The organism is Pseudomonas sp. B3G-3 (assembly GCF_028640915.1).
Lineage (GTDB): Bacteria > Pseudomonadota > Gammaproteobacteria > Pseudomonadales > Pseudomonadaceae > Aquipseudomonas > Aquipseudomonas chlororaphis_I.
In genome coordinates, this window is the sequence record NZ_JAQZAB010000126.1 from 56,304 (window position 1) to 104,557 (window position 48,254).

At 63.1% G+C, this 48,254-nt stretch carries 41 protein-coding genes (1 of these 41 only partly in view); 24 read left to right on the forward strand and 17 right to left on the reverse strand.

Features of this window, described 5'->3' with window-relative positions:
* Nucleotides 1–109, reverse strand: the beginning of a protein-coding gene (epsC, locus tag PVZ80_RS27075; RefSeq protein ID WP_009046442.1) for a serine O-acetyltransferase EpsC. 818 nt of this gene lie to the left of the window's left edge; only the first 109 of its 927 coding nucleotides appear in the window; it begins with the start codon at nucleotides 107–109; its stop codon lies beyond the left edge, outside the window.
* A gap of 191 nt (nucleotides 110–300) precedes the next feature.
* Between epsC and PVZ80_RS27080 the strand changes: the two genes are divergently transcribed.
* The 11 genes from PVZ80_RS27080 to PVZ80_RS27130 all read left to right on the forward strand — a co-directional run bounded on the left by PVZ80_RS27080 (nucleotide 301) and on the right by PVZ80_RS27130 (nucleotide 11,823).
* A complete protein-coding gene (locus tag PVZ80_RS27080) occupies nucleotides 301–1,296 on the forward strand; it encodes a D-cysteine desulfhydrase (RefSeq protein ID WP_053268015.1) in 996 nt (331 codons plus the stop codon).
* A 352-nt stretch (nucleotides 1,297–1,648) separates the two neighbouring features.
* Nucleotides 1,649–2,446, forward strand: a complete 798-nt coding sequence (tcyJ, locus tag PVZ80_RS27085) for a cystine ABC transporter substrate-binding protein (RefSeq protein WP_081362990.1) — start codon at nucleotides 1,649–1,651, stop codon at nucleotides 2,444–2,446.
* Between the two features lie 50 nt (nucleotides 2,447–2,496).
* Entirely contained in the window at nucleotides 2,497–3,162 is a 666-nt protein-coding gene (tcyL, locus tag PVZ80_RS27090; protein WP_028683854.1) for a cystine ABC transporter permease, read from the forward strand.
* A gap of 4 nt (nucleotides 3,163–3,166) precedes the next feature.
* A complete protein-coding gene (tcyN, locus tag PVZ80_RS27095; protein WP_016702551.1) occupies nucleotides 3,167–3,928 on the forward strand; it encodes an L-cystine ABC transporter ATP-binding protein TcyN in 762 nt (253 codons plus the stop codon).
* A 565-nt stretch (nucleotides 3,929–4,493) separates the two neighbouring features.
* Complete coding sequence (locus PVZ80_RS27100; protein ID WP_016702550.1) at nucleotides 4,494–5,735, forward strand: SfnB family sulfur acquisition oxidoreductase; 1,242 nt, start codon at nucleotides 4,494–4,496, stop codon at nucleotides 5,733–5,735.
* A gap of 23 nt (nucleotides 5,736–5,758) precedes the next feature.
* Nucleotides 5,759–6,964, forward strand: a complete 1,206-nt coding sequence (locus PVZ80_RS27105; protein ID WP_273864817.1) for an SfnB family sulfur acquisition oxidoreductase — start codon at nucleotides 5,759–5,761, stop codon at nucleotides 6,962–6,964.
* Nucleotides 6,964–8,346, forward strand: coding sequence for an LLM class flavin-dependent oxidoreductase (locus tag PVZ80_RS27110; protein WP_028683856.1), 1,383 nt, complete (start codon nucleotides 6,964–6,966; stop codon nucleotides 8,344–8,346). Before PVZ80_RS27105 ends, PVZ80_RS27110 begins: the two co-directional genes overlap by 1 nt.
* Before the next feature lie 83 nt (nucleotides 8,347–8,429).
* Nucleotides 8,430–9,239, forward strand: a complete 810-nt coding sequence (locus PVZ80_RS27115; RefSeq protein ID WP_028683857.1) for a MetQ/NlpA family ABC transporter substrate-binding protein — start codon at nucleotides 8,430–8,432, stop codon at nucleotides 9,237–9,239.
* A gap of 1 nt (nucleotide 9,240) precedes the next feature.
* Nucleotides 9,241–10,389, forward strand: a complete 1,149-nt coding sequence (locus PVZ80_RS27120; RefSeq protein WP_028683858.1) for a methionine ABC transporter ATP-binding protein — start codon at nucleotides 9,241–9,243, stop codon at nucleotides 10,387–10,389.
* Nucleotides 10,379–11,023: a methionine ABC transporter permease gene (locus tag PVZ80_RS27125; RefSeq protein ID WP_007925318.1), complete on the forward strand. Its 645-nt coding sequence runs from the start codon at nucleotides 10,379–10,381 to the stop codon at nucleotides 11,021–11,023. The genes PVZ80_RS27120 and PVZ80_RS27125 overlap by 11 nt, the downstream gene beginning before the upstream one ends.
* 173 nt (nucleotides 11,024–11,196) lie before the next feature.
* On the forward strand, nucleotides 11,197–11,823 hold the full coding sequence (locus tag PVZ80_RS27130) for a class I SAM-dependent methyltransferase (RefSeq protein ID WP_009046432.1): 627 nt from the start codon (nucleotides 11,197–11,199) through the stop codon (nucleotides 11,821–11,823).
* Between the two features lie 127 nt (nucleotides 11,824–11,950).
* Here the strand turns inward: PVZ80_RS27130 and PVZ80_RS27135 are convergent, their stop codons facing one another.
* From PVZ80_RS27135 to PVZ80_RS27145, 3 genes are read right to left on the reverse strand one after another with little or no spacing between them, the layout of a single operon-like run.
* Nucleotides 11,951–15,016, reverse strand: a complete 3,066-nt coding sequence (locus PVZ80_RS27135) for an efflux RND transporter permease subunit (RefSeq protein ID WP_110175942.1) — start codon at nucleotides 15,014–15,016, stop codon at nucleotides 11,951–11,953.
* The gene (locus tag PVZ80_RS27140; RefSeq protein WP_273864818.1) at nucleotides 15,013–16,083 is read right to left on the reverse strand and encodes an efflux RND transporter periplasmic adaptor subunit; all 1,071 of its coding nucleotides are present in this window, start codon (nucleotides 16,081–16,083) and stop codon (nucleotides 15,013–15,015) included. Before PVZ80_RS27140 ends, PVZ80_RS27135 begins: the two co-directional genes overlap by 4 nt.
* Nucleotides 16,080–17,174, reverse strand: a complete 1,095-nt coding sequence (locus PVZ80_RS27145; RefSeq protein ID WP_009046429.1) for an efflux RND transporter periplasmic adaptor subunit — start codon at nucleotides 17,172–17,174, stop codon at nucleotides 16,080–16,082. Before PVZ80_RS27145 ends, PVZ80_RS27140 begins: the two co-directional genes overlap by 4 nt.
* Before the next feature lie 259 nt (nucleotides 17,175–17,433).
* Here PVZ80_RS27145 and PVZ80_RS27150 point away from each other — a divergent pair, with 259 nt between their 5' ends.
* The gene (locus PVZ80_RS27150; protein WP_273864819.1) at nucleotides 17,434–18,630 is read left to right on the forward strand and encodes an AAA family ATPase; all 1,197 of its coding nucleotides are present in this window, start codon (nucleotides 17,434–17,436) and stop codon (nucleotides 18,628–18,630) included.
* Between the two features lie 121 nt (nucleotides 18,631–18,751).
* On the opposite strand, the gene PVZ80_RS27155 is transcribed toward PVZ80_RS27150, so the two are convergent.
* The 11 genes from PVZ80_RS27155 to PVZ80_RS27205 all read right to left on the reverse strand — a co-directional run bounded on the left by PVZ80_RS27155 (nucleotide 18,752) and on the right by PVZ80_RS27205 (nucleotide 28,621).
* On the reverse strand, nucleotides 18,752–19,633 hold the full coding sequence (locus tag PVZ80_RS27155) for a transporter substrate-binding domain-containing protein (protein WP_273864820.1): 882 nt from the start codon (nucleotides 19,631–19,633) through the stop codon (nucleotides 18,752–18,754).
* A complete protein-coding gene (locus PVZ80_RS27160) occupies nucleotides 19,630–20,412 on the reverse strand; it encodes an amino acid ABC transporter ATP-binding protein (protein WP_009046426.1) in 783 nt (260 codons plus the stop codon). The genes PVZ80_RS27155 and PVZ80_RS27160 overlap by 4 nt, the downstream gene beginning before the upstream one ends.
* Nucleotides 20,409–21,068, reverse strand: coding sequence for an amino acid ABC transporter permease (locus PVZ80_RS27165; RefSeq protein WP_038630355.1), 660 nt, complete (start codon nucleotides 21,066–21,068; stop codon nucleotides 20,409–20,411). Before PVZ80_RS27165 ends, PVZ80_RS27160 begins: the two co-directional genes overlap by 4 nt.
* Nucleotides 21,049–21,714, reverse strand: a complete 666-nt coding sequence (locus PVZ80_RS27170; RefSeq protein ID WP_009046424.1) for an amino acid ABC transporter permease — start codon at nucleotides 21,712–21,714, stop codon at nucleotides 21,049–21,051. The genes PVZ80_RS27165 and PVZ80_RS27170 overlap by 20 nt, the downstream gene beginning before the upstream one ends.
* A gap of 575 nt (nucleotides 21,715–22,289) precedes the next feature.
* Complete coding sequence (locus PVZ80_RS27175) at nucleotides 22,290–23,072, reverse strand: MetQ/NlpA family ABC transporter substrate-binding protein (RefSeq protein ID WP_009046423.1); 783 nt, start codon at nucleotides 23,070–23,072, stop codon at nucleotides 22,290–22,292.
* Between the two features lie 362 nt (nucleotides 23,073–23,434).
* The gene (locus PVZ80_RS27180) at nucleotides 23,435–24,367 is read right to left on the reverse strand and encodes a sigma 54-interacting transcriptional regulator (protein WP_016702536.1); all 933 of its coding nucleotides are present in this window, start codon (nucleotides 24,365–24,367) and stop codon (nucleotides 23,435–23,437) included.
* 56 nt (nucleotides 24,368–24,423) lie between these two features.
* On the reverse strand, nucleotides 24,424–25,005 hold the full coding sequence (locus tag PVZ80_RS27185) for an alpha/beta hydrolase (RefSeq protein WP_009046421.1): 582 nt from the start codon (nucleotides 25,003–25,005) through the stop codon (nucleotides 24,424–24,426).
* Between the two features lie 351 nt (nucleotides 25,006–25,356).
* Nucleotides 25,357–25,758, reverse strand: coding sequence for an ExbD/TolR family protein (locus PVZ80_RS27190; protein WP_009041659.1), 402 nt, complete (start codon nucleotides 25,756–25,758; stop codon nucleotides 25,357–25,359).
* Between the two features lies 1 nt (nucleotide 25,759).
* Nucleotides 25,760–26,485, reverse strand: coding sequence for a MotA/TolQ/ExbB proton channel family protein (locus PVZ80_RS27195; RefSeq protein ID WP_009046420.1), 726 nt, complete (start codon nucleotides 26,483–26,485; stop codon nucleotides 25,760–25,762).
* A 63-nt stretch (nucleotides 26,486–26,548) separates the two neighbouring features.
* Nucleotides 26,549–27,376 carry an energy transducer TonB gene (locus tag PVZ80_RS27200; RefSeq protein ID WP_273864821.1) on the reverse strand — a complete coding sequence of 276 codons (828 nt, stop codon included), beginning with the start codon at nucleotides 27,374–27,376 and terminating at the stop codon, nucleotides 26,549–26,551.
* A 387-nt stretch (nucleotides 27,377–27,763) separates the two neighbouring features.
* On the reverse strand, nucleotides 27,764–28,621 hold the full coding sequence (locus PVZ80_RS27205; protein ID WP_009046418.1) for a LysR family transcriptional regulator: 858 nt from the start codon (nucleotides 28,619–28,621) through the stop codon (nucleotides 27,764–27,766).
* 109 nt (nucleotides 28,622–28,730) lie between these two features.
* Here PVZ80_RS27205 and PVZ80_RS27210 point away from each other — a divergent pair, with 109 nt between their 5' ends.
* The 9 genes from PVZ80_RS27210 to PVZ80_RS27250 all read left to right on the forward strand — a co-directional run bounded on the left by PVZ80_RS27210 (nucleotide 28,731) and on the right by PVZ80_RS27250 (nucleotide 40,548).
* Nucleotides 28,731–29,390, forward strand: coding sequence for an ankyrin repeat domain-containing protein (locus PVZ80_RS27210; protein WP_273864822.1), 660 nt, complete (start codon nucleotides 28,731–28,733; stop codon nucleotides 29,388–29,390).
* 21 nt (nucleotides 29,391–29,411) lie between these two features.
* Entirely contained in the window at nucleotides 29,412–29,873 is a 462-nt protein-coding gene (locus PVZ80_RS27215) for a nucleoside deaminase (protein ID WP_009046416.1), read from the forward strand.
* Nucleotides 29,860–31,089: a CynX/NimT family MFS transporter gene (locus tag PVZ80_RS27220; protein ID WP_273864823.1), complete on the forward strand. Its 1,230-nt coding sequence runs from the start codon at nucleotides 29,860–29,862 to the stop codon at nucleotides 31,087–31,089. Before PVZ80_RS27215 ends, PVZ80_RS27220 begins: the two co-directional genes overlap by 14 nt.
* A gap of 312 nt (nucleotides 31,090–31,401) precedes the next feature.
* The gene (locus PVZ80_RS27225; protein WP_007925756.1) at nucleotides 31,402–31,920 is read left to right on the forward strand and encodes an Hcp family type VI secretion system effector; all 519 of its coding nucleotides are present in this window, start codon (nucleotides 31,402–31,404) and stop codon (nucleotides 31,918–31,920) included.
* A gap of 134 nt (nucleotides 31,921–32,054) precedes the next feature.
* Nucleotides 32,055–34,103, forward strand: a complete 2,049-nt coding sequence (gene tssI / locus PVZ80_RS27230; RefSeq protein WP_038583057.1) for a type VI secretion system Vgr family protein — start codon at nucleotides 32,055–32,057, stop codon at nucleotides 34,101–34,103.
* Nucleotide 34,104: 1 nt separating this feature from the next.
* Nucleotides 34,105–34,977, forward strand: a complete 873-nt coding sequence (locus PVZ80_RS27235; RefSeq protein WP_041985342.1) for a DUF4123 domain-containing protein — start codon at nucleotides 34,105–34,107, stop codon at nucleotides 34,975–34,977.
* Nucleotides 34,974–38,429 (forward strand): toxin VasX, encoded by a 3,456-nt coding sequence (locus tag PVZ80_RS27240; RefSeq protein ID WP_273864824.1) that lies wholly within the window; start codon nucleotides 34,974–34,976, stop codon nucleotides 38,427–38,429. Before PVZ80_RS27235 ends, PVZ80_RS27240 begins: the two co-directional genes overlap by 4 nt.
* Complete coding sequence (locus PVZ80_RS27245; RefSeq protein WP_273864825.1) at nucleotides 38,422–39,612, forward strand: DUF6708 domain-containing protein; 1,191 nt, start codon at nucleotides 38,422–38,424, stop codon at nucleotides 39,610–39,612. Before PVZ80_RS27240 ends, PVZ80_RS27245 begins: the two co-directional genes overlap by 8 nt.
* A gap of 267 nt (nucleotides 39,613–39,879) precedes the next feature.
* Entirely contained in the window at nucleotides 39,880–40,548 is a 669-nt protein-coding gene (locus tag PVZ80_RS27250) for a hypothetical protein (RefSeq protein ID WP_028683875.1), read from the forward strand.
* Nucleotides 40,549–40,638: 90 nt separating this feature from the next.
* On the opposite strand, the gene PVZ80_RS27255 is transcribed toward PVZ80_RS27250, so the two are convergent.
* Nucleotides 40,639–43,008, reverse strand: a complete 2,370-nt coding sequence (locus PVZ80_RS27255; RefSeq protein ID WP_210532699.1) for a TonB-dependent receptor — start codon at nucleotides 43,006–43,008, stop codon at nucleotides 40,639–40,641.
* Nucleotides 43,009–43,163: 155 nt separating this feature from the next.
* On the opposite strand from PVZ80_RS27255, the gene PVZ80_RS27260 reads away from it, so the two are divergent.
* Together PVZ80_RS27260 and PVZ80_RS27265 are read left to right on the forward strand one after the other, a co-directional pair.
* Nucleotides 43,164–44,108 carry a LysR family transcriptional regulator gene (locus PVZ80_RS27260; RefSeq protein ID WP_124314655.1) on the forward strand — a complete coding sequence of 315 codons (945 nt, stop codon included), beginning with the start codon at nucleotides 43,164–43,166 and terminating at the stop codon, nucleotides 44,106–44,108.
* A 222-nt stretch (nucleotides 44,109–44,330) separates the two neighbouring features.
* Entirely contained in the window at nucleotides 44,331–45,947 is a 1,617-nt protein-coding gene (locus PVZ80_RS27265) for an alkaline phosphatase family protein (RefSeq protein ID WP_273864826.1), read from the forward strand.
* A gap of 227 nt (nucleotides 45,948–46,174) precedes the next feature.
* Here the strand turns inward: PVZ80_RS27265 and PVZ80_RS27270 are convergent, their stop codons facing one another.
* Nucleotides 46,175–47,080, reverse strand: coding sequence for a TauD/TfdA dioxygenase family protein (locus PVZ80_RS27270; RefSeq protein WP_016705029.1), 906 nt, complete (start codon nucleotides 47,078–47,080; stop codon nucleotides 46,175–46,177).
* A 183-nt stretch (nucleotides 47,081–47,263) separates the two neighbouring features.
* On the opposite strand from PVZ80_RS27270, the gene PVZ80_RS27275 reads away from it, so the two are divergent.
* Nucleotides 47,264–48,184 (forward strand): LysR family transcriptional regulator, encoded by a 921-nt coding sequence (locus PVZ80_RS27275; protein WP_009046398.1) that lies wholly within the window; start codon nucleotides 47,264–47,266, stop codon nucleotides 48,182–48,184.
* The last annotated feature ends 70 nt before the right edge of the window (nucleotides 48,185–48,254 follow it).

Consider the following 48,254-nt stretch of genomic DNA (forward strand, 5'->3'; position numbering starts at 1 on the left):
CGCCCTGCTCACCGCTGACCCGCCCGTTGCGGGTACGCCACTGGTCGCGGGCATCACGCAGTTGACCGACTATGGTCTGCAATTGCCAATGGCTGGAACGCTCGCTCACGATAGGACTCCTCACTCAGGCGGCCGGACTGTCTGGCCGCGTAAACGACGCCACTTTACGGTATGCGCCCCAGGCCAAATTAAGAACTAATTGTGCTGGCCTAATCACCTTTTGGCATAAGCGATTGACGGTTGCCCCGGCAAATATCGCTGCCTATAGTCCCTGACACCTCTGACAACCCGTGCGGCCTCATGATCAAACAACAGCTCGACCGTTTTAACCGTCTCGACCTGCTGGGCGGTGCCACCACCCTGGAAAAACTCGAACGCCTGTCCACCTGGCTCGGCCGCGATGTCTACGTCAAGCGCGACGACACCACGCCACTGGCCATGGGCGGCAACAAGCTGCGCAAACTCGAATACCTGGCCGCCGATGCGCTGGCCCAGGGCGCGGACACGCTGATTACCGCCGGCGCCATCCAGTCCAACCACGTGCGCCAGACCGCGGCCCTGGCTGCCAAGCTGGGCCTGGGTTGCGTCGCCCTGCTGGAAAACCCCATCGGCACCGACGACGGCAATTACCTGGGCAACGGCAACCGCCTGCTGCTCGACCTGTTCGACGCCAAGGTCGAGCTGGTGGACAACCTGGACAACGCCGACGAGCAGTTGCAGGCCCTGGCCGAGCGCCTGCGCAGCAGCGGCAAGCAGCCGTACCTGGTGCCGATTGGTGGCTCCAACGCCTTGGGCGCGCTGGGTTACGTGCGTGCCGGCCTGGAGCTGGCGGAGCAGATCCACAACACCGGGCTCGACTTCGCCGCCGTGGTCCTGGCCTCGGGCAGCGCCGGCACCCATAGCGGCCTGGCCCTGGCCTTGAGCGAAGTGCTGCCGCAACTGCCGGTGATCGGCGTCACCGTGTCGCGCACCGACGAAGCACAGCGGCCGAAGGTCCAGGGCCTGGCCGAACGCACCGCCGAATTGCTCGGGGTGACGCTGCCGGACAGCTTCAAGGTGGAGTTGTGGGACGAATATTTCGCTCCGCGTTATGGCGAGCCGAATGCCGGCACCCTGGCCGCGGTGAAACTGCTGGCGAGCCAGGAAGGCCTGCTGCTGGACCCGGTCTACACCGGCAAGGCCATGGCCGGCCTGCTCGACGGCATCGGCCGCCAGCGCTTCGACGACGGCCCGATCATCTTCCTGCACACCGGCGGCGCACCGGCGCTGTTCGCTTATGCCGGATCGTTTGCCTGACAAATGCCTGTAGCCGCTGGCGCAGCCTGCGCTCGGCGGCGCAGCCGTCGTAAAACCTGCGCATGCGGCGTATCGGAAGAGACGCGTTCGCCGGATTTGCGCCTGCTACGCAGCCGATCGCAGCCTGCGGCAGCGGCTACAAAGATTGAGAATCTTCATATTTATAAAAAGAATAACAATGTGAATTTATATTATTTTTACATCTATAAGCAGCCACTTATAGTCGCGCCGCAGGCGAATTTGCCGCGAGACGCATACGCTGCATTTAGTGCAGGATAAGGCGCTCGTTCCCGCTCACCGATTGACCTGCATTTCCTAACCGCATCTTCATAAGAAAACACAGGGGCTTGTCATGATTTTTTCCGCACTACGTCGAAATATCCTCGTTGGCTCGCTGGGTCTGGCACTGAGTGCCGGGTTGCTGGGGCAAGCGGTTGCCGGTGAGCAACTGCAGAAAATCAAGGACGCCGGCACCATCAATGTCGGCCTGGAAGGCACTTACCCACCGTTCAGCTACGTCGACGAAAGCGGCAAGCTGGCCGGCTTCGAAGTGGAGTTTTCCGAAGCCCTGGCGCAGAAGCTGGGCGTGAAGGTCAAACTGCAGCCGACCAAATGGGATGGCATCCTCGCCGCCCTGGAGTCCAAGCGCCTGGACGCGGTGATCAACCAGGTGACCATCTCGGATGAGCGCAAGAAAAAATACGACTTCTCCACCCCCTACACCGTTTCCGGCATCCAGGCCCTGACCCAGAAGAAGAACGAAGGCAAGTTCAAGACCGCCGCCGACCTGGCCGGGCACAAGGTCGGTGTCGGCCTGGGCACCAACTACGAACAATGGCTCAAGGACAACGTGCCCAAAGCCATCATCAAGACCTACGACGATGATCCGACCAAGTACCAGGACCTGCGTGTAGGCCGTATCGACGCGATCCTGGTGGACCGCCTGGCCGCCTTCGAACTGATCAAGAAGACCAACGACACCCTGGTCGTTTCCGGCGAACCCTTCTCCCGCCAGGAAGCCGGCGTGGCCCTGCGCAAAGGCGAACCCGAACTGCTGGCCGCGGTGAACAAGGCAATCGAGGAACTGCGCGCCGACGGCACGCTGAAAAAGCTCTCGGAAAAATACTTCAACGCTGACGTCACTCAATAATGGAAGCAGGTTTTCAGTTCGAACTGTATTTCCCGCAGTTGAGCCAGCAAATCGCCGAAACCACACAGCTGTTGCTGAACTCCGCGCCCTTCCTGCTCCAGGGCGCGTATTTCACGATCATCCTCAGCCTCGGCGGTATGTTCTTCGGATTGGCGCTGGGGTTCGCCCTGGCGCTGATGCGCCTGTCGCGCTTCAAGCTGCTGAGCTGGATCGCCCGCGTCTATGTGTCGTTCTTTCGCGGCACGCCGTTGCTGGTGCAACTGTTCGTGATCTATTACGGCTTGCCGCAGCTGGGTATCGAGCTTGACCCGCTGCCGGCGGCGCTGATCGGCTTCTCGTTGAACATGGCGGCCTATGCCTGCGAGATCCTGCGCGCGGCCATCGGCTCCATCGAGCGCGGGCAGTGGGAAGCCGCGGCCAGCATCGGCATGACCCGGGCCCAGACCCTGCGCCGGGCGATCCTGCCGCAAGCCATGCGCACGGCCCTGCCGCCCCTGGGCAACAGCTTTATCTCGCTGGTCAAGGACACCGCCCTGGCCGCCACCATCCAGGTCCCGGAACTGTTCCGCCAGGCGCAGCTGATCACCGCCCGGACCTTCGAAGTCTTCACCATGTATCTTGCCGCCGCGCTGATCTACTGGGTTCTGGCCAGCGTGCTGGCGCACCTGCAGAACCGACTGGAAGAGCGGGTCAATCGGCACGACCAGGAGTCCTGAACCCATGATTGTGGTTGAAAAACTGACGAAGCAGTTCAAGGGTCAGACCGTCCTCAATGGCATCGACCTGACGGTGGCGGAAGGCGAGGTGGTCGCCATCATCGGCCCCAGCGGCTCGGGCAAGACCACCTTTTTGCGCTGCCTGAATTTTCTCGAAGAACCTACCAGCGGCCGGATCAAGGTCGGCAACATCGAAATCGATGGCAGCCGGCCGTTGACCCAGCAGCAGGGCCTGGTGCGGCAACTGCGCCAGCAGGTGGGTTTCGTGTTCCAGAGCTTCAACCTGTTCCCCCATCGCACCGCGCTGGAAAACGTCATCGAAGGGCCGCTGGTGGTGAAGAAGACGCCCCGCGAACAGGCGCTGGCCCTGGGTCGCGGGCTGCTGGCCAAGGTCGGCCTGGCGGGCAAGGAAGACGCCTACCCGCGACGCCTCTCCGGTGGCCAGCAACAGCGCGTGGCGATTGCCCGGGCGCTGGCGATGGAGCCGGAAGTGATCCTGTTCGACGAACCGACCTCGGCCCTCGACCCGGAGCTGGTGGGCGAAGTGCTGGCGACCATCCGCGGCCTGGCCGAGGAGAAGCGCACCATGGTCATCGTCACCCACGAAATGGGCTTCGCCCGCGACGTGGCCAACCGGGTGATCTTCTTCGACAAGGGTGTGATCGTCGAACAGGGCGAAGCCAAGGCGCTGTTCGCCAACCCCAGGGAAGAACGCACCCGGCAATTCCTCAGCAAGTTCCTCACCGCGGGCCATCCCCAGGCCTGACCTGTGCCTCGCTGCCGAGCCTGCCAAGGGCTGGGCAGCGGGCGCAACCCCATCACCGCGTTCCGCCCGACAAATCCCATGCCCCGGTTTTACGACGGCTGCGCCGCCGAGCGCAGGCTGCGCCAGCGGCTACAGAAACCGTGTTCCCCTGTAGCCGCTGCCGAGCAACGCGAGGCTGCGAACGGTCTGGGCGGCATTCCGACGCAGCGGCCGCCAGGCCCACCACTGCATTCCGCCCGGAAAACCGTATGCCCCGGTTTACGACGGCTGCGCCGCCGATCGCAGGCTACGCCAGCGGCTACAGGAACCCTGGATCCATCCCCCGTTACTCCTCGCAGCCCTTGCCTGCCGTATACGTAAACCCCTTCTATACATATTCCTAAAAGTTAGTTTATTTAATTTTTATACGCGCATAGGGTATATGCACCGGACCACCGGACATTCTTGAACCCGATTTCGCCGCCACGGCGCGGCACTTCCAAAGATGTGAGGTAGGTATGGTCCGGAACACAATCACCCCAGTGCAGATCGCCAGGGCATTGCGTGCAGCCAAGGAGTGGCACTGATGTCCAATCTGGCCGATGCAAATGTCCAGAGCGATCTGGATGTCGCCCCCCTGTTGTTGCCCGCACGGGTTCTGCTGAACGACGCAGAAGCCCTTCAAGCCGCCCATGAACTGGCCACCGTCGCCCGCCAGCAGGCGGCCCGGCGCGACCAGCAGCGCAAGCTGCCGTGGGCGGAAATCGAACACTTCACCCGCAGTGGCCTGGGCAGTATTGCCATCCCCCGTGAATACGGCGGCCCGCAGGTTTCCTTCGTCACCCTGGCGGAAGTCTTCGCGATCATTTCCGCGGCCGACCCGGCCCTGGGACAGATCCCGCAGAACCAGTTCGGCATTCTCAACCTGATCCTCGGCAGCGCCACCGAACGGCAGAAAAAGCAGCTGTTCCAGAGCGTGCTGGAAGGCTGGCGCATCGGTAACGCCGGCCCGGAACGCGGGACCAAAAACACCCTGGAACTCAAGGCGCGGATCACCGCCGACGGCGACGGTTATCTGCTCAATGGCCAGAAGTTCTATTCCACCGGCGCCCTGTTCGCCCACTGGGTGGCGGTCAAGGCGCTGAACGACGACGGCAAGCAGGTGTTGGCCTTCGTCCGGCGCGGCACGCCGGGGCTGCGCATCGTCGACGACTGGTCGGGCTTCGGCCAGCGCACCACCGCCAGCGGCACCATTTTGCTCAACAACGTGCGGGTCGATGCCGACCTGGTGGTGGACAACTGGCGGATCAACGAATCGCCGAACATCCAGGGCGCAGTCTCGCAGCTGATCCAGGCAGCGATCGACGCCGGCATCGCCCGCGCGGCCATCGACGACGCCATCAGCTTCGTGCGGGAACGCTCGCGGCCGTGGGTCGACGCCAACGTCGAACGGGCCAGCGACGACCTCTATGTAATCGCCGACATCGGCAAGCTGAAAATCGAACTGCACGCCGCCGAGGCCCTGCTGCGCAAGGCCGGCCAGGTGCTGGACCAGGTCAATGCCGCGCCGATCAGCGCCGAGTCCGCCGCCCGCGCCTCGATCGCCGTGGCCGAAGCCAAGGTGCTGACCACCGAGATCTCGCTGCTGGCCAGCGAAAAGCTCTTCGAGCTGGCCGGCAGCCGCGCCACCCTCGCCGAATTCAACCTCGACCGGCACTGGCGCAACGCCCGGGTCCACACCCTGCACGATCCGGTGCGCTGGAAATACCACGCCGTCGGCACCTACCACCTGAACGGCACGTTGCCGGCTCGCCATTCCTGGATTTAACGACCAGACCTCTGGAGAAACACATGACTCTTTCTCAACACGTCGCGGTCATAACCAGCGATGAGCAAGCCCTGATCGTCGCCAGCGACCTGGCCGAAGACTTCAAGCGCGACAGCGCCCTGCGCGACCGCGAACGCCGCCTGCCCCACCCCGAACTCGAAGCCTTTTCCCGCTCCGGCCTGTGGGGCATCAGCGTGCCCAGGGAATACGGCGGCGCCGGTGTGTCCAACGTCACCCTGGCCAAGGTCATCGCGCTGATCGCCCAGGCTGACGGTTCCCTGGGGCAGATCCCGCAGAACCATTTCTATGCCCTCGAAGTGCTGCGGGTGAACGGCAGCGCGGCGCAGAAAAAACGCCTGTACGCCGAGGTCCTGGCCGGCCAGCGCTTCGGCAATGCCCTGGCCGAGCTGGGCACCAAGACCGCCCACGACCGCACCACCCGCCTGACCCGTGACGTGCAGCAAGGACGCGACGGCTATCGCATCAACGGCCGCAAGTTCTACTCCACCGGCGCCATCTACGCCCAGCGCATCCCCACCTCGGTGGTGGATGAAAATGGCGTGCAGCAACTGGCCTTCGTCCCGGCGGACAGCCAGGGCCTGAACGTGATCGACGACTGGAGCGGCTTCGGCCAGCGCACCACCGGCAGCGGCTCGGTGGTGTTCGAGAATGTGTTCGTCGCCGCCGAGGACGTGATTCCCTTTCAAAGCGCCTTCGAACGCCCGACCACCGTCGGCCCGCTGGCGCAGATTCTCCATGCCGCCATCGACACCGGTATCGCCCGCGCCGCCTATGAAGACGCCCTGCATTTCGTGCGCACCAAGACCCGGCCATGGATCGATTCCGGCAACGACAAGGCCACCGAAGACCCGCTGACCCTCAAGAGCTTCGGCCACCTGAGCATTCGCCTGCACGCCACCGAGGCGCTGCTGGAGCGCTCCGGGGAGTTCCTCGACGCCGCCCAGGCCGAGCCCAACGCCGAGACCGTGGCTGCCGCCTCCATAGCGGTCGCTGAGGCCCGCGCCATCAGCACCGAAATCTCCCTGGCCGCCGGCAGCACCCTGTTCGAACTGGCCGGCAGCCAGGCGACCCTGGCCGAACATGGCCTGGACCGTCACTGGCGCAACGCCCGGGTGCACACCCTGCACGACCCGGTGCGCTGGAAATACCACGCGGTGGGCAACTACTACCTCAACCAGACGAACCCGCCACTGCGGGGGACCATCTGATGGGCGCGAAGAAAAAGATCCTGCTCAATGCCTTCAACATGAACTGCATCGGGCACATCAACCACGGTCTGTGGACCCACCCGCGGGACACCTCGACCCAGTACAAGACCCTCGAATACTGGACCGAACTGGCGCAATTGCTGGAACGCGGGCTGTTCGACGGGCTGTTCATCGCCGATATCGTCGGGGTCTACGACGTCTACCAGAACTCGGTGGACGTGACGCTCAAGGAGTCGATCCAGCTGCCGGTCAACGACCCGCTGCTGCTGGTCTCGGCCATGGCCGCGGTGACCCGCAACCTCGGTTTCGGCCTCACCGCCAACCTCACCTACGAGCCGCCGTATCTGTTCGCCCGGCGCATGTCCACGCTGGACCACCTGAGCCGTGGCCGGGTCGGCTGGAACATCGTCACCGGCTACCTCGACAGCGCCGCCAAGGCCATGGGCCTGAGCGAACAGGCCGAGCATGACCGACGCTACGACCAGGCCGACGAGTACCTGCAAGTGCTCTACAAGCTCTGGGAAGGCAGCTGGGAAAACGACGCGGTGATCAACGACCGCGAACAGCGGATCTACGCCCGGCCGGAAAAGGTGCACAAGGTCGAGCACAAGGGCGAGTTCTATCAGGTCGAGGGCTATCACCTGTGCGAGCCGTCGCCACAACGCACGCCGGTGCTGTTCCAGGCCGGCAGTTCGGATCGCGGCCTGCTGTTCGCCGGGCGCCACGCCGAGTGCGTGTTCATCAGCGGGCAGAACAAGCCCTCGACCAAGGCCCAGGTGGACAAGGTCCGCGCCAGCGCCGTGGCGGCCGGGCGCAATCCCGAGGACATCAAGGTGTTCATGGGGCTCAACGTGATAGTCGCCGAGACCGAGGAACTGGCCTGGAAGAAGCACGCCGAGTATCGCAGCCATGCCAGCGCCGAAGCCGGGGTGGCGCACTTCTCGGCATCCACCGCCATCGACTTTTCCCAGTACGAGATCGACGAACCGATCCAGTACGTGAAGAGCAACGCCATCCAGTCGGCCACCCGGAACCTGCAGAACAACGACTGGACCCGGCGCAAGCTGCTCGACCAGCACGCCCTGGGCGGGCGCTACATCACGGTGGTCGGCTCGCCGCAGCAGGTGGCCGACGACCTCGAATCCTGGATCGCCGAAACCGGCCTCGACGGCTTCAACCTGACCCGCATCGTCACCCCGGAAAGTTATGTCGACTTCATCGACCTGGTGATCCCCGAGCTGCAACGCCGCGGCTCGTACAAGACCGCCTACGACAACGGCACCCTGCGCGAAAAGCTGTTCCAGCAGGACGCACAGTTACCCGAGCAACACGCCGGAGCGGGCTATCGCCCTATCGCGAGCAAGCTCGCTCCTACAGGTTGAGCGCATTCCCTGTAGGAGCGAGCTTGCTCGCGATGAAGCCCACCCAAACACCGCCTCTTTATGCACTGACTGGAAACCTGACCATGAAAACCAAGCTCTTAAGCCACCCAGTCAAAGCACTGGCCCTCGCCCTCGGACTGCTCAGCAGCGCGGTATTCGCCGCCGACGCGCCGCTGAAAGTCGGCACCACCGCCGCCTTCGCCATTCCCCTGGAAGCCGCCGTCGAAGAGGCCGGCAAACAGGGCCTGAAAGTCGAATTGGTGGAGTTCAGCGACTGGATCGCGCCGAACGTCAGCCTGGCCGCCGGCGATATCGACGTGAACTACTTCCAGCACATCCCGTTCCTGGAAAACGCCAAGGCCGCCGCCGGTTTCGACCTGGTGCCGTTCGCCCCGGGGATCATCAACAACGTCGGCCTGTACTCGAAGAAATACAAAAGCTTCGACGAGCTGCCCGAAGGCGCCACGGTGGCCATCGCCAACGACCCGATCAACAGCGGTCGCGGCTTGCAGTTGCTGGCCAAGGCCAACCTGATCAGCCTCAAGCCGGGCGTCGGCTACAAGGCCACCGAGGACGACATAGTCGCCAACCCGAAGAAGCTGAAGATCCTCCAGGTCGAGGCCGTGCAACTGGTACGCGCCTATGACGACGCCGACCTGGTGCAGGGCTACCCGGCCTATATCCGCCTGGCCAAGACCTTCGACGCCGGTTCGGCGCTGCTGTTCGACGGCCTCGACCACAAGGAATACGTGATCCAGTTCGTGATCCAGCCCAAGAGCAAGACCGACCCGCGGCTGATCAAGTTCGTTGACATCTACCAGCATTCGCCGGCTGTGCGCGCCGCCCTGGATAAAGCCCATGGCAAGCTCTACCAAGCCGGCTGGGAAGGTTGAGATGAGCGTCGCCTATCTCCCGCACAAGGCCTCCAGGCAGCCGCCCGAACAGCCGCAAAACGCGCAGCAGACCGAACTGCATCCAGATCTGAATCACGCCCATGTGCGCTTCATCGGCCTGACCAAGACCTACCAGGGCCAGCAAGGCCCGGTGCAGGCCCTGCACGGTATCGACCTGGCGATCCAGCGCGGCGAAGTGTTCGGCATCATCGGCCGCAGCGGCGCCGGCAAGTCGTCGCTGATCCGCACCATCAATCGCCTGGAACAGCCGTCGGGCGGCCGGGTGCTGATCGATCAGGTGGACATCGGCGACTTCGACGAGGACCGCCTGGTGGAGCTGCGCCGGCGCATCGGCATGATCTTCCAGCACTTCAACCTGATGTCGGCCAAGACCGTATGGCAGAACGTCGAGCTGCCGCTGAAGGTGGCCGGCGTGCCCAAGGAACAGCGCGAGCGCAAGGTCCGCGAACTGCTGGAACTGGTGGGCCTGAAGGACAAGCACAAGGCCTACCCGGCGCAACTCTCGGGCGGGCAGAAACAGCGGGTGGGCATCGCCCGGGCGCTGGTCCACGACCCGGCGATCCTGCTGTGCGACGAGGCCACCTCGGCGCTGGACCCGGAGACCACCCAGTCGATCCTCGGCCTGCTCAAACAGATCAACCAGCGCCTGGGCCTGACCATCATCCTGATCACCCACGAGATGGCGGTGATCCGCGATATCTGCGACCGCGTGGTGGTGCTCGAGCACGGGCATATCGTCGAGCAGGGGCCGGTCTGGGAAGTGTTCGGCAACCCGCAGCACGAGGTCAGCAAAACCCTGCTGGCGCCCTTGCAGCACGGCTTGCCGGAAGAGCTGCAAAACCGCCTGCAAGCCCAGCCGAAGTCTTCGGACGCGGCGGTGGTATTGCGCGTGCAGTTCACCGGCAGGACCAGCGACGAGCCGGACCTGGCCGCGCTGTTCAGCACCCTGGGCGGCCGCGTGCGCCTGCTGCACGGCGGCGTGGAACGGATCCAGGGGCATGCCCTGGGGCAATTGCTGCTGGCGGTCAGCGGCTCGTCCCTGGGCGCCGAGGAACAACGCCTGCGCGCGCAGCACTTTTTGCACAAGCAATGGACACAACAGGTAGAGGTGCTGGGTTATGTGGTTTGATCGCTTGCTCCAGGGCGTTATCGATACCTTCCTGATGGTCGGCGTGTCGTCGCTGATCGCCTTGCTGGCGGGGATTCCGCTGGCGGTGATCCTGGTCACCAGCGGCAAGGGCGGGATCTACGAAGCGCCCAGGCTGAACAGCGTGCTGGGGGCCTTCGTCAACCTGTTCCGCTCGATCCCGTTCCTGATCCTGATGGTGGCGCTGATCCCCTTCACCCGGCTGATCGTCGGCACCACCTACGGTGTCTGGGCAGCGGTGGTGCCACTGACCATTGCCGCCACGCCGTTCTTCGCGCGAATCGCCGAGGTCAGCCTGCGCGAGGTCGACCACGGTCTGATCGAAGCCGCCCAGGCCATGGGCTGCCGGCGCTGGCACATCGTCTGGCATGTGCTGTTGCCGGAGGCGCTGCCAGGGATAGTCGGCGGCTTCACCATCACCCTGGTGACCATGATCAACTCCTCGGCCATGGCCGGGGCCATCGGCGCCGGCGGCCTGGGGGACATTGCCTATCGCTACGGTTACCAGCGTTTCGACAGCCAGATCATGCTCACGGTGATCGTGCTGCTGGTGATCCTCGTCGCGGCGATCCAGCTCGGCGGCGACCGCCTGGCGCGGGTGCTCAACAAGCGTTGAGATCGGCGGTGTCCATTCGGATGTCATCGCGAGCAAGCTCGCTCCTACAGGTTGATCGCGTCGCCTTTTGTAGGAGCGAGCTTGCTCGCGATTGGCTTTCAAGGCCCACACCAAACCAGGGCCAATGCCCTTGGGGTATATTCGGCACACCACCCCAACCAACGCAGCCCGCCATGAAACTCGCCCCCACCGACCTCGACCAGATCACCTCCACCACCCTGGGTCACTACAACCAGGTGGCCGAAGACTTCCGCGAAGGCACCCGCGACCACGATGTCAGCCAGAACATCGACGCCCTGCTGCGGCATATCCAGGGCACGGCGCCCTTCACCCTGCTGGACTTCGGCTGCGGCCCCGGGCGCGACCTGCAGACCTTCACCCGCCTCGGTCATATCGCCATCGGCCTCGACGGCTCCGAGCGTTTTGCCCAGATGGCCCGCGACGACAGCGGCTGCGAGGTCTGGCAGCAGGACTTCCTCAAGCTCGACCTGCCCGCCGAACGCTTCGACGGCATCTTCGCCAACGCCGTGCTGTTCCACATTCCCTCGCAGGAACTGCCACGGGTGCTGCGCCAGCTGCACGCCACGCTGAAACCCGGCGGCGTGCTGTTCAGCTCCAACCCGCGCGGCGACAACCAGGAAGGCTGGAACGGCGCGCGTTATGGCGCCTACCACGACCTGGCGGCGTGGCAGCACTTGCTGACGGCGGCGGGGTTTGTCGAGCTGGAGCATTACTACCGGCCCGCCGGGCTGCCGCGCGAGCAGCAGCCGTGGCTGGCGAGTGTTTGGCGCAAGGTTTGAGCTTGCGTCGTTGATCGGCCTTTTTCGCGAGCAAGCTCGCTCCTACAGTTTTTTATGATCGGCGTTGCGCCGCCTCTTGTAGGAGCGAGCTTGCTCGCGATGGCGTTCTGTCGGACGGAGCACGATCTCAGGCCGTGGTGTTCTTCGGCTCCTTGATCTTGTACCAGGCCACATACAGCGCCGGCAGGAACAGCAGTGTCAGCAGGGTGGCGACGATGATGCCGCCGATCATGGCGTAGGCCATCGGCCCCCAGAACACTTCCCGGGCGATGGGGATCATGCCCAGGCTGGCCGCCGCGGCGGTCAGCAGGATCGGCCGGCGACGGTGCTCGGTGGCCTGCACCACCGCATCCCAGGATGAATGACCGGCGCGCTCGAACTCGTCGATCTGGGTCACCAGGATCACCGAGTTGCGGATGATGATGCCGATCAGCGCGAGAATCCCGAGGATCGCCACAAAGCCCATGGGCGTGCCCGTCGGCACCAGCGCCAGGACCACGCCGATCAGCCCCAGGGGCGCGACGCTGGCCACCAGGAACAGCTTCTGCACGCTGTGCAGCTGGATCATCAGGAAGGTCGCCATGAGGAACAGCATCAACGGCACCACCTTGGCGATCGGCCCCTGGGCCTTGCCGCTCTCCTCCACCGTACCGCCGGTGGCCACCGAGTAACCGGCCGGCAGGCTGGCGGCGAACTTGTCGATATCCGGCTTGAGCAGCCTGACCAGGTCGGTCGGCTGGATTTCGTCACGCACCGAGGCCTTGATGGTGATGGTCGGCTTGCGGTCGCGCCGCCAGACCAGCGGCTGCTCCAGTTCGTAACGCACGGTGGCGAAGGCCAGCAGCGGAATCGAGGTGCCGTTGGGGTTGACGATCTGCAGGTTCTGCAGGGTTTCCGGGGAGCCGCGCTCGCTGTCGTCGGCCCGGCCGACCACGTTGATCAGGTAGATGTCGTCATGCACCTGGGTCACGGTGGAGCCGCTGACGATGCTGTTCATCAGCTGCGCCACGTCCTCCGAAGACAACCCCAGCTGGCGGGCCTTGTCCTGGGCGATGTCGATGCGCAGCACTTTGCCCGGCTCGTTCCAGTCGTAGATGATCTCGCCGATGTGCGAGTTCTTGTCCAGTTCGGTGGCCAGCTCGATGGCGTGCTTGCGCACCTGGTCGATGTCCTTGCCGCTGACCCGGTACTGGATCGGCCGCCCCACCGGCGGGCCCATTTCCAGGGCCTGGACGTAGCTGCCGATGCCGACGAAGTCGTCGCGCAGGCGTTTTTTCAGGCGCTCGGTCAACGCCGTGCGCGACTCCAGGCCCTTGCTGACAATCACCAACTGCGCGTAGTAGGGGTTCTGCAGTTGCTGGTCCAGCGGCAGGTAGAAACGGATCGCACCTTCGCCGATATAGGTGCTCCAGCGCAGGATGTCCGGGTCGTCCTTGAGGGTCGCCTCCAGGCGATCCACCGCCAGGCGGGTCTCGGCGATCGAGGCGTTCTGCGGCAGGTTGAGGTCGACGAGAATCTCCGGCCGGTCCGAGGACGGGAAGAACTGGTTCTGCACGAAGCGCATGCCGACCACCGACAGCACGAACACCAGGACGGTGATGCCGATGGCCCACCAGCGGTTGCGCATGGCCCACAGCAGGCCGCCGTTGAAGGCGCGGCCGATGCGCCCCGGCTCCTCGGAGTGGGGCTTCACGTTGGTGCTGAGGATATGCACGCCGATCACCGGGGCGAACAGCACGGCGACTATCCACGACACCAGCATGGCCACGGCGATCACCGCGAACAGGGTGAAGGTGTACTCGCCGGCGGAGCTGGCGTTGAGGCCGATGGGCACGAAGCCGGCGACCGTCACCAGGGTCCCGGTGAGCATCGGGAAGGCCGTGGAGGTGTAGGCGAAGGTCGCCGCCTGCTCCTTGGTCTCGCCCATCTCCAGGCGCGTGACCATCATCTCCACGGTGATCATCGCGTCGTCCACCAACAGGCCCAGGGCGATGATCAATGCACCGAGGGAAATCCGCTGCATGGTGATGCCGCTGTATTCCATGAAGACGAAGACCATCGCCAGCACCAGCGGGATCGAGCACGCCACCACCAGCCCGGCGCGCACGCCCAGGCTGACGAAACTCACCACCAGCACGATCACCACCGCCTCGAACAGCGCGCTGGTAAAGCCGCCGACGGCTTTTTCCACCACCTCGGCCTGGTCCGACACCGTGTGTACGCCTACGCCCACCGGCAGCTCGGCGGTGAGCTGGTTCATCTTGGCGTGCAGGGCCTTGCCGAAGTCCTGGATGTTGCCGCCCTTCTTCATGGCGATCGCCAGGCCGATGGCCGGCTGGCCGTTGTAGCGAAACTGCGGTGTCGAAGGGTCGACGTAGCCGCGGCTGATCTCGGCGATATCCGCCAGGCGATAGAAACGCTCGTTGAGCCGCAGGTTGACCGTGGCCAGGTCTTTCTCCGAGGCGAACTGCCCCGAGGTGCGCACGGAAATCCGCTCCGGCCCGGCTTCGATCACCCCGGCCGGGGTCACCGCATTCTGCGCTTGCAGGCTCTGCAGGACCTGGCGCTGGTCGATGCCCAGCGCCGCCAGCTTGCGTGTGGAGAAGTTCAGGTAGATGACTTCGTCCTGCTCGCCGACCATTTCCACTTTGCCCAGGTTCGGCACTTCACGGATCTCGGCGCGCACCTGCTCCACGTAGTCGCGCAGCTGGCGCATGCTCAGGCCGTCGGCGGTAAAGGCGTAGACCGAGCCGAACACATCGCCGAACTCGTCGTTGAACCCCGGCCCTTGCAGGCCCTGGGGGAAGTCGCCGCGAATATCGTTGATCTTCTTGCGCACCTGGTACCAGATCTCGGGAATGTCCTTGCCGCTGGTGGTGTCGCGCAGGTTGACGAAAACCGTCGACTCGCCGGGGCGGGTGTAGCTTTTCACGTAGTCGAGGGAGTCCAGTTCTTCGAGTTTTTTCTCGATGCGGTCGGTGACCTGCTTGAGGGTTTCCTCCTGGGTCGCGCCCGGCCAGCGGGTCTGGATGACCATGGTCTTGATGGTGAAGGACGGGTCTTCCTCGCGCCCCAGGTTCATGTAGGAGAACACGCCCATCAGCAGCGCGACGAACATCAGGTACCAGACGAACGACTGATGCTTGATGGCCCACTCGGATAAATTGAAGCTCCCTTTGGTGGCCGGCGTCATCGTGGGCTGTCCTCGTCGATTTTGACTTTCTGCCCCGGTTTGAGGCTGTTCACACCGGCGCTCACCACCCGCTCGCCGATCTTGATCCCGCTGCCGATCAACGCCGAATCATGGTCGCGGCCGAGCACCGTGACCTCCCGCGGCACCACGGTGCGTGCCTGCGGGTCGACGATCCAGACCCGCGTCTGGCCGTCCACCTCCTGCAGGGCCGACAGCGGCACCTCGGTGCGCGGGACGATGGCGGAGCTGAGGGTCACGCTGATGGCCGTGCCGAGGCGGAAGGTGGGCGGGGTTTGCGCCAGGGTCAGGCGCGAACGCCGGGTCCGGGTGGCGCTCTGCGCCTGGGGCTCGATCTCGCGCACCACGGCGGTGGTGTTGACGCTCGGGTCCAGCTGCAAGGCGACCTTGAACACCACGTCGGCCGGCAACTGGTCCACCAGGCTCGCCGGCAGGTCGATCACCGCCTCCTTGATATCCGGGCGAGCCAGGGTCACCACCTGCTGGCCGGCGCTGACCACCTGGCCGGCCTCGGCCATCCAGGCGGTGACCACGCCGCCGTGGTCGGTGCGCAGCTCGCTGTAGGCGAGCTGGTCGCGGGCCTGGCTGACCGCGGCCCTGGCCTGATCCAGGGAGGCGCGGGTGGTCTTCAGGTCGGTCTGGGCGATGTCCAGCTGCGCCTGGGCGCCGACGCCGCGGTCGAACAATTGCTGCTGGCGCCGGGCGTTGGCCTGGGCATTGATCCATTGCGCCTCGACCCGTGCCAGGTCGCCCTGGGCGGAACGCAACTGGTTCTGCTGATCGGTGGGGTCGAGGGTGGCGAGCAAGGCGCCCTTGCCCACCTCGGCACCGACATCGACGTTGCGATTGGCGATGCGCCCCGGCACCCGGAAGCCGAGGTTGGTTTCATAGCGGGCCTGGATGCTGCCGGCGAACCGCCCGAGACTTTCCTCGGACTCGGCGCGCACCTCGAACGACAGCACCGGGCGCACCGGCTCGGGCGCCGGTTCTTCCTTGGAACAGGCGCCCAGCACCAGGCCGGCGCACAACAGCAGGGACAGGCGCTTCATGGCTGGGCTCCTTGGGCACCGGTCTCGGGAACGATCTCGACGAGCATCCCCGGGTGCAACAACTGGCCACCGGCGATCACCACTTTTTCGCCGCCCTCGAGGCCGTCGCTGATGATCACCTTGCCGGTCTGGTAGCGCCCCACCGTGACGGTGTGCAGGGTGGTCTTGCCGTCCTCGCCCACCAGCCACACGGCCGGTTCGTTGAGGTTCTTGGTCAGCGCCGCCCAGGGCAGCTCGACACTGGCCTTGCCGGGCACATGGGCACTGGCGCCGACCACCGAGCCCAGGTCCATGCCCGCCGGCAAGCCGTCGAGGGCCACCTTGACCTGCACCGTGCCGCTTTGCGCCGACACCACCGGGGTGACTTCCCGCACCCTGCCAGTGGTCTTGATATTCGGGTTGTCCAGCAGGCTGACGTTGATCACGCCATCCTCTGGCGGGGCCACCAGCAACGCCTCGTAGACGTTGAACACGGCGTCGCGCTCGCCGTCGCGGGCCAGGCTGTAAATCGGCACCGTGGCCTGCACCACCTGGCCGACCTCGGCCTGGCGCGCGGTGATCACCCCCGGCGCGTCGGCGATCAGCGCGGTATAGCTCAGTTGCTCACGGGCGTTGGCCAACTGCGCCTGGGCCGCGCTCAGGGCGCTCTGGCTGCTGCGCAGCGCCGCCTGGGCGGCATCGTATTCGCTCTGGCTGGTGTAGCCCTTGGGCAGGAGCTTCTGCTGGCGGACGAAGGCCGCGCTGGTCTGCTTGACCCGCGCCTGCTCGGCGAACACCGAGGCGGCGGCGGAATCGACATTGGTCTGCAGGTCTTTCGGGTCGAGCCGGGCCAGTACCTGCCTGGCCGTGACCCGATCGCCGACATCCACCAGGCGCTGGATGATCTTGCCGCCGACGCGGAATGACAACTCGGTCTGCACCCGCGCCTGCACATCGCCGGTCAGGGTCACTTGCGCGGCGAAATCGCGGGTCTGCACCTGCTGCACGCGCACCCGCGGCCGCTCCTTTTCGGTCGGTTTCTCCGCACCACAACCGCTCAGTAGTGCCGCCAGCGTCAAACCCACTATCCACTTCGATTCGAGACCAGCCATGCAGGCTCCTTCACGCGATGCAATCGTACAGGTGACGATACGACTGTGAGCTTAGAACAGGGTTCAACCGCTGCACGCGGGCTGCGGAACAAATGCGTAATGTCTGATCGGCTGAACAACGAGGGCGTCGTGACGCGCGGAGTTTCAGGTTCTGCGAACCTGATCGCGAGCAAGCTCGCTCCTACAAGGGCGGTCAGCAGGGGCGATGGCCAGGGGGAAAATCAGGCACACTGCGCCTTCATGCACAAGGAGCCCCGGGATGCTCAAGACCCTGGCAGTGGCCAATTACCGCTCGATCAACAAACTGGTGATTCCGCTGGAGCGGCTGAACCTGATCACCGGTCCCAACGGCAGCGGCAAGTCCAACCTGTACAAGGCCCTGCGCCTGCTGGCGGAAACCGCCCAGGGCGGGGTGGTCAACGCGCTGGCCAGCGAAGGCGGCCTGGAGTCGACTTTCTGGGCCGGGCCGGAACAGATCAGCCGGCGCATGAGCCGTGGCGAGGTGGCGATCCAGGGCGGACCACGGAAAACCGTCAAGCGCCTGCAACTGGGCTTTGCCGGCGAGGACTTCGGTTACTCGATCGGCCTGGGGCTGCCGGACTCGAGCGGCCATTTCATGCTGCCCGGGCACAGCGTGCCGATTCCGTCGCGCTTCACCCTCGACCCGCGGATCAAGCGCGAGAGCATCTGGAGCGGGCCGGTGTATCGCCCGGCCAGCGTGCTCGTGGATCGCCAGGGGCCGATGGTGCGGGCCCGCCAGGGGCGGCAGTGGGAAGTGCTGGCGCAGCACACCTCCAGCGGCGACAGCCTGTTCGACCAGGTCGGCAACCTGCGTTCGTCGCCCGAAGTCCTGCATCTGCGCGAGCAGATCCGTGGCTGGCGTTTCTACGATCACTTTCGCACCGACAGCCAGGCCCCCGCGCGCCGGCCGCAACTGGGCACCCGCACGCCAGTGCTGCACCACGACGGCCGTGACCTGGCGGCGGCGTTGCAGACCATCATCGAGGTCGGCGATCAGCAGGCGCTGCACGAGACCATCAGCGATGCCTTTCCCGGGTCGCGGCTGGAGATCGATGCGGTGCCGGGCGGGCTGTTCGGCGTGCAGTTTCATCAGGACGGTTTGCTGCGGCCGCTGTCGGCGGCGGAGCTGTCGGACGGTACCCTGCGTTACCTGCTGCTGGTCGCCGCCCTGCTGACGCCACGGCCACCGACCCTGATGGTGCTCAACGAACCGGAAACCAGCCTGCATCCGGACCTGCTGCCGGCCTTGGCGCGCCTGATCATCCGGGCTTCGCAGCAGTGCCAGGTGTGGGTGGTGTCCCATGCCAGCCGGCTGATCGCGGCGTTGCAGCAGGACCCGCAATGCAACGCCATCGTGCTGGAGAAGAATTTCGGCCAGACCGAAATCGTCGGCCAGGGCATGCTCGATGAACCGGCGTGGTATTGGCCGGATTGAGCGGCCGCAAAAGCATCGCGGGCAAGCCTCGCTCCTACAGAAGAAGATTGCACATGCTTCTGTAGGAGCGGAGCTTGCCCGCGATGGCGTACTTAAGAACACCTCGATCGTTCAGACCGAATCACCCCTGCCACTTGCCCCCTTCGACAATCACGCTTTCCGGCTGGGTTTCGTCGCTCAGTTCCTTGCGCACGTACTGGTCGTAGAGCTTGAGCAGGTACTTGTCCTCGCCCAGCTTGGCCAGCTCGGCGTTGACCCAGTCACGCAACTCGATATTGCCCTTCTTCACCGCCGGCGCGATTGGTGCCTGTTCCCCCAGGGTCTGCGGCAGTACGCGGTAGCCCGGGTTCTGCTTGGACCAGCTGAACAGGATCAGGTTGTCCTGGGCATAGGCATCGCCGCGGCCGTTGGCCAGGGCTTGCAGGGACTCGGAGTTCTTCTCGAACTTCAGCAGTTTCCAGTCCGGGTGGTTCTTGGTCAGCCAGATATCGGCGGTGGTGCCGGTGGTGACGATGGTGGTGCGGCTCGCCAGGTCATCCAGGTTCTTCACTTCGCTGCCGTCAGGCACCAAAGCCTGCACCGCAACCTTGAGGTTGGGGTTGGTGAACTCCACCGCTTCCTTGCGCTCCGGGGTGACGGTCATGTTGGCCAGGATCAGGTCGACCTTGTCGCTCTGCAGGAACGGAATGCGGCTGGCCGGCTCCACCGCGACGAACTCCACCTTGTTCTCGTCGCCCAGCAGGTCCTTGGCGAATTGCCGGCCGATATCGGTATCGAAGCCCACGTAACGGCCAGTCTCATCGACGAAACCGAACGGCGGCTTGTCGGTGAATACGCCGACGATCAGCTTGTCGCGGGCCTTGATCTTGTCCAGGTAACCGGTCGCCGGGGCAGCGCTGGCGCTGGCTGCAGGCTTGGGCGCCTCGGTGGTTTTATCGCAGCCGGCCAGCAGCGCGAGGCCGAACAGCGGGAGTAGCAGTAGCGAAGACTTGGCAGTTTTCATAAGAGCTCCAGTTCCTTTGTAGGTGCTTTTTTTGGCAATGCTTCAACGAAGGAGAATTTCTCCAGGAACTGCTGCGCTCGTGCGGTCCGCGGGTTCGTAAAGAAGGTCTCGGGAGGGTGCTGTTCGAGGATGCGCCCGGCATCCATGAACACGATGCGGTCGGCCACTGCGCGGGCGAAGGCCATTTCATGGGTAACGATCAGCAGGGTCATGCCGTCCCGGGCCAGGCCCTGGATCACTTGCAGCACTTCCTTGACCATCTCCGGGTCCAGCGCCGCGGTGACCTCGTCGAACAGCATCACCTGCGGGTTCATGCACAACGAACGGACGATGGCGATGCGTTGCTGCTGGCCGCCGGAGAGCTGGCGCGGGAAGGCATCGCGCTTGTCCAGAAGGCCCACCCGTTCCAGCAGCGCCTCGGCCTGGGCGCGGGCTTCGCGACGGTCGCGCTTCTGCACCTTGAGCGGGCCGAGCAGGATGTTGTCGAGCACGCTCATGTGCGGGAACAGGTGATAACTCTGGAACACCATGCCGATGTCCTGGCGCACCTGGCGCCAGTCGGTGGCCTTGTCCAGCAGCTCGCGGCCGGCGAATCTCAGGTGGCCGCCGTGGGCCTTTTCCAGGCCGTTGAGGCAGCGCAGCAAGGTGGACTTGCCGCAGCCGCTGGGACCGAGAATCACCACCACTTCGCCCTGGGCGACCTTGAGGTCGATGTCCTTGAGCACCTGCTGCTCGCCGAAAAACTTGTTGAAACCCTGGAACTCGATCAGTGCGCTCATGCTTGCGTCCAGCGCCGCTCCAGCACACGCGAGGCGGCCGACAGCGGGTAGCAGATAAAGAAGAAAAACAGGAACAGGGCGCCGTAGATCAGCACCGACTCGTAGGTGCGCTCGATGATCTGCTGGCCGACCTTGATCACGTCCACCACGCCGATCAGCACCGCCAGCGAGCTGGTCTTGATGATCCGCGTATAGACGTTGATGGTCGGCGGCGTCATGCGTTTCAGCGCCTGGGGCAGCAGCACGTAGCCGTACAGCTGCGGGTCGGACAGGCCGATCGACAGCCCCGCCTCGCGCTGGCCACGGGGCAGCGAATGCAGGGCGCCACGCACCACCTCGCCGACTTCGCTGGCGCCCCACAGCGACAGCACCAGCACCGCGCAGGTGAAGCTGGGGATGCTGATGCCGAAGAAGATCGGGAAACCGAAGAACAACAGGTACAACCAGACCAGCACCGGGATCGCCCGGAACAACTCCAGGTAGAGGCGCAGCACGGCGTTCAACCATTTGTGGTCGAGGGTCCGCAGCACGCCGTAGAGCACGCCGCCAACGGTGCTGAAGGCGATGCTCAGCAGGGAGATCGACAGGGTCTGCGCGGCGCCCTTGCCCAGCTGTGGCAAGGACACCCAGAGCAGTTCAAGACCCGAACTGGCCATGCTGCAACCTCCTTTCCAGACGGCTGAGCAACAGCGACAGCGGCAAGAACAGCAGCACGCAGATCAGCGTGAGCACGGCGAGCATTTCGTAGGTCTTGTAGTAGAGGGCGATGTAGCTCTTGGTGGTGTAGAGAATCTCCGGCACCGCCACCGCCGAGACCACGGTGGTCTCCTTGAGCAGGAAGATGAAGTTGGCGAACAGCGACGGCAGGCTGAGGATCCCGGCCTGCGGCAGGATCACATGGCGCAACAGCTGCCAGTGCGACAGGCCGATGGAGCGGCCCGACTCCAGCTGGGCCGTCGGCACCGCTTCGACGCCGGCGCGCAGCACCTCGGTGAGGTAGGCGCCGCCGAGAAAGGTCATGGTGATGATCGCCGCCGCGAACCCGGAAATCTTCAGCCCCAGCGCCGGCAGGGCGAAGTAGACGAAGAACAGCTGGATCAGCAGAGGGGTGTTGCGCGCCAGTTCCACGTACAGCCCGATCAGGCGCTGCAGGTAGGGGGTGCGGAACACCAGGATCGTGGCGTTGATCAGGGCCACCAGCAGGGAGGTGGCGATGGCGATCAGGCCGACCTGCAAGGTCACGCCCACGGCCTTGAGGAAGGCCGGCAGCGTACTGAGGATAAAGGCGTAGTCGAGGGTCATGGCAATCCTGGACGCCACTGGGGTACAGCGGCGGTGGTGCAGTCCATTGGGCGGTGGGTAAACCACCCGGCAGGCGTCGACTTTAAAGCTATAAAAAAAATAATTTAAATACCGTTAAAGCATATTGATATCACCCAAAAAACTAACCTGCGGGGTTTGCCATGTGCGTCTGGGCCGGCTACTTTTCCGACGCCGTCAGGGATCTTTCTGATCCTCCTCCATGGAACGGACAACCGGCACCCGACCTCAACGGGCCAGACACACAAGGACGATAAGAACAATGACCGACCTCGATACCCCGCAACCCCTCGATCCGCAGGACATCGTCAAATGGCTGAAGGCCCTGTGCCGGGCCATGAAGCCTTCCTGAGCAAAATCCCTTCATCGTTGATTGCCCGCGATTGCGCTCGTCGATGCGTCTCGTATTGGCCGGCAGGGCGCTATCGCGAGCAAGCTTCGCTCCTACAGAAGACCCGGTGCATATCGCTGTAACGCGGGCAATAAAAAACGCCGACGCTGTAGAAGCCATCGGCGTTTAAACCTTGAAGGGGTTTGTACGACTTAAGCGTAGTTCATCAGAACGCCGGCAGTACTGCGCCGCTGTATTTCTTCTCGATGAATTCCTTCACTTGCGGGCTGGTCAGGGCCTTGGCCAGTTTCTGGATGGCGGCGCTGTCCTTGTTGTCCGGGCGGGACACCAGGAAGTTCACGTACGGCGAATCGGCACCCTCGATCACCAGCGCATCCTTGGCCGGGTTCAGGCCGGCTTCCAGGGCGTAGTTGGTGTTGATCATGTCCAGGTCGACCTGGTCCAGCACGCGCGGCAGCAGGGCCGATTCCAGTTCCTTGAACTTGAAGTTGTGCGGGTTCTTGGCGATGTCTTTCGGGGTCGCCAGGGCGTTCTTCGGGTCCTTGAGTTCGATCAGGCCGGCCTTCTGCAACAGGATCAGGGCCCGGCCGCTGTTGCTGCCTTCGTTCGGAATGGCGATGGTCGCGCCGTCTTTCAGCTCGGCCAGGGTTTTGACTTTCTTCGAGTAGCCGCCGAAAGGTTCGACGTGCACGCCGATCACGGTCACCAGGTTAGTGCCTTTGCCTTCGTTGAAGCTCTTCAGGTACGGCAGGGTCTGGAAGTAGTTGGCGTCCAGACGCTTCTGATCGACCTGCACGTTCGGCTGCACATAATCGGTGAAGATTTTGATTTCCAGGTCCACACCTTCCTTGGCCAGGGTCGGCTTGATCAGCTCGAGGATCTCGGCGTGCGGCACAGGGGTGGCCGCCACTACCAGTTTCTCGCCAGCCTGGGCCAGACCGGCAGTCAGGGCAGCCGCCAGTGCGGTGAACAACAGAACCTTTTTCATGCAGTGTCCTTATGAGTCGTCAGTGACGACGGCTTTTGTAATGAGGGTGCCAGCGAAGTGCTATCTCTGGCGTGGAGCGGACAATACCGGGATTTTTTATGCCTTAACAATATCTTTTATTCACGTTGATATTCCATTTTGTTCATACAGAATCAGACCGCTCTAGCTCGCACCCGGGGCACTTCACAAGCCCCTGTAGCCGCTGCCGCAGGCTGCGAACGAGCGCGCAGCGCTCGCCAGGTTTTCAAGCCGTTTTCAAAGGGATTGCAGAGTCGTATGGGCGGCCGCTACGCAGCCGATCGCAGCCTGCGGCAGCGGCTACAGAAAGCAGGCCGCTGCACGGATCAGAATGGGAGGAGACTTCAGATCACGCCGTGTTGCTTGAGCAGATGCTTCAGCGCCTGCAACTCGGCGGCGGAACCGTCCGCGATCAGGCCCTTCAATTGCTGGTCCACCAACTCCAGCCGCGACAGCTGCGGCGGCAGGTTCAGGTGCTCCGGCAGGATCTCCTCGCCACTACTGACCAGCAGGGCAAAGTGAATGACGTTCTCCAGTTCGCGAGTGTTGCCCGGCCAGCTGTGCTGCTCCAGCACCTGCTGGGCGGCTTCGCTGATCAGCGGCACCGGCAGGTCCAGGCGCTGGCTGTAGATGCCGAGGAAATACTCGGCCAACGACAGGATGTCGCCGACCCGCTCGCGCAGCGCCGGCAGCTCCAGGTGGCCCTCGCCCAGGTAGTGATACAGCCGCTCATGGAACTTGCCCGCCGCCACCGCCTGAGCCAGGTCGATGCTGGTGGCCGCCACCAGGCGCACATCCACCGGGCTCGGCTGATGGGCGCCGACCCGGGTCACCTCATGATTTTCCAGGGCCGAGAGCAGCTTGATCTGGATCGGCAACGGCAAGTCGCCGATCTCGTCCAGGTACAGGGTGCCGCCGTTGGCCGAGCCGAACCAGCCGGCGCGGCTGCTGGCCGAACCGCTGAAGGCACCGCCGGCATAACCGAACAGTTCGGCGTCGGCGTAGGTCGGGCTGATGGCGCCGCAGTTGACCGAGACGAACAGGCCGCTGCGGTCGCTGGCGCGGTGGATATGCCGGGCCAGCAGCTCCTTGCCGCTGCCGGTTTCACCGCGGATCAACACCGAGATCGCCCGCGGCGCCAGCTGTTCCAGCTCCTGGCGCAACTGCCGCGAGCGGGGATCGACGAACACCAGCGCCTTGGCGCGGATGCTCAACGGGCTTTTTTCAGCATCGGGAAAGGTCAGCAGCGGCTGACCGAAAGACTCATGCAGACTCATGGCAGACTCCCGCCCAAATCCGCTGGCAGGCGGGGGCGTTTAACAAAAAGAGAAAATCAGGCGCGGCGCAGGGAATGCTGTTCCATGCGGTTTTGCAGGCGGTAGAGATACGCGAAACCCTGCTCCCAGCGCTGGTGCCCGGACTTGACGTTGATATGCCCGGCACCGGACAGGATCCCCGCCTCGGCGCCCCAGTGGCGGGCCAGTTCCAGGGCACGCGGCGCGCTGATTGCACTGTCGTTGTCGGAGCTGACAATCTGGCTCGGGAACGGCAACAGGTCGCTGGGGATCGGCGCGAAATTGCGCAGCGCCGGCGCGCAGGCCGGACGCTCGACATCCGCCGGCGCCACCAGCAACGCCCCCCGCACCTGGCGCAAGGCACTGACCGGCGCATGGGCGGCCCAGTGCGCGACGGTGATGCAGCCCAGGCTGTGGGCAATCAGGATCACCGGCGTGCTGTCGGCGGCAATCGCCTCGGCCAGCGCCGCGACCCAGTCTTCGCGCCGGGGTGTCAGCCAGTCGGCCTGCTCCACCCGCGCACTGTTCGGCAGGCTGTTCTGCCAGTGGCTTTGCCAATGATCTTCTGGCGATCCTTGCCAGCCCGGCACAATCAGGTAGCGAATTGATTCGTTGCGCATGGGGGAGCTCTCCTGCGTGTCTGTTCCCGATCGAGTATAGGGACGAGAGTTATATTCGTTAAGGAATAAGAAGCTATTTATTAAGACCTATAAAGAATATCAAGAGTCACCTGTACCCAGGCTGTACGAGCCCTAGGCGCCTGGCAGGCAGACCGCGGGGCCTGCATCGCGGGCAATCGAGCGTCGACCGGCTGCTCCTACAAAAGCCGGCGGGCGCCACGAACCTGTAGGAGCGCAGCTTGCTCGCGATGGCGTCCGTCCAGGCCAGCGCCCTGAGCCAAATCGCAGGCAAAAAAAAGGCCGCACCCTGCCAAGGAGACGGCCTGAAAAGTCGTGGCTTACAACACTGGGTCAGCGCGCGGTGATCACCGACAGCTTGGTGATACCGGCCCGCTCGATGGAGGCCATGGCACGGGCCACTTCGCCGTAGTTGACGCCGTCGTCCGCCTGCAACTGCACGCGCACTTCCGGGTCCTTGGCCTTGGCCGCCTGAAGATTGGTTTCCAAAAGATCCGGCTGGATCTCGTCCTTGTTGATAAAGAGTTTGCCGGCGCCGTCGATGCTCACCACCAGCGGGTCCTTCTGCTCCACCGGGGCCACGGCCTCGGTCTTGGGCAGGTTGATCGGAATCGCGTTGGTCAGCAGCGGCGCGGTGACGATGAACACCACCAGCAGTACCAGCATCACGTCCACCAGCGGCGTGACGTTGATCTCGCTCAGCACCTCATCGCTGTCCTGGGTCGAGAAGGCCATGTCAGGACGCCTCCTTCACTTTCTGTGCGCTGCCCTGGGCCGCGGCCTTGTGCGCGGTCGGGTGGATCAGCACGCGGAACGAACTCTTCTGCGCCAGGCTGTAGAAGTCATGGGCGAAGTCATCCAGGTCGGCGGCGGTCAGCTTCAGGCGCCGCAGGAAGTAGTTGTAAACCAGCACCGCCGGTACCGCGACGGCGATCCCCACGCCGGTGGCGACCAGTGCCGCACCGATTGGCCCGGCCACGGTTTCCAGGCTCGCCGAGCCCGCCGCGCTGATGCCTTTCAAGGCTTCCATGATCCCCCACACGGTGCCGAACAGGCCGATGAAGGGCGAGGTGCTGCCGATACTGGCGACCACCGCCAAGCCGGTTTCCAGCGAACGCCGCTCACGGACGATCTGCTGGCGCAGGGCGCGCTCCAGGCGGTCCTGATGATTGATCGCCTGGCTCAGGTCCGCCGCGTGCGCGGTGTCGCCGACCTGGATCGCCGCGTAGCCGGCCTGGGCCACGCGAGCGGCGGCGCCGGGCTGGGTTTCGCTGAGCTCGGCCGCCGAGTCGAGGCTGGAGGCGGCCCAGAACTGCTTGTGGAACTTGCGATCCTGGGCCTTGAGGCGGGCGAACTGCGCGCCCTTGAGCAGGGCCAGGCCCCAGGTGGCCACGGAAAACACCACCAGCAGCCAGATCACCGCGCTTTCGATGGATTCGAGTGGAGATGCCAATAAACTCATGATGTGTCCCTCTGTATAACCCTTGTAAGAGCGAGCGTGCTCGCGATAGCGCCTGGCGCAGGCTCAATGAATCTTGAAATCGATGGGCACGCTGACCCAGCCGTCCTGGGCGACATCACCCTGCTTGGCCGGCACGAAGCTCCAGCGCTTGACTGCCGATAACGCCGCGTCGTCGAGTTGCTGGCGACCGCTGCTTTTCTGAATCTGAATCTCGCCGGGCTTGCCGCTGGCCAGTACATGTACCCGCAACAGCACCGTGCCTTCCCAACCGCGACGCTGGGCCAGCGACGGATATTCCGGCGCCGGGTTCTTCAGGTACGCGGCATTCGCCGAAGCCGGGGTCACGGGCGCCGGGGCCGGTGGCGCGGGCGGTGCCGGAGCGGCGACAGGCGCGGCCGGTTGTGGCGGCGCAGGCTGTTGCTGGACCGGTTTCGGCGCCGGCTTGGGCTCAGGCTTGGGCACCGGTTTCGGCTTGGGCTGCAGTTTGGGTTTGGAAATCGGCTTGGGCGGTGGCGGCTTGACCGCCAGTTCGTCCTCCACCGGCGGTGGTGGCTCCACCACCGGTTGTACCGGCTGCGGTGGCGGCGGCTCGACCACCGGCGGCGCCGGCCGGGAAAACTCGATGGTCATCGGTGGAATTTCCGGCGGCACGATCGGCAATACCGGGGTCGGCTTCTGGCTGATCCAGTAGATCACCGCACCGTGCAACAGCAGGGCAATCACCCCGAGCGCAATCGCCTCGCGTCGCCGCAGCCCGGCCTTGGGTGCCTTCTGCAGACGCAACTGGCCCAACGGCAAGCGGTGCGGCCGGCCGAGGTCGACCAAATCGCCGCTCGGCGCCTGGCGCCACAGCACCTCATGTGCACTGGCGGCGGTCTGGACATTGCCCATTGATTAACTCCCTACAGTCTTTTGCGAATAACCCGACCCGCACCTGCGAACTCCCCCGGAGCAGCGTCGAGGGCTGAATGATTGGCGCCAGACACTTATCTCCGAAAGTAATCTTTAAAGTTATGGATAGATCAAAATCGCATACTTAAAGCCGTCATCTCGCGCCAGGCCGCGCGGATCAAGGGCTGCAGGGAAGGAGTCAAAAAGCCATGCTTTTCGAGCATTGAAAATATTCGCCAAGGGCATTGCATCGCCACGGCAAAACCGGGGTGAAGCGACAGCAGTGGCGAAATAAAAGGGACCGACCGAACGTCGATCAAGGGATCAGGCGCCCCCGGTAAAGCGAATCAAGAGGCGCCTGCTCAAGCGAACCCTGGACAGGGTTGTTCAGACCTTCAGTGCCTGGCTCTCGCACAGCGCCAGCAACTGGCTCTCCAGGGCCTTGCCAGCGCGGCTCAAGCCGCTGCGGCCGTACAGCGCCAGGCACACGCCCTGGATGTCCGGCAAGCCGCTGGCTGCATCGAGCACGCGGTGCCCGGCGGCCACCACCCGCACCGGCAGCAGGCTGATGCCCAAGCCTGCGGCCACCGCCGAGCAGACGCTGGCCAGGCTGGCGCTGGAGTAACCGATGCGCCAGCGCCAACCGCCGACTTCAAGGTGGTGGAGCATTTCATGGCGATACAGCCCACCCACCGGGAAGGCCACCAGCGGCAACGGATCGCGGCCGAAGGCCGGGGTGGCGCGGCTGTCGACCCAGCACAGGGGTTCCGGCCAAGACGCCAGGCAGTCGTCGCTGGCGCCCATCTGCTTGACCAGCAACAGGTCGAATTCGCCGCGTCGATAGAGGCGGGTCAATTCCGGGCCCAGCCCGCTGGTGACCTCCAGGCGCACGCCGGGATGGTCCTGGCCGAAGCGCGACAACAACGGCATCAACCGCTCGGCGGCGAAGTCTTCCGGCACCCCAAGGCGCAGCACGCCTTCGCTCTGCTGGTGCAGCAAGACATCGCTGGCTTCTTCGTTGAGGGCCAGGATGCGCCGCGCATAGCCCAGCAGGCGCTCGCCCTCGGCGGTGGCCACCACCCGGCGCTGGTCGCGATCGAGCAACTGGCAGTCCAGGCTCTCCTCCAGCCGCCGCACCTGCTGGCTGACGGTGGACTGGGTGAGGTGCAGGCGCTCGGCGGCGCGGGTGAAGTTGGCGCAGTCGACGACAGCGACAAAGCTGCGCAGCAGCACAGGATCGAACATGGCAGCACCATTCTCAATGCCACTGATTGGCATGGTTATATTTAATTTCAGAATACATCAGGGCCTGACCATACTCGGCGTTCATTGACTGCGCAGGGAGCCTGACGCCATGCGTTACCTGTCTTGCAAACACGCTGTCCTGGCGATCTGTCTGTTCATGGTGGGGGTGGTGATGGCAAAGGATAACCAGCTGCTCGAAGCAGTCCGCGACGGGCAGTTGCCCAAGGTCCAGGCGCTGCTTCGGCAAGGCGCGGACGTCAATGTGCGCGGCCTGGATGGCAGCAGCCCGTTGCTGCTGGCCACCGCCGCCAACCAGGTCGAGATCGCCCGGGCGCTGATCGAGGCCGGCGCCGACGTCAACCAGAAGAACCTGATCCACGACAGCCCTTACCTGCTGGCCGGCGCCAGCGGACGCAATGCCATCCTGCAACTGACCCTGGCCCACGGCGCCGACCTGAAAAGCACCAACCGCTACGGCGGCACCGCGCTGATCCCGGCCTGCGAGCGCGGGCATGTCGACACCGTGCGCCTGCTGATCGAGGCCGGCGTCGACCTCGACCACGTCAATCGCCTGGGCTGGACCTGCCTGATGGAAGCCATAGTGCTGGCCGATGGCGGCCCGGCACACCAACAGATTGTCGCCCAGCTGATCGCCGCCGGCGCCGACCTGAACCTGCCGGACAACGATGGCCTGAGCCCTCTGCAACAGGCGGAAAAACGCGGCCAGACCACCATCGCCAAACTGCTGCGGGACGCTGGCGCGTCCTGATTTATGCCTTAAGGAGCCCCCATGAAAGACGATCAGGATTACCTGCAACGCGCCGTCGAACTGGCCCGGCAAAACGTCGCGGCCGGCGGCCGGCCGTTTGGCGCGGTGCTGGTGCGCGACGGCCAGGTGCTGGCCGAGACGGTCAATCAGATCCACCTGAGCCAGGACCCCACCGCCCACGCCGAACTGTTGGCCATCCGGGTCGCCAGCCAGCGGCTCGGCCCGCGCCTGGACGGCTGCGTGATCTATGCCAGCGGCCAGCCCTGCCCCATGTGTTTGAGCGCCATGTACCTGTGCGGTGTGGCGCGCGCGGTGTTCGCCGCGGACAACGCCAGCGCCGCGCCCTTCGGCCTGTCCACGGCAGCGATCTACGAACAACTGGCCCAGCCCCTGGCGGCCCAACGCTTGCCGGTGCAACACCTGCCACAAGCGGCGATGAACCAGATCTACCGCGACTGGCAGGTCCGCCATGCCGCTCGCTGAGTCGCGCCTGCGCCGCCTCGGCGGCTGGGCCCTGCTGATCGCCCTGGGGCTCAACCTGCGGCCGATCATCAGTTCCATCAGCCCGCTGCTGATGGAGATTCGTGGCGCCACCGGCATGAGCTTCCAGAGCAGTGCCTGGCTCACCAGCCTGCCGGTGGTCTGCATGGGCCTGGTGGCCTTGCTCGGGGTGCGCCTGGAAGCCCGCCTGGGAGAACGGCGTGGCGTCGCCCTCGGCCTGTTGATGATCCTCTGCGCCTGCCTGGCGCGCTTGCTCTGCGACCAGGCCGGCGCGCTGCTCGCCACCGCCCTGCTCGGCGGTGCCGGCGTGGCCTTGATCCAGGCGCTGGTGCCGGCGCTGATCAAGCGCCAGTTCCAGCAGCGGGTGGCCTTGGCCATGGGCATCTATTCGGCTTCGCTGATGGGCGGTGGCGGCCTCGCGGCGCTGCTCAGCCCGCATGTCGCCACGCACTTCGCCCATTGGCAGGCCGGGCTCGGCGTGTGGCTGCTGCCGGCGCTGGCGGCCCTGCTGTTGTGGTGGCTGCTGCCGTTCGCCGGGCCGGGGCAGCGCCTCAACGCCCCCTCCATCAGCCTGTGGCGCAACCGCCGGGCCTGGTTGCTGGCGCTGTACTTCGGCCTGATCAACTGCGGCTACATGAGCATGGTCGCCTGGCTGCCGGCCTATTACCTGCAGTTGGGCTGGAGCGCGACCCAGAGCGGTTCGCTGCTGGCGTTCATGACCATCTTCCAGGTCATTGCCGCGCTGTTGATGCCCGCCCTGGCGCAGCGCCAGAACGACCGCCGACCATTGCTCGCCATCAGCCTGAGCGCCCAGGCCCTGGGCTTCGGCGGCCTGCTGTTGTGGCCGCTGCAGGCCCCGCAGCTGTGGGTGGCGTTGATCGGCTTCGGCCTCGGCGCCTGCTTCGCCCTGAGCCTGATCCTCACCCTCGACCACCGTCGCGACCCACGGGAAGCCGGGCAACTGGCGGCCTTCGTGCAAGGGGTAGGGTTCCTGATCAACGCCGTGTCGCCGTGGCTGACCGGCTGGCTGCGGGAACTCACCGGCAGCTTTGTCAGCGCCTGGTGGGTACTGATCCTGACCGTGCTGGGCATGCTGGTGCTGACCCGGGTATTCAGCCCCTCCAGCTACCGCGAGTCGCAGTCGACAAACGTGGCGCCACAAGCGATACCCACGGGAAGCCCCTCGACCTCTGCCTGACAAGGCCCATGGCCATCATGCGCAACTTCTTGCGCACCTGGCTGTGGATAACTCTGTGAGTAGATACTCAAAGGTCTGATAGAACGTGGCTCATAGCCGAGTGCGCAACTTCTTGCACAGCACTGCGCAAGAAGTTGCGCACTTTCAGCGGCTTTCGCCCGGGAAATACTTTCACCGATCTCAAAAATCACCTGAAGCCCTTGATCCATAAGGCACTTCCCGCTCCTGGCACGCTCCTTGATATCTACCTCGGCACCCAACCGGGCGATTCGTCCCACCGGGCACCTTTATTTTTTAGCAAGGAGAGCATCCATGGCTACACCAGCGTATATGTCCATCACCGGCACCAAACAAGGCCTGATCACCGCCGGTGCCTTCACCGCTGACTCCGTTGGCAACACCTACCAGGAAGGCCACGAAGACCAGGTCATGGTTCAGGGCTTCCAGCACGAAGTGATCATCCCGCGTGACCCGCAGTCCGGCCAGCCAACCGGCCAGCGCGTTCACAAACCTGTGGTCATCACCAAGGTATTCGACAAGGCTTCGCCACTGCTGCTGGCTGCCCTGACCTCCGGTGAGCGCCTGACCAAGATCGAAATCCAGTGGTACCGCACCTCCGCTGCCGGCACCCAGGAGCACTACTACACCACCACCCTGGAAGACGCGATCATCGTCGACATCAAAGACTACATGCACAACTGCCAGGACCCATCGAACTCGCACTTCACCCACCTGGAAGACGTGCACTTCACCTACCGCAAAATCACCTGGACCCACGAAGTCTCCGGTACTTCCGGTTCCGACGACTGGCGTTCCCCGGTCGCGGGCTAAGTCCGGCCGACCGTTACACCAACATCGGCCAGCTCTGCTGGTCGATGTTGTTTACGCCATAAGGGATTTCTTGCGTTCGTCGGCGCCCGGCCCCGGGCTCGACCCACGCGGCAGTACTGCACGAGGAACAAGGGATGTTCGCGCCGGCCAATCAGACTCACTTCAGCCTGACCATCGAGGGGCTTTCGAACGACCTCCAGGTCCTGTCCTTCACCGGACGGGAAGCCATCAGCCAGCCCTTTGCCTTCGAGGTCGAGCTGGTCAGCGCCCAGGCCACCCTGGACCTGGAAAGCCTGCTGCACAAACCGGCCTTCCTGCAGTTGGCGCAGAACGGCACCGGCATCCATGGGCAGATCTACCGCGTCGCCCAGGGCGATTCCGGCAAGCGCCTGACCCGCTATTCGGTGACCGTGCGCCCGCACCTGGCCTACCTCGCGCACCGCATCAACCAACGCATCTTCCAGAACCTCACGGTGCCGAAAATCATCGGCCAGGTCCTCGAAGAACATGGCATCCAAAGCAATGCCTACCAGTTCCAGCTGGGTTCGATCTATCCCGAGCGCAACTACTGCGTGCAGTACGACGAATCGGACCTGCATTTCATCCAGCGCCTGTGCGAGGAAGAAGGTATCCACTACCACTTCCAGCACAGCGCCGACAGCCACAAGATCGTCTTCGGCGATGACCAGACGGTGTTCCCGAAACTGGCACCAGTGGCCTATCAGCAAGACTCCGGCATGGTCGCCAACGACCCGGTGATCAAGCGTTTCGACCTGCGCCTGGAGGCCCGCACCAGCCGCACCACCCGCCGCGACTACGACTTCGAGAAACCGCGCCTGACCCTGGAGAGCGACGCCAAGAGCGAGTTCAAGCCGGACCTCGAGGATTACGACTACCCCGGCCGTTTCGTCGATCGCGAACGCGGCAAGCACCTGGCCAAGCGTGCCCTGGAACGCCACCGCAGCGACTACCGGCTGGCCGAGGGCAAAAGCGATCAGCCGCTGCTGGTCAGCGGGCATTTCCTGGCCCTGAGCGAGCACCCGAAAGCGCAATGGAACGACCTCTGGCTGCTCACCGAGATCGTCCACGAAGGCAAGCAGCCGCAGGTGCTGGAAGAGTCGGTGACCAGCGACACCACAGCCTTGAAGGACGACTTCCACCAGGGCTATCGCAACCGCTTCCAGGCCACGCCCTGGGACGTGCCCAACCGGCCGCCGCTGCTGCATCCCAAGCCGCGCATCCTCGGCAGCCAGAGCGCGGTGGTCACCGGGCCCAAGGGCGAAGAAATCCACTGCGACCAGTACGGTCGGGTCAAGGTGCAGTTCCACTGGGACCGCGAAGGCCAGTCGGACGACAAGACCAGCTGCTGGCTGCGCGTGTCCTCGGCCTGGGCCGGGGCGCAGTACGGCGGCATCGCCATCCCGCGGATCGGCATGGAAGTGCTGGTGACCTTCCTTGAGGGCGACCCCGACCAGCCCTTGATCAGCGGCTGCCTGTACCACAAGGAAAACGTCGTCCCCTACGAGTTGCCGGCGAACAAGACCCGCAGCACCTTCAAGACCCTCAGTTCCCCGGGTGGCGGCGGCTACAACGAGCTGCGCATCGAGGATAAGAAGGGCCAGGAACAGATCTTCCTGCACGCCCAGCGCGACTGGGACGAGAACGTCGAACACGACCAGAAGATCCGCGTCGGCAACGAACGCCACGACACGGTCGAGGCCAACAGCTACAGCGAGTTCAAGGCCGAGGAACACCACACCGTGCACGCCGACCGCAAGGTCGAAGCCCGCGCCAGTGACCACCTCACCGTCGGCGCCAACCAGCACATCAAGATCGGCACCGGGCAGTTCATCGAAGCTGGCCAGGAGATCCACCTCAATGCCGGGGTGAAGGTCGTGATGGAAGCCGGCAGCGAGCTGACCCTCAAGGGTGGCGGCAGCTTTATCAAGCTCGACGCCGGCGGCGTGACCATCAGCGGCCCGCAGGTCAAGGTCAACTCCGGCGGCGGCCCGGGCAGCGGCAGCGGAGCAGCACCGCTGCTGCCTGGAGCATTGCAGCAGGCAGATACGGATAAGGCCGGGCAATTGCTGATATCAGCGCAACGGCAGGCGTTGATGCAGAAGAAACCGATTTGTGCGATTTGCGAAGCCGCCAAACTGGCCGCACAGAAGGGCGAGAAATAACATGATCGAATTCCCTCCGCTTCCGATTGATCTACCGTGGAACCTACCCACCTATCTGCTGCTGGACGGTGTCAGCGTTCCCAATCTGGCCAAACACCTGCACAAATGGGATAACCCGGCCTACAACCTTTACCAGACCACGCGCTGGCAGGATCTTTCGGACATCTCACCCTATTTGATCGCTCTGAAAGGCGCAAACGATCCACTTCTGTCGTACTTCCGGGAACATGCGGCCCAAGAATGGGGCTATCTGTTATTCAGTAATGCCAATGTTCAGACGCTATGGGACCACTGGCGCCATCTGCTCACCGTGAAACACCCAAGTGACGTGGAGGTCATGCCACGAATTGCCGACCCAGCGGTAATGCATCAACTGTTCGGCCTTGCGGAACAAGCCAGTAGTGCCCGCTGGTTTGGCCCGTTTGCGCACGTTTGCCTACCTGATGGGGTGGAAACCACTTGGTGGCAACACAAGCGTCCCGATCCGGCCATTGCTGAACCAGAGACCTATCGACTGAGCGACCAGGAACTCACAGCCCTGGGGGAAGTCGAGTTTCGCAACTTCGTCTCCAGTTTGAGCGAGCACTTGCAAACATACTTCCCGGATTTCATGGCGACTTTTGCGGAGCCCGAACGTCGTCGGTATGCACAGAAGGTCGCGGATGATGCCTATCAGCAGGGCTTTGCCTCTGAACAGGAAATCACTCTCTACGCGAATGTTTTCGGCTATCTGGCCGGGCAACCTGTGACGGAGCACCCCGACATCCTTCAACTGCTGACGTTATCGACGCCGGACACTCCATTGAAGCGTGTGGAACGCGCCGCCGAACTGGCAGAAAGCCGTGCCGCTGATCGACAAGGAAGCCTACTGTGACTGCTCAACAACCGCCAAAAACCAGCGCAAACACCGCAGCCATGGCTAAAAGCGCCAAGGGTACCCGCGTCCCCATGGGGACGTGTCAACTGATGAACAAGAAAGTGCAGTTGCTGCCGCTGCGTTATGGACTGGTCCAGCACCTCGATCCGGCTTCAGAACTGCCCATGCCGTTCAAAACAAAGAGCCAGCCATTGGGTATCCGATTGCTGCGCGATGGCTACCTGTACATCGTCAACGGCACCACCGGTTACCTGCACGAATACCGCGTCGAAAAAGGCCAGATCACCAAACTGCTGTGGAACAGCCAGGAGGTGTCGGGCGACACGCGAACCAGCTCGGTCGGCGAGCCACATCTGGTGTTCACCCGCAAGCACACCTTGTACGCCAGTTACTCGGAAATTCAGTGGACGGCCTTCAAGTGCTCGCAAGTGCTCATGTCCAAGGATGAGCGCAAACGCTTGATGCAACTGGTCGAACTGGCGAGTGTCTGCCCGGAAAAGGGCGGCGAGAATTTGTTGAGCAAACAGCAGGCGGAAAATTGGCTGGCCGAAGTAGCGGAAAACGCTTCAAAACCGGACTCAGAGGGCGTCACCAATCTGCCGCCGTCCAAAGCCTTGCCCGAGGGAGCCAATCCCGAAGAGGAAAAGGCATATCACTGGGAAGATAAGCCGCTATTTCAAGATACCGCGATTGAAACTCTGACCAGCAAAGTGCAGGGTCCGTACAAGGATGATTACCTGTTTCTAGTGCTGCGCGACGATATTGGCGTCATGCGCGATCTGGCCAGTGCCCAGCTGAAAGTGGCTGACTGGATCGAGCAATGGAGTGCGGATGATAAGTGCCAGGCCCAGTACCTGACTGGTTCCTATGTCCAGTCTTTGTATGACGTCAACGGACCACGGCTCGACGCCCTGAGTAAAACGGACCCGGATGTACAGGCGTTGAAAGACGACACCAACGAAGAGCAGCAGGCGAAAATTTATGAGTATCTGAAGGTTCGGCGGGATGTTTTTGACCCGGGGATCTATGGCGACGAGGCACATTGGCGGAAAATGGCCGAGACGGATCCCTATGCCCGAGCCTATATGGACATGACGGATTCGTTGGGCGATCCGCTCTACCGTAAACACCAAGGCACTTTGAATAAACTGAGCCTGCAAAGCTGGTACGCATTGCATGGCAAGGATCTTGGTCAGCGCGGTGTCGACGACTTGGTCAACCGGCCGGTGATGGAGGCGTTCCTCGTCAAGCAGCAAATGCTGCTGAGTCATTGGCACAGTCGCCTGCAAAACATCCGCGAAGACCGCGTCAATATGTTTACCGGTGGCCTCTTTCACCGTGCCGCCTGGTATTACGACTTCAAGCTCGATGCGCAAATCAAACATCGCCTGGAAACCGAATTTGTCTGCGTGGCGGCCATGTGTGCGGATCAAAAAGCAGTTGAAAAACTGGCTGCGTACATGGAAGCCAACCTGCTGACTGTGGTGCCTGGGCTTGATACTTTGACCCTGGCGGCACAAATCGACGTCGCGAAGAAACTGGCCGACCTGAGCAGCTTCACGATCAATGTGATCTCAGCCAAAGAAAACCTTGCCAACGTCAACGTGCTGACCAACCAGTTCCACAGCCTGATGACCGAACGCTTGCCGAACTACGCCAAGCTGAACACTCAGTTCATGGGCTTGCAAAGCATGCTGGACGAGGCCTACAACCCAGCACGTCAGTTGAAGGTGGCCGACCAGTTGGACAGGGCACACCAAGCCTTCACCCGCGCGCAAAACATTGACCCCAACAGTTACATCCGCAATATCGGAGCTCCCGCGCGCCTGCAACTGCTTCGCGAATTCTCCCGCCAGGGGCTGACCTTGCGTGCGGCTTCAGCCTCAGAAATTGCGGCGTTCAACCAGACCCGAGACCAGTCGCTAAACTTGCGCAGCCAGTTGAAGGAAACCTACAAGCTGCGCAATCGGGAATTGATGCGGCAAGCTACAGGCTCTTCAGCACCGGGGAGCGAAGCGCTCCATAACCAACGTATTACCCAGCTGAAAAACGCATTGGTACCGCTAGAAGACAAGCTCAGCGATGCCTTGACTGTCGGAGGGGACAGCCCGGCGAAAATTGGCACGGTGATCGATGGTCTGGACCCACAGCTGCGTGCGGAGATGGGCAAAACCGTGCGTGATTTCCGGGCTACGGGGACGTTTAACAAGCCGCTGGCGGGGGCCCTGAAATCGAAGGGGGACGGGATCGCATTTGCGTTGTTTGTGATTCAGGGGCAGAAGTTTATTGAGGCGATGAGTTCCATTGTTCACAAGAGCACAACGACACTATCTGACAAGCTGACAGTCCTTGAATCCTTTGTGGGGATGTCGGCTGCGGGCTTCGCTTCGATTCAGGGACTATCGGTCACTATATTCCAAGCTCATATCGAGCAAATGGAAAGTGCTGCCGGAAGACTGAATACCATGAGCCGTCTAGGGCGCTGGAGTGGTATTGCAGGACTTGGGGCATTTGGGTTTGGAGGTGTAGCAGCGTTAATTGACCTAGGCAAACACTCTCTCCAATGGGGAAAAGCTTTGGCCGAGGGCGATTACAAAGGATTGGGAGCCACGACTCTACAAATAAGTGGCGACGCAACACTGGTCGGCACTAATACCTGGGCAGCCAAGCACACCGGCTCTATCGTCAAGAACATCATGAAGACATCGACCGAGCTGCGGGCCCTGGCATGGGCCGAGGCCAGCCCACGACTTTTGGCCATCGGGGCACGCGCCAACCTGATAGGCTTGATCGCCACCGCCCTGCAACTGGTGGGTGAAGGTCTTTACAACTATTTCAATCTGGACGATTTACAAAAATGGATGGAGAGCAGCGTCTGGGGGAACAAGACCAGGAATCGCAGTGTACAGGATGAGTGGAATGAACTGGCGAAAGTCGTGCAGAAACCGACTTGTGAACTGATCCACGATGACAAGAAAAAAACCTATCTGAAACTGATACTGCCCGGTATCAGTACACAGGAAATGGACAGCCGTAAATTGCAGCTACAGGCATATCAAAAAGACCGGGATAAGCCCATTTCTCAAGCTTACAGCCCTGGCTTGCCCCCTCTGCGCTGGAGGGAATGCACTGCCACTTGGGCGACGCGTTTCATTGTCGTCAGCAAAGGCAAGGAAGCACTGACGCTCCACTTGCCGATCAGTGACTCTTTGCTAACCCCAGGTTTCGCGTTGGCTTTCAATATCGCCTATCAACTGGAAGCTGAACGCGATGTAATCCACCAAACCTGTTTTTTCCTGCGTGATCTGCACATCATCGATTCCTATGGTGTACGCATTAAAACGCAAGGCACCTATAAACTCGAGCCAGTTGACTCCTTGCCCGTCGGTACAGGCAAGTCATCGTTCAGACTTTTCAAAAAAGATGATTTGGCGACTGTCGATGTTTAGAAATCTGTTCAACCGTAAAAACAAAACTGCAGCCACTGAACCTGCACCAGACATCCGCAGCCAGCGCCCATCTGCTGGGGAGATCCGTGCCAAGGGGTTGAACGAGACACTGTTCCTCTCGCCTCTGCCGGTTTACACAGGACAGGCACAAGCATCGCGCCGTAACTTTTCGGAGATGAACGATACTTTTCTGGAACTGGGTGGAAATAATTGGGGGATGGTTGAACAAGGAAAAATATTGGCCGCGGCAATCTGGATGGTTTTGGGTACAGCATTCATTGCGCCTGTTCTTATTTGTATCTGGCTAACCGTTTATAGCCCTCCCGGGATTGATCGAAATTTTTTCGATATTATTGGGGGCTTTTTGCAGGTGTTCGCTGCTGGGTCACTTCTCTTCATCCTTCCATTTGGCGCCTACGTTTACGGAATGCTATCCAGCGTCTACGCCGCTGCAAAAAACTACCCCGTCCGCTTCAACCGGCAACGCCGCGAAGTCTGTTACGTCGACAGCAAAACCCATCGCGTCCTGATTGTCCCCTGGGAAAGTGTCGTCGCCTGGGTTGCCAACACTCAAGGCGTCACCAGCTATGGCGCCACACGCCAGTACACCTTTGGCATGGGCCTGGAAGATGAAGAGCAGGACAAGGTGCAGTTTGTGCTGCTGCCACAACCCAGCGATGCACACGCACTGGGGATGTGGACGTCGATCCGCAACTACATGGAAGACGGACAGTTAGTGGATACGCCGAACCCGATGCTCAAGGCGTTGGGGTTGATTCCGACCGGGGATAGGTTGAAACCCTACGAAGGACTGCACACCTTTGAAATAGAACGCGAAGACGCTCGCGCCATGGGTTCTCTGGACGATGGCGGAGAAGACTTGACTCCGGAACAGCGAGAGCATTATGGCTACTCCAAGCGATCCCCATGGCCGCTACGGCGCTGGTACATCTGGCGCGTGCTGAGCTTCTGGAAGATGCCTTATCTGCTGGCTGAATGGAGTCACCGCAAGGGGCGCCCTACCCTGCCGGAACAAGTGCAAACCTGGTCACAACCATTACCACCAGAGCAGTGGGCAAAACCAAGCACTGCCTTGGTAAAAGCCAATCAAATAGTTAAAACCGCCATGGACAAGAAAGGCGCGACTTTTGTCGAAGCGTGTAAAACTGCGGGGTTGCATTGATTGAGCATCAATGAATAGGCTCGGCGGCTAGCTGCAAGCTGCACTACAAGCTCGGCCAGCAAAAGTACGGCCAGCACCACAACCCCTACCGCTGCGAGTATGCCAACGGCAACCTTGCCCGCATCGACGACAGCGATGCGGTTCAAGTAAAAACCCTTCACTGAGAGTGACGAAAATACTATCGCCCCCGCATTCTCCCTCATTTGTTTATTCCCGCTGTCATCCGTCTAATCCCTATCCCATCCACCGCTGCACAACGAAGATCCCATGACTCGATACATGCTTTACCCGCTGTTCCTGCTTTCCATTCTGTTGACTGGCTGCGCCACCAAGCTCGACGTAGCGCTCAATGGCACGCCGGATCCGGACTATCCATTTGATCGGCAGGCGCCGGTGTTGGTGACGGTTACGACGGGGAATGATGAGAGTTCGCTGAATGCCCGCTATTACCTGCGCGACATGGTCAATGCCATGAAGGACCAAGGGTTCCGGGAGGTGTTCACCGAGGCGACGCTGCCGAAGAAACATGCGCCGATCAAGATGACGGTGACGCTGGATATCGAGAGCAAGCGGGTGACTTATCGCTATACCGCCACTGAGTATGGGCAGGTCCCGACCAGCACCTCCACGGTGTGCAAGGATGGCAAGAAAAAGGACAAGCTGGTCTGCACCAGTACGCCCAACACCAGTTATGGCCCGGTGGGCACTTCGGAGCGGACCGGCTACGCCAGGCTGACCACCTTTACCGTGACGGCCAGGGACGAGGCCAGCAGGCGTGCGGTCTATCTGCTACGGGTGTCGTCGCAGAACGACGATTGCCAGGACGCCAAGGTCGAGGCCTTTGTCGTTGAGCAGGGTTTGCAGAACCTGGATTTCCGCGACCGTGTACAGCGCAATTACACGGTGACCATGCCTGATGGTTACAGCTGCAAATAAGCCGTCTGCTCGCGATGCGGACGCCGTGGTGGGTCAGGGCGGACGCTATCGCGGGCAAGCCTCGCTCCTACGGAAGCACAGGTTATCCGGTTAGAAGTCGTAGCGGCCGGTCACGCCAAGGGTTCGTGGCGTGCCCAACAGTCCCTCATAGCCGCCATTCCCCCCCGACCACAGCGTGGTGTAGTAGGTCTTGTCGAAGGCGTTTTTCAGCCATAGCGACACGTCCCACTGTCCCTGTTCATAGTTGCCACGCAGGCCGGTGGAGAGGTTGACCACCGCGTAGCTGGGGATCTGACCGTAGTCGGAATCCTCGACGGTGCCGACGGCCTTGGAGCGGAAGGCGTAGCTGCCGGTGACGTAGGGTTCGAGGCCGTTGTCCAGGTTCCATTTGTATTCGCCATTGGCGTTGCCGATCCATTTCGAGGCGCCGACCACCTGGTGGCCGCTGAGGTCGCAGGAGGCCGGGGCGCCCGGGCGCAGGCTGACTTCGGGTGGGCATGGCGCGTCCTTGTAGGACAGGTAACGCACGTCGTTGTAGGAGCCGTTGAGGTTGAGGGTCAGGCCACGGATGGGGACCAGCGTGCTTTCGAATTCCACGCCCCGCGAACGCACCGAGCCGGCGTTGGTCAGGTATTGCACACGGTTGTTGGCGTCGTAGGCGTTGGTCTGGTAGCCGTTGACCTGGGTCCAGAACAGGTTGGCGTTGAGTTGCAGGCGCTTGTCCCACAGGGTGCTCTTGAAACCCAGTTCGGCGTTGTTGGCGCGCTCGGTGCCGATCAGCAGCGAGTCGGCGCCCGCGGTGGGCGCCGAGCCGACCGCCAGGTTGACCCCGCCGGATTTCTCGCCGTGGGACAGGGTGGCGTAACCCAGCAAATCATCGGTGAAGCGGTAGCTGAGGTTGAGCAGGCCCGAGGGGCTGGTGCTGTACTGGTTGAGGTCGCCAGAGTCGTAGGCCCCGGCCCGCCCGCGCCGCGCGGTGGCCGCGGCACCGGTCACCGCGGCACCACCCACTGGCGCGTTGCGGGTTACCCAGGCGCTTTTCTCTTCATAGGTGCCGCGCAGGCCGGCGGTGAAATCCAGGCGCTCGGTGAGGTGCCAGGTGCCCTGGGCGAACAGCGCGAAGCTGTCGGTGCGGATATGCCCGTTGCCGATGCTGGTGACGTTGTTCAGGGCGCCGGTGGGCGTGCCGTTCCAGATGTCCGCCTTGGGTCCGTAATAGGCGAAGGATTTGTTATCGAGGTCGGAACCGAAGTAGTAGGCGCCGAGCACGTAATCGAAGAAACCGCCGGTCGGTGACGCCAGGCGGAATTCCTGGGACCACTGTTTATCCTCCACCGAAACCCCGGCGTTATAGCTGGCTGGCACATTGAGGCCGTCGTCGTTACGCGGGGTGAAGTCCCACCAGCGGTAGGAGCTGACCGAGGTCAGGGTGAAGTCGCTGGGCAGGGTCCAGTTGGCCTCCAGCGAGGTGCCGCCCTGGAACACCGTGACATGCTGATCGTTGTCCAGGTTGACCTTGCGGTGTGTGCCGTCGACCAGGGTGGCGCCGGCCGCGGTGGCCCGCGACTGGTACTGGTTGACGCCATTGATGGTCGGCCCGGTGCTGTATAGCACCCGGGTGCCGGCGCTGGAATCCTCTTCGTTGTAGTCGCCGATCCAGCGCAGGTTGAAGTTCTCGTTGGGCTTGAACAGCAACTGCCCACGGAAGCCCTGGCGCGAGCCGCCGTTGAGGTCATGGCCGTCGTGTTCGTTCTTGATATCGCCGTCGCTGCGGGTGCGATAGGCCGAAAAACGCCCGGCCAGCTCGTCGTTCAGCGGCCCGGAAATGGTGCCCTTGGTCTGGAAGTAGCCATCCTCGCCCACCGAGGTCTCGATGCTGCGCTCGGGGGTGAAGCTCGGTGCGCGGGTGCTGATGTTGATCACCCCGGCGGTGGTGTTCTTGCCGAACAGCGTGCCCTGGGGACCGCGCAGCACCTCCAGTTGCTCGATGTCCATCAGGTCGAACACCGCCATGCCCGGCCGTCCCAGGTAGACGTTGTCGATGTACAGCCCGACGCTGCCTTCCAGGCCATCGCTGGCCGGGTTGTTGCCCAGGCCGCGGATCGACACGCTGGACTGGCGCGCGTGCATGTAGGCGACGTTGACGCTCGGCACCAGCTGCTGCAGATCCTGGATGCGATAGACCCGCTGGCTCTCCAGGGCCTGGCCACCGATCACGCTCATCGGCGTCGGTACGTCCTGGGCGCTCTCCTCGCGACGCCGCGCGGTCACGGTCACGGTTTCCAGCTGGCCGCTGGCGGCGGGCCGGGCGGCATCGGTCTTGGCCGGGGCCTCGGCGGGTGTTTCGGCGTCGGCGGCATAGCCGTGGGACCAGCCGGCGCTACCGGCCAGCAGCAGGGCCAGCGGCAGGCGCTTGAGCCGTCGGGGCGAAGGGGGGGAGACAAGGTTCAACGGGCTCATGGGCGGCTCCTGGGCAAAAAAACAGACTGATCCGTATATTCTTTTAAGTTATTTATTTATGTTTTTAATAAGATTTACGGAATAAGAGATTGCCTTTATAAAGAGTCGACCTAATGCATAGCCAATGCATTTCCCCGATATTTTCAATGTGAAAAATGCATATCGATCTGCGCCAGCTCCGTCACTTCATCGCCCTCGCCGAACAGCGCAGCTTTGTCGCGGCCGCCTTGGCGGTGAACCTGTCGCAATCGGCCTTCAGCCGCAGCATCCAGGCCCTGGAACACAGCGTCGGCTGCCAGCTGGTGGATCGCGGGCGCAAGGACCTGGCGCCGACCAAACAGGGGTTGGTGCTGCTCGAACATGCGCGGCGGCTGGTCAGCGGCGCGCAGCAACTGGCCAACGAGATCAGCCAGTTCAACGGCCTGGAGGCCGGCGAGCTGCGCTTCGGTTGCGGGCCGGCGCCGGCGGCGGGCTTGATCCCGAGGGCCATCGGCAGCTTTATCGGGCGCTACCCCAAGGCGCGGGTGCAATTCCAGGTGGATGACTGGCAAACCCTGGGCAAACGCCTGCTCAGCGAAGAGTTCGAATTTTTCGTCGCCGATACCCGGCAGTTTGAAGCCAACCCGGATTACCTGACCCAGCGCCTGCGCCCGCGCAAATGGCATTTCTGCTGCCGCGCCGGGCATCCGCTGGCCGAGCAGGAAAGCGTCAGCGCCGCCGAGCTGATGAGTTACCCGCTGGCGGCGACCATCCGCCCGCCGAACCTGCGCAAGGTGGTGGTCGATCTCAGCGGTCGGCCGGATTTCGTTCCGAATGTGGAATGCGAGAACAGCTACAGCCTGCTCGGCGTGGTGATGCGCTCGGATGCGATCGGCATCATCGGCGCCTACAGCGATGCCCTGCACAACGCCCGGGGCGAGCTGGTGTGCCTGAAAATCGAAGGCCTGGCCGACGACCTGGAGGAGCTGTACACCCGCTACGGCATCGTCAGCCGCGCCGGCTACCGGCTGTCACCGCTGGCCGAGGCGATGATCGAGGAGATCAAGCGCACCGACGCGCTGGATGAGGATGTGTGTTCCCTGGAGAACTTCGCAGTCTGAAACACCAAACCTGTAGCCGCTGCCGCAGGCTGCGATAAGGCCGCAGGCCTTCAGCGATATTGAAATCGCCGCGCCCCTTCGGTGCGATCGCAGCCTGCGGCAGCGGCTACAGGGGGCGCCTTCGCCCATGCAGGTCGTGCATGAAAACCATGCGCCAAATGCGCTTGTCGTAACGCCCCGCGACAGCGAAAACCCTCACCTGTCTTTCGATCGGTGAAGCCCATGTCCAACCCCGTCCAACCCGTGCGCAACGTGCTGTACATCATGTGCGACCAGCTGCGTCGCGATTACCTGTCGTGCTACGGCCACCCCCATCTGCACACGCCGAACATCGACCGACTGGCCGCCGCCGGCGTGCGCTTCAGCCGCGCCTACACCCAGGGCACCATCTGCGGGCCGTCGCGGATGTCGGCCTACACCGGGCGTTATGTCAGCAGCCACCAGGTGGCGTGGAACGCCGTGCCGCTGCCCCTGGAAGAGCTGACCATCGGCGACTACCTGAGCCCCCACGGCATCCGCACCGCGCTGGTGGGCAAGACCCACGCCACGCCCAACCTCGATGCCCTGCAGCGCCTGGCGATCGACCCCGAGAGCCAGCAGGCCGAAGCCCTCAACGAGGTCGGTTTCGAACCTTACCTGCGCCACGACGGGATCTTCCCCGACAGCCCGCTGTTCGACGACAAACGCGAGTCAGCGCCCTACACCCATTACCTGCGCGAACAGGGCTACGAGGGGCGCAACCCCTGGCACGACTGGGCCAACGCCGCCGAAGGTGAACAGGGTGAAATCCTCAGCGGCTGGAAAATGCGCAACGCCCACTTGCCGGCTCGCGTCCCCGAGCAGCATTCGGAAACCGTCTACACCACCGACCGCGCCCTCGAGTTCATCCAAGAGCAGGGCGAGCAGCCCTGGTGCCTGCACCTGTCCTATATCAAGCCGCACTGGCCCTATATCGCGCCGGCGCCCTACCACGCGCTGTACAGCGCCGAGCAGGTTATCGCCCCGGTGCGCGCCGCCGCCGACGAGGCCAGCGACCACCCGGTGTATGCCGCCTTTCGCCAGCATCAGGAAAGCCAGAATTTCTCCCGCGATGAGGTGCGCCTGAACGTGGTGCCGACCTACATGGGCCTGATCAAGCAGGTGGACGATCAGCTCGGGCGCCTGTTCGACTTCCTGCAAAGCAGCGGGCGCTGGGACGACACCCTGATCGTGTTCACCAGCGACCACGGCGATTTTCTCGGCGATCACTGGCTGGGGGAAAAGGAGTTCCTGTTGGAGCCGGCAGTGGGTGTGCCATTGATCGTGCGTGACCCACGGGCGGCGGCGGATATCAGCCGCGGCACGCTGGACGAGCGCCTGGTGGAAACCATCGACGCCCTGCCGACCTTCCTCGACGCCCTGGGGCTGCCCGGTGCCGAACACCGGCTGGAAGGCCGCTCGCTGATCCCGCTGCTGCACGGTACGGCGGGCGACTGGCGCCGCTACGCCATCAGCGAATACGACTACGCGTTCCAGGCCCCGGCCCGCGAGCGCCTGGCCCAGCCCATCGACCGCTGCCGCATGACCATGGTGCGCAGCGAGCGCTGGAAATACCTGGCCTACGACGGCTTCCGCCCGCAGCTGTTCGACCTGCTCAATGACCCTCAGGAACTCCACGACCTCGGCGCCGACCCGGCCTATGCAGCGGTGCGCGAGGAGCATCTGGGCTATCTGTTCGACTGGCTGCGCGGGCTGAAGCGACGGACCACCATCAGCCACCAAGAAATCGACCTGCGTGGACAACGGTTTCGTTATGGCGAGCCGGAGGCGGAAAAGGTGGTGCAGATCGGGGTGTGGTGAGAGCGCCGCTGCGCGGCTGATCGCGAGCAAGCTCGCTCCTACAGGGACCGTACACAACCTGTAGGAGCGAGCTTGTTCGCGAAAAATCTCAAACTCACCACACACCCTGTAGCCGCTGCCGCAGGCTGCGATCGACCCGAAGGGGCGCGGCGGTCTCAAGATCGCCAAAGGCCTTCGGCCTTATCGCAGCCTGCGGCAGCGGCTACAGAGAGCCGTGACGGCCTCCGTCACAGCCCCTTGATGGTCTGGCTACGTTGCCCGTGCACACCCACCGGCACGTCGCCCTTGAGGGTTACGCGGCGTACCACGCGGTCCTGGGTGCCGTAGTCGTCGACCGCGTAATGCTGGGTCGAGCGGTTGTCCCAAATCGCCACGTCACCGGCGGTCCAGCGCCAGCGCACGGTGTTTTCCAGGCGGGTGACATGGCTTTGCAGCAGGTTGAACAGGTGCGCCGAATCGGCCTGGGTGTAGCCCTTGATGCGCTTGACGAAATGCCCGAGCACCAGGCTCTTCTCGCCGCTCACCGGGTGCACGCGCACCAGCGGGTGTTCGGTCTCGTAGACGGTGGAGGTGAACACCTTGCGATAACGCTCCAGCTTCTCCGCCGACACGTCCGGCTTGGCCCCGGCGTAATCGTATTCGTTGCTGTGCACCGCCCAGAGCTTGTCCGCCAGCTCGCGCAGCTCCGCCGGCAGTTCGTTGTAGGCGGTGGCGGTGTTGGCCCAGACCGTATCGCCGCCGGAGGCCGGCGCCACCACCGAACGCAGGATCGAGGCCTTCGGGTAGGCATCGACGAAGGTCACGTCGGTGTGCCAGGAGTTGGCGCGCTGGCCCTCGGCGCCGTCCAGTTCGAGCAGGTAACGGGTGCCGTCGCGCACCGGCACGGTGGGGTGCGCCACCGGCTCGCCGAGCAGGTGGGAGAAGGCTTCCTGGCTCTGGTCGTCGAGGTGGGTCTGGCCACGGAAGAAGATCACCTTGTAGTCCACCAGCGCCTGCTGGATGGCCTCGACCGTGGCGGCGTCCAGCTCGCCGGAGAGTTGCACGCCACGGATCTCGGCGCCGATACGGCCGGCCACCGGGTGGATCTCAAGCGCATGAACAGCGGGTTTAACGGCTAGTGCGGCATTGCTCATCGGGTCGACCCTCGTCTGACTGCTTACGGTTGAGCGGCAGCGAAACAACGCTCTATCTATATTCGATTTAGATCTAATAGATATTCACATGCTTCGTTGACGGAATAAGAGCTTGCATTTAAAACCTCATTCCTCACTCGTCGCAAATGCCTTCGGGCTATTTTTCGGATGCCGGGAAAGCATATGGATCTTCGCCAGTTGCGTTACTTCATCGCCCTCAACGAACACCGCAGTTTTGTCCGCGCGGCCGACGCCATGGGCATCACCCAGCCGGCCTTCAGCCGCAGCATCCAGGGCCTGGAGCAGGAGTTCGGCTGCGTGCTGGTGGACCGTGGCAACAAGGATTTGCGCCCCACGCCGGAAGGCCAGGTGGTGTTGCAGCACGCCCTGAGCCTGGTGCAGGGCGCGGCCTTGCTGAGCAGCGAAGTGACGCAGATGACCAAGCTCGACGCCGGCGAACTGCGCTTCGGTTGCGGCCCGGCGCCGGCGGTGAAACTGGTGCCCGACGCGGTGGCGCAATTCACCGGCATCCACCCCAAGGTGCGCATCTGCCTGGAGGTGGATAACTGGGAAAAACTCAGCCGCAGCCTGAGCCGCGAAGAGATCGAATTCTTTATCGCCGACATCCGCCATTTCGAGGCCGACCCGAACTTCCAGACCCAGCCCCTGACGCCCAAGCGCGGAGTGTTTTTCTGCCGCCCGGGGCACCCGTTGCTGGCCAAGGAAAGCCTGTCGACCAACGACATGTTCGACTACCCGCTGGCCACCACCCTGATCCCGCCGGGGATCCGCAAGCTGCTGGCAAACCTCAGCGGGCGCATCGACTTTTCCCCGACCATCCAGACCGAACACTTCCCGGCGCTGGTGAAGATCGTGCGCCAGTCCAATGCGATTGGCGTGGGCACCGAAGAGGCCTTCGTCGAGGACATCGAACAGGGCTCCCTGGCGCTGCTGCACTGGCGCAACCTGCCGCAGAACATCGAGAGCATGAACGCCCGCTGCGGCATCGTCAGCCGCACGGGATTCCGCCTGTCGCCAGCGGCCCGCAAGATGATCGAAGTGCTGGTGGCGGTGGATCGGCAGCAGGTCAGCATTGCGTCCTAGGACGCCATCGCCTGGGCGTCTCGGCGCTGATCACCCTGCTCTGCGTGGTGGTCAACTACCTGGCGCCGCA

What these genes read in the sequence shown, in the direction of transcription:
- PVZ80_RS27220 (WP_273864823.1), top strand. Translation starts at nt 29,860, where the DNA reads ATGCCGCTCGCTGAGTCGCGCCTGCGCCGCCTCGGCGGCTGGGCCCTG.
- PVZ80_RS27250 (WP_028683875.1), top strand. Translation starts at nt 39,880, where the DNA reads ATGACTCGATACATGCTTTACCCGCTGTTCCTGCTTTCCATTCTGTTG.
- PVZ80_RS27215 (WP_009046416.1), top strand. Translation starts at nt 29,412, where the DNA reads ATGAAAGACGATCAGGATTACCTGCAACGCGCCGTCGAACTGGCCCGG.
- PVZ80_RS27275 (WP_009046398.1), top strand. Translation starts at nt 47,264, where the DNA reads ATGGATCTTCGCCAGTTGCGTTACTTCATCGCCCTCAACGAACACCGC.
- PVZ80_RS27255 (WP_210532699.1), bottom strand. Translation starts at nt 43,008, where the DNA reads ATGAGCCCGTTGAACCTTGTCTCCCCCCCTTCGCCCCGACGGCTCAAG.
- PVZ80_RS27125 (WP_007925318.1), top strand. Translation starts at nt 10,379, where the DNA reads ATGTGGTTTGATCGCTTGCTCCAGGGCGTTATCGATACCTTCCTGATG.
- PVZ80_RS27195 (WP_009046420.1), bottom strand. Translation starts at nt 26,485, where the DNA reads ATGAGTTTATTGGCATCTCCACTCGAATCCATCGAAAGCGCGGTGATC.
- PVZ80_RS27235 (WP_041985342.1), top strand. Translation starts at nt 34,105, where the DNA reads ATGATCGAATTCCCTCCGCTTCCGATTGATCTACCGTGGAACCTACCC.
- PVZ80_RS27260 (WP_124314655.1), top strand. Translation starts at nt 43,164, where the DNA reads ATGCATATCGATCTGCGCCAGCTCCGTCACTTCATCGCCCTCGCCGAA.
- PVZ80_RS27200 (WP_273864821.1), bottom strand. Translation starts at nt 27,376, where the DNA reads ATGGGCAATGTCCAGACCGCCGCCAGTGCACATGAGGTGCTGTGGCGC.
- tcyN (WP_016702551.1), top strand. Translation starts at nt 3,167, where the DNA reads ATGATTGTGGTTGAAAAACTGACGAAGCAGTTCAAGGGTCAGACCGTC.
- tssI (WP_038583057.1), top strand. Translation starts at nt 32,055, where the DNA reads ATGTTCGCGCCGGCCAATCAGACTCACTTCAGCCTGACCATCGAGGGG.
- PVZ80_RS27080 (WP_053268015.1), top strand. Translation starts at nt 301, where the DNA reads ATGATCAAACAACAGCTCGACCGTTTTAACCGTCTCGACCTGCTGGGC.
- PVZ80_RS27175 (WP_009046423.1), bottom strand. Translation starts at nt 23,072, where the DNA reads ATGAAAAAGGTTCTGTTGTTCACCGCACTGGCGGCTGCCCTGACTGCC.
- PVZ80_RS27245 (WP_273864825.1), top strand. Translation starts at nt 38,422, where the DNA reads ATGTTTAGAAATCTGTTCAACCGTAAAAACAAAACTGCAGCCACTGAA.
- PVZ80_RS27270 (WP_016705029.1), bottom strand. Translation starts at nt 47,080, where the DNA reads ATGAGCAATGCCGCACTAGCCGTTAAACCCGCTGTTCATGCGCTTGAG.
- PVZ80_RS27160 (WP_009046426.1), bottom strand. Translation starts at nt 20,412, where the DNA reads ATGAGCGCACTGATCGAGTTCCAGGGTTTCAACAAGTTTTTCGGCGAG.
- PVZ80_RS27265 (WP_273864826.1), top strand. Translation starts at nt 44,331, where the DNA reads ATGTCCAACCCCGTCCAACCCGTGCGCAACGTGCTGTACATCATGTGC.
- PVZ80_RS27100 (WP_016702550.1), top strand. Translation starts at nt 4,494, where the DNA reads ATGTCCAATCTGGCCGATGCAAATGTCCAGAGCGATCTGGATGTCGCC.
- PVZ80_RS27150 (WP_273864819.1), top strand. Translation starts at nt 17,434, where the DNA reads ATGCTCAAGACCCTGGCAGTGGCCAATTACCGCTCGATCAACAAACTG.
- PVZ80_RS27185 (WP_009046421.1), bottom strand. Translation starts at nt 25,005, where the DNA reads ATGCGCAACGAATCAATTCGCTACCTGATTGTGCCGGGCTGGCAAGGA.
- PVZ80_RS27120 (WP_028683858.1), top strand. Translation starts at nt 9,241, where the DNA reads ATGAGCGTCGCCTATCTCCCGCACAAGGCCTCCAGGCAGCCGCCCGAA.
- PVZ80_RS27155 (WP_273864820.1), bottom strand. Translation starts at nt 19,633, where the DNA reads ATGAAAACTGCCAAGTCTTCGCTACTGCTACTCCCGCTGTTCGGCCTC.
- PVZ80_RS27225 (WP_007925756.1), top strand. Translation starts at nt 31,402, where the DNA reads ATGGCTACACCAGCGTATATGTCCATCACCGGCACCAAACAAGGCCTG.
- PVZ80_RS27180 (WP_016702536.1), bottom strand. Translation starts at nt 24,367, where the DNA reads ATGAGTCTGCATGAGTCTTTCGGTCAGCCGCTGCTGACCTTTCCCGAT.
- tcyJ (WP_081362990.1), top strand. Translation starts at nt 1,649, where the DNA reads ATGATTTTTTCCGCACTACGTCGAAATATCCTCGTTGGCTCGCTGGGT.
- PVZ80_RS27135 (WP_110175942.1), bottom strand. Translation starts at nt 15,016, where the DNA reads ATGACGCCGGCCACCAAAGGGAGCTTCAATTTATCCGAGTGGGCCATC.
- PVZ80_RS27210 (WP_273864822.1), top strand. Translation starts at nt 28,731, where the DNA reads ATGCGTTACCTGTCTTGCAAACACGCTGTCCTGGCGATCTGTCTGTTC.
- PVZ80_RS27190 (WP_009041659.1), bottom strand. Translation starts at nt 25,758, where the DNA reads ATGGCCTTCTCGACCCAGGACAGCGATGAGGTGCTGAGCGAGATCAAC.
- PVZ80_RS27105 (WP_273864817.1), top strand. Translation starts at nt 5,759, where the DNA reads ATGACTCTTTCTCAACACGTCGCGGTCATAACCAGCGATGAGCAAGCC.
- PVZ80_RS27145 (WP_009046429.1), bottom strand. Translation starts at nt 17,174, where the DNA reads ATGGCTGGTCTCGAATCGAAGTGGATAGTGGGTTTGACGCTGGCGGCA.
- PVZ80_RS27115 (WP_028683857.1), top strand. Translation starts at nt 8,430, where the DNA reads ATGAAAACCAAGCTCTTAAGCCACCCAGTCAAAGCACTGGCCCTCGCC.
- PVZ80_RS27165 (WP_038630355.1), bottom strand. Translation starts at nt 21,068, where the DNA reads ATGGCCAGTTCGGGTCTTGAACTGCTCTGGGTGTCCTTGCCACAGCTG.
- PVZ80_RS27140 (WP_273864818.1), bottom strand. Translation starts at nt 16,083, where the DNA reads ATGAAGCGCCTGTCCCTGCTGTTGTGCGCCGGCCTGGTGCTGGGCGCC.
- PVZ80_RS27170 (WP_009046424.1), bottom strand. Translation starts at nt 21,714, where the DNA reads ATGACCCTCGACTACGCCTTTATCCTCAGTACGCTGCCGGCCTTCCTC.
- PVZ80_RS27110 (WP_028683856.1), top strand. Translation starts at nt 6,964, where the DNA reads ATGGGCGCGAAGAAAAAGATCCTGCTCAATGCCTTCAACATGAACTGC.
- PVZ80_RS27130 (WP_009046432.1), top strand. Translation starts at nt 11,197, where the DNA reads ATGAAACTCGCCCCCACCGACCTCGACCAGATCACCTCCACCACCCTG.
- PVZ80_RS27205 (WP_009046418.1), bottom strand. Translation starts at nt 28,621, where the DNA reads ATGTTCGATCCTGTGCTGCTGCGCAGCTTTGTCGCTGTCGTCGACTGC.